Source organism: Jannaschia marina (genome assembly GCF_013404595.1).
GTDB lineage: Bacteria > Pseudomonadota > Alphaproteobacteria > Rhodobacterales > Rhodobacteraceae > Jannaschia > Jannaschia marina.
In genome coordinates this window covers 1-55,690 of sequence record NZ_JABVAX010000010.1, presented here as the reverse complement: position 1 = coordinate 55,690, position 55,690 = coordinate 1, and the positions used below count along the sequence as shown (strand labels likewise).

At 66.0% G+C, this 55,690-nt stretch carries 56 protein-coding genes and 4 pseudogenes (1 of these 60 cut by a window edge); 25 read left to right on the top strand and 35 right to left on the bottom strand.

What is annotated here, in order from left to right:
• Positions 1-12: the 3' portion of an ureidoglycolate lyase gene (locus HSX43_RS15035; RefSeq protein ID WP_328795425.1), read on the top strand. Its footprint begins 459 nt before the window's first position; the window shows 12 of its 471 coding nt (coding positions 460-471); its start codon lies beyond the left edge, outside the window; its stop codon occupies positions 10-12.
• A gap of 6 nt (positions 13-18) precedes the next feature.
• Here HSX43_RS15035 and HSX43_RS15030 read toward each other — a convergent pair whose 3' ends face one another.
• Genes HSX43_RS15030 through HSX43_RS15010 form a run of 5 tightly spaced genes read right to left on the bottom strand, consistent with a single transcriptional unit; the run spans position 19 to position 4,589 of the window.
• Positions 19-1,008: an ABC transporter ATP-binding protein gene (locus tag HSX43_RS15030; protein WP_179380949.1), complete on the bottom strand. Its 990-nt coding sequence runs from the start codon at positions 1,006-1,008 to the stop codon at positions 19-21.
• On the bottom strand, positions 1,005-1,985 hold the full coding sequence (locus HSX43_RS15025; protein WP_179380948.1) for an ABC transporter ATP-binding protein: 981 nt from the start codon (positions 1,983-1,985) through the stop codon (positions 1,005-1,007). The genes HSX43_RS15030 and HSX43_RS15025 overlap by 4 nt, the downstream gene beginning before the upstream one ends.
• Positions 1,982-2,674, bottom strand: a complete 693-nt coding sequence (locus HSX43_RS15020) for a hypothetical protein (RefSeq protein WP_179380947.1) — start codon at positions 2,672-2,674, stop codon at positions 1,982-1,984. Before HSX43_RS15020 ends, HSX43_RS15025 begins: the two co-directional genes overlap by 4 nt.
• On the bottom strand, positions 2,671-3,615 hold the full coding sequence (locus tag HSX43_RS15015) for an ABC transporter permease (RefSeq protein WP_179380946.1): 945 nt from the start codon (positions 3,613-3,615) through the stop codon (positions 2,671-2,673). Before HSX43_RS15015 ends, HSX43_RS15020 begins: the two co-directional genes overlap by 4 nt.
• On the bottom strand, positions 3,612-4,589 hold the full coding sequence (locus HSX43_RS15010) for an ABC transporter permease (protein ID WP_179380945.1): 978 nt from the start codon (positions 4,587-4,589) through the stop codon (positions 3,612-3,614). Before HSX43_RS15010 ends, HSX43_RS15015 begins: the two co-directional genes overlap by 4 nt.
• Before the next feature lie 107 nt (positions 4,590-4,696).
• Between HSX43_RS15010 and HSX43_RS15005 the strand changes: the two genes are divergently transcribed.
• Together HSX43_RS15005 and HSX43_RS15000 are read left to right on the top strand one after the other, a co-directional pair.
• Positions 4,697-4,918 (top strand): type II toxin-antitoxin system CcdA family antitoxin, encoded by a 222-nt coding sequence (locus HSX43_RS15005; RefSeq protein ID WP_179380944.1) that lies wholly within the window; start codon positions 4,697-4,699, stop codon positions 4,916-4,918.
• 3 nt (positions 4,919-4,921) lie between these two features.
• A complete protein-coding gene (locus tag HSX43_RS15000; protein ID WP_179380943.1) occupies positions 4,922-5,233 on the top strand; it encodes a CcdB family protein in 312 nt (103 codons plus the stop codon).
• Between the two features lie 3 nt (positions 5,234-5,236).
• On the opposite strand, the gene HSX43_RS14995 is transcribed toward HSX43_RS15000, so the two are convergent.
• Positions 5,237-6,787 (bottom strand): ABC transporter substrate-binding protein, encoded by a 1,551-nt coding sequence (locus HSX43_RS14995; protein ID WP_179380942.1) that lies wholly within the window; start codon positions 6,785-6,787, stop codon positions 5,237-5,239.
• A gap of 82 nt (positions 6,788-6,869) precedes the next feature.
• A complete protein-coding gene (locus tag HSX43_RS14990; protein ID WP_235962679.1) occupies positions 6,870-7,226 on the bottom strand; it encodes an ArsR/SmtB family transcription factor in 357 nt (118 codons plus the stop codon).
• A gap of 52 nt (positions 7,227-7,278) precedes the next feature.
• Between HSX43_RS14990 and HSX43_RS14985 the strand changes: the two genes are divergently transcribed.
• Positions 7,279-8,079, top strand: coding sequence for an alpha/beta fold hydrolase (locus tag HSX43_RS14985; protein ID WP_235962678.1), 801 nt, complete (start codon positions 7,279-7,281; stop codon positions 8,077-8,079).
• A gap of 16 nt (positions 8,080-8,095) precedes the next feature.
• Here the strand turns inward: HSX43_RS14985 and HSX43_RS14980 are convergent, their stop codons facing one another.
• From HSX43_RS14980 to HSX43_RS14970, 3 genes are read right to left on the bottom strand one after another with little or no spacing between them, the layout of a single operon-like run.
• Complete coding sequence (locus HSX43_RS14980; protein ID WP_179380941.1) at positions 8,096-9,034, bottom strand: NAD(P)H-binding protein; 939 nt, start codon at positions 9,032-9,034, stop codon at positions 8,096-8,098.
• Entirely contained in the window at positions 9,031-9,720 is a 690-nt protein-coding gene (locus HSX43_RS14975; RefSeq protein ID WP_235962677.1) for an anti-sigma factor, read from the bottom strand. The genes HSX43_RS14980 and HSX43_RS14975 overlap by 4 nt, the downstream gene beginning before the upstream one ends.
• Positions 9,717-10,232 (bottom strand): sigma-70 family RNA polymerase sigma factor, encoded by a 516-nt coding sequence (locus HSX43_RS14970; RefSeq protein WP_179380991.1) that lies wholly within the window; start codon positions 10,230-10,232, stop codon positions 9,717-9,719. The genes HSX43_RS14975 and HSX43_RS14970 overlap by 4 nt, the downstream gene beginning before the upstream one ends.
• 441 nt (positions 10,233-10,673) lie before the next feature.
• On the opposite strand from HSX43_RS14970, the gene HSX43_RS14965 reads away from it, so the two are divergent.
• A complete protein-coding gene (locus HSX43_RS14965; protein ID WP_179380940.1) occupies positions 10,674-11,036 on the top strand; it encodes a GNAT family N-acetyltransferase in 363 nt (120 codons plus the stop codon).
• Between the two features lie 49 nt (positions 11,037-11,085).
• Here HSX43_RS14965 and HSX43_RS14960 read toward each other — a convergent pair whose 3' ends face one another.
• On the bottom strand, positions 11,086-12,669 hold the full coding sequence (locus tag HSX43_RS14960) for an ABC transporter substrate-binding protein (protein WP_179380939.1): 1,584 nt from the start codon (positions 12,667-12,669) through the stop codon (positions 11,086-11,088).
• A 233-nt stretch (positions 12,670-12,902) separates the two neighbouring features.
• Between HSX43_RS14960 and HSX43_RS14955 the strand changes: the two genes are divergently transcribed.
• The 3 genes from HSX43_RS14955 (at position 12,903) to HSX43_RS14945 (ending at position 14,553) form a co-directional block, all read left to right on the top strand.
• A complete protein-coding gene (locus tag HSX43_RS14955; protein ID WP_179380938.1) occupies positions 12,903-13,391 on the top strand; it encodes a peptidase associated/transthyretin-like domain-containing protein in 489 nt (162 codons plus the stop codon).
• Positions 13,392-13,398: 7 nt separating this feature from the next.
• On the top strand, positions 13,399-13,980 hold the full coding sequence (locus HSX43_RS14950) for a ferric reductase-like transmembrane domain-containing protein (protein ID WP_179380937.1): 582 nt from the start codon (positions 13,399-13,401) through the stop codon (positions 13,978-13,980).
• 102 nt (positions 13,981-14,082) lie between these two features.
• Positions 14,083-14,553, top strand: coding sequence for a DUF1203 domain-containing protein (locus HSX43_RS14945; protein WP_179380936.1), 471 nt, complete (start codon positions 14,083-14,085; stop codon positions 14,551-14,553).
• Positions 14,554-14,565: 12 nt separating this feature from the next.
• Here HSX43_RS14945 and betA read toward each other — a convergent pair whose 3' ends face one another.
• The 4 genes from betA to betI form a co-directional block, all read right to left on the bottom strand.
• Positions 14,566-16,212 carry a choline dehydrogenase gene (gene betA, locus HSX43_RS14940; RefSeq protein ID WP_179380990.1) on the bottom strand — a complete coding sequence of 549 codons (1,647 nt, stop codon included), beginning with the start codon at positions 16,210-16,212 and terminating at the stop codon, positions 14,566-14,568.
• Between the two features lie 8 nt (positions 16,213-16,220).
• Positions 16,221-17,681, bottom strand: a complete 1,461-nt coding sequence (gene betB, locus HSX43_RS14935; RefSeq protein ID WP_179380935.1) for a betaine-aldehyde dehydrogenase — start codon at positions 17,679-17,681, stop codon at positions 16,221-16,223.
• Positions 17,682-17,761: 80 nt separating this feature from the next.
• Positions 17,762-19,267 carry a choline-sulfatase gene (gene betC, locus HSX43_RS14930; protein WP_179380934.1) on the bottom strand — a complete coding sequence of 502 codons (1,506 nt, stop codon included), beginning with the start codon at positions 19,265-19,267 and terminating at the stop codon, positions 17,762-17,764.
• 2 nt (positions 19,268-19,269) lie between these two features.
• On the bottom strand, positions 19,270-19,842 hold the full coding sequence (betI, locus tag HSX43_RS14925; protein WP_328795420.1) for a choline-binding transcriptional repressor BetI: 573 nt from the start codon (positions 19,840-19,842) through the stop codon (positions 19,270-19,272).
• Between the two features lie 109 nt (positions 19,843-19,951).
• Here betI and HSX43_RS14920 point away from each other — a divergent pair, with 109 nt between their 5' ends.
• The 9 genes from HSX43_RS14920 (at position 19,952) to HSX43_RS14880 (ending at position 28,567) form a co-directional block, all read left to right on the top strand.
• Positions 19,952-20,872 (top strand): choline ABC transporter substrate-binding protein, encoded by a 921-nt coding sequence (locus HSX43_RS14920; protein WP_179380933.1) that lies wholly within the window; start codon positions 19,952-19,954, stop codon positions 20,870-20,872.
• A gap of 67 nt (positions 20,873-20,939) precedes the next feature.
• The gene (locus HSX43_RS14915) at positions 20,940-21,326 is read left to right on the top strand and encodes a VOC family protein (RefSeq protein ID WP_179380932.1); all 387 of its coding nucleotides are present in this window, start codon (positions 20,940-20,942) and stop codon (positions 21,324-21,326) included.
• Positions 21,327-21,466: 140 nt separating this feature from the next.
• Positions 21,467-22,300 carry a choline ABC transporter permease subunit gene (gene choW, locus HSX43_RS14910; RefSeq protein WP_179380931.1) on the top strand — a complete coding sequence of 278 codons (834 nt, stop codon included), beginning with the start codon at positions 21,467-21,469 and terminating at the stop codon, positions 22,298-22,300.
• Positions 22,297-22,704, top strand: a complete 408-nt coding sequence (locus HSX43_RS14905) for a GFA family protein (protein WP_179380930.1) — start codon at positions 22,297-22,299, stop codon at positions 22,702-22,704. Before choW ends, HSX43_RS14905 begins: the two co-directional genes overlap by 4 nt.
• Positions 22,701-23,717 carry a choline ABC transporter ATP-binding protein gene (choV, locus tag HSX43_RS14900; RefSeq protein ID WP_179380929.1) on the top strand — a complete coding sequence of 339 codons (1,017 nt, stop codon included), beginning with the start codon at positions 22,701-22,703 and terminating at the stop codon, positions 23,715-23,717. Before HSX43_RS14905 ends, choV begins: the two co-directional genes overlap by 4 nt.
• Positions 23,718-23,823: 106 nt before the next feature.
• A complete protein-coding gene (pseF, locus tag HSX43_RS14895) occupies positions 23,824-24,519 on the top strand; it encodes a pseudaminic acid cytidylyltransferase (RefSeq protein WP_179380928.1) in 696 nt (231 codons plus the stop codon).
• A gap of 3 nt (positions 24,520-24,522) precedes the next feature.
• Positions 24,523-26,052: a UDP-2,4-diacetamido-2,4,6-trideoxy-beta-L-altropyranose hydrolase gene (pseG, locus tag HSX43_RS14890; protein WP_179380927.1), complete on the top strand. Its 1,530-nt coding sequence runs from the start codon at positions 24,523-24,525 to the stop codon at positions 26,050-26,052.
• Complete coding sequence (gene pseI / locus HSX43_RS14885; RefSeq protein WP_179380926.1) at positions 26,049-27,101, top strand: pseudaminic acid synthase; 1,053 nt, start codon at positions 26,049-26,051, stop codon at positions 27,099-27,101. Before pseG ends, pseI begins: the two co-directional genes overlap by 4 nt.
• Entirely contained in the window at positions 27,098-28,567 is a 1,470-nt protein-coding gene (locus HSX43_RS14880; protein ID WP_179380925.1) for a capsular polysaccharide export protein, LipB/KpsS family, read from the top strand. The genes pseI and HSX43_RS14880 overlap by 4 nt, the downstream gene beginning before the upstream one ends.
• On the opposite strand, the gene pseC is transcribed toward HSX43_RS14880, so the two are convergent.
• Entirely contained in the window at positions 28,550-29,686 is a 1,137-nt protein-coding gene (pseC, locus tag HSX43_RS14875) for a UDP-4-amino-4,6-dideoxy-N-acetyl-beta-L-altrosamine transaminase (RefSeq protein ID WP_179380924.1), read from the bottom strand. The two genes, HSX43_RS14880 and pseC, sit on opposite strands and share 18 nt — an antisense overlap.
• Positions 29,686-30,684, bottom strand: coding sequence for a UDP-N-acetylglucosamine 4,6-dehydratase (inverting) (pseB, locus tag HSX43_RS14870; RefSeq protein WP_179380988.1), 999 nt, complete (start codon positions 30,682-30,684; stop codon positions 29,686-29,688). The genes pseC and pseB overlap by 1 nt, the downstream gene beginning before the upstream one ends.
• 100 nt (positions 30,685-30,784) lie before the next feature.
• Here pseB and HSX43_RS14865 point away from each other — a divergent pair, with 100 nt between their 5' ends.
• Both HSX43_RS14865 and HSX43_RS14860 read left to right on the top strand, forming a co-directional pair.
• Entirely contained in the window at positions 30,785-31,129 is a 345-nt protein-coding gene (locus tag HSX43_RS14865) for a Lin0512 family protein (protein WP_179380923.1), read from the top strand.
• Positions 31,126-31,491 (top strand): Lin0512 family protein, encoded by a 366-nt coding sequence (locus HSX43_RS14860; protein ID WP_179380922.1) that lies wholly within the window; start codon positions 31,126-31,128, stop codon positions 31,489-31,491. The genes HSX43_RS14865 and HSX43_RS14860 overlap by 4 nt, the downstream gene beginning before the upstream one ends.
• A 345-nt stretch (positions 31,492-31,836) precedes the next feature.
• On the opposite strand, the gene HSX43_RS14855 is transcribed toward HSX43_RS14860, so the two are convergent.
• From HSX43_RS14855 to HSX43_RS14830, 6 genes are all read right to left on the bottom strand, one after another.
• Positions 31,837-34,068, bottom strand: a complete 2,232-nt coding sequence (locus HSX43_RS14855) for a xanthine dehydrogenase family protein molybdopterin-binding subunit (protein WP_179380921.1) — start codon at positions 34,066-34,068, stop codon at positions 31,837-31,839.
• Position 34,069: 1 nt separating this feature from the next.
• Positions 34,070-34,531 carry a (2Fe-2S)-binding protein gene (locus HSX43_RS14850; protein WP_179380920.1) on the bottom strand — a complete coding sequence of 154 codons (462 nt, stop codon included), beginning with the start codon at positions 34,529-34,531 and terminating at the stop codon, positions 34,070-34,072.
• 51 nt (positions 34,532-34,582) lie between these two features.
• Positions 34,583-35,497 (bottom strand): alpha/beta fold hydrolase, encoded by a 915-nt coding sequence (locus HSX43_RS14845; RefSeq protein ID WP_179380919.1) that lies wholly within the window; start codon positions 35,495-35,497, stop codon positions 34,583-34,585.
• 3 nt (positions 35,498-35,500) lie between these two features.
• The gene (locus HSX43_RS14840) at positions 35,501-36,355 is read right to left on the bottom strand and encodes a hypothetical protein (RefSeq protein ID WP_179380918.1); all 855 of its coding nucleotides are present in this window, start codon (positions 36,353-36,355) and stop codon (positions 35,501-35,503) included.
• 115 nt (positions 36,356-36,470) lie between these two features.
• On the bottom strand, positions 36,471-37,046 hold the full coding sequence (locus tag HSX43_RS14835; protein WP_179380917.1) for a TetR/AcrR family transcriptional regulator: 576 nt from the start codon (positions 37,044-37,046) through the stop codon (positions 36,471-36,473).
• Positions 37,047-37,292: 246 nt separating this feature from the next.
• On the bottom strand, positions 37,293-37,571 hold the full coding sequence (locus tag HSX43_RS14830; RefSeq protein ID WP_179380916.1) for an integrase core domain-containing protein: 279 nt from the start codon (positions 37,569-37,571) through the stop codon (positions 37,293-37,295).
• 262 nt (positions 37,572-37,833) lie between these two features.
• Between HSX43_RS14830 and HSX43_RS14825 the strand changes: the two genes are divergently transcribed.
• A complete protein-coding gene (locus HSX43_RS14825) occupies positions 37,834-38,145 on the top strand; it encodes a hypothetical protein (protein ID WP_179380915.1) in 312 nt (103 codons plus the stop codon).
• Between the two features lie 238 nt (positions 38,146-38,383).
• Here HSX43_RS14825 and HSX43_RS19855 read toward each other — a convergent pair whose 3' ends face one another.
• The 5 genes and pseudogenes from HSX43_RS19855 to HSX43_RS14810 all read right to left on the bottom strand — a co-directional run bounded on the left by HSX43_RS19855 (position 38,384) and on the right by HSX43_RS14810 (position 41,196).
• Entirely contained in the window at positions 38,384-38,515 is a 132-nt protein-coding gene (locus HSX43_RS19855) for a hypothetical protein (protein WP_268884075.1), read from the bottom strand.
• Positions 38,502-38,855: pseudogene (locus HSX43_RS19850) on the bottom strand (BCCT family transporter). The gene HSX43_RS19855 and the pseudogene HSX43_RS19850 overlap by 14 nt, the downstream one beginning before the upstream one ends.
• Positions 38,856-38,866: 11 nt before the next feature.
• Positions 38,867-40,036 (bottom strand): BCCT family transporter, encoded by a 1,170-nt coding sequence (locus HSX43_RS14820; protein WP_328795417.1) that lies wholly within the window; start codon positions 40,034-40,036, stop codon positions 38,867-38,869.
• The gene (locus tag HSX43_RS14815; RefSeq protein WP_179380914.1) at positions 40,033-40,170 is read right to left on the bottom strand and encodes a hypothetical protein; all 138 of its coding nucleotides are present in this window, start codon (positions 40,168-40,170) and stop codon (positions 40,033-40,035) included. The genes HSX43_RS14820 and HSX43_RS14815 overlap by 4 nt, the downstream gene beginning before the upstream one ends.
• Positions 40,171-40,266: 96 nt before the next feature.
• Positions 40,267-41,196: an amino acid kinase family protein gene (locus HSX43_RS14810; RefSeq protein WP_179380913.1), complete on the bottom strand. Its 930-nt coding sequence runs from the start codon at positions 41,194-41,196 to the stop codon at positions 40,267-40,269.
• Between the two features lie 537 nt (positions 41,197-41,733).
• Here HSX43_RS14810 and HSX43_RS14805 point away from each other — a divergent pair.
• The 3 genes from HSX43_RS14805 to HSX43_RS19840 are packed head-to-tail and all read left to right on the top strand — an operon-like array spanning position 41,734 to position 44,560.
• On the top strand, positions 41,734-43,338 hold the full coding sequence (locus HSX43_RS14805; protein ID WP_179380912.1) for a tetratricopeptide repeat protein: 1,605 nt from the start codon (positions 41,734-41,736) through the stop codon (positions 43,336-43,338).
• A 20-nt stretch (positions 43,339-43,358) separates the two neighbouring features.
• Entirely contained in the window at positions 43,359-44,012 is a 654-nt protein-coding gene (locus HSX43_RS19845; protein WP_268884074.1) for a sodium/glutamate symporter, read from the top strand.
• Positions 44,012-44,560, top strand: a complete 549-nt coding sequence (locus tag HSX43_RS19840; protein WP_268884073.1) for a sodium/glutamate symporter — start codon at positions 44,012-44,014, stop codon at positions 44,558-44,560. The genes HSX43_RS19845 and HSX43_RS19840 overlap by 1 nt, the downstream gene beginning before the upstream one ends.
• Here the strand turns inward: HSX43_RS19840 and HSX43_RS14795 are convergent.
• The 3 genes and pseudogenes from HSX43_RS14795 to HSX43_RS14785 form a co-directional block, all read right to left on the bottom strand.
• Positions 44,555-45,781, bottom strand: coding sequence for an alpha/beta hydrolase (locus HSX43_RS14795; RefSeq protein ID WP_179380911.1), 1,227 nt, complete (start codon positions 45,779-45,781; stop codon positions 44,555-44,557). The two genes, HSX43_RS19840 and HSX43_RS14795, sit on opposite strands and share 6 nt — an antisense overlap.
• Positions 45,778-48,761, bottom strand: a pseudogene (locus tag HSX43_RS19680) (efflux RND transporter permease subunit). The gene HSX43_RS14795 and the pseudogene HSX43_RS19680 overlap by 4 nt, the downstream one beginning before the upstream one ends.
• Before the next feature lie 4 nt (positions 48,762-48,765).
• On the bottom strand, positions 48,766-49,938 hold the full coding sequence (locus HSX43_RS14785; protein ID WP_179380910.1) for an efflux RND transporter periplasmic adaptor subunit: 1,173 nt from the start codon (positions 49,936-49,938) through the stop codon (positions 48,766-48,768).
• 112 nt (positions 49,939-50,050) lie between these two features.
• Here HSX43_RS14785 and HSX43_RS14780 point away from each other — a divergent pair, with 112 nt between their 5' ends.
• Positions 50,051-50,530, top strand: a complete 480-nt coding sequence (locus HSX43_RS14780) for a potassium channel family protein (RefSeq protein WP_179380909.1) — start codon at positions 50,051-50,053, stop codon at positions 50,528-50,530.
• A 118-nt stretch (positions 50,531-50,648) separates the two neighbouring features.
• Here HSX43_RS14780 and HSX43_RS14775 read toward each other — a convergent pair whose 3' ends face one another.
• The 3 genes and pseudogenes from HSX43_RS14775 to HSX43_RS14765 form a co-directional block, all read right to left on the bottom strand.
• The gene (locus HSX43_RS14775) at positions 50,649-50,939 is read right to left on the bottom strand and encodes a hypothetical protein (RefSeq protein WP_179380908.1); all 291 of its coding nucleotides are present in this window, start codon (positions 50,937-50,939) and stop codon (positions 50,649-50,651) included.
• Positions 50,940-51,275: 336 nt separating this feature from the next.
• Positions 51,276-52,531: pseudogene (locus HSX43_RS14770) on the bottom strand (IS3 family transposase).
• 146 nt (positions 52,532-52,677) lie between these two features.
• Positions 52,678-53,916, bottom strand: a pseudogene (locus HSX43_RS14765) (IS3 family transposase).
• 524 nt (positions 53,917-54,440) lie between these two features.
• Here HSX43_RS14765 and HSX43_RS14760 point away from each other — a divergent pair.
• Positions 54,441-54,917, top strand: coding sequence for a GNAT family N-acetyltransferase (locus HSX43_RS14760; protein WP_179380907.1), 477 nt, complete (start codon positions 54,441-54,443; stop codon positions 54,915-54,917).
• Between the two features lie 285 nt (positions 54,918-55,202).
• On the opposite strand, the gene HSX43_RS14755 is transcribed toward HSX43_RS14760, so the two are convergent.
• Positions 55,203-55,690, bottom strand: a 488-nt coding sequence (locus HSX43_RS14755; RefSeq protein WP_407929385.1) for a calcium-binding protein, incomplete at its 5' end; no start/stop codon positions are given.

The following is a 55,690-nucleotide window of genomic DNA, read 5'->3' as shown; positions in this document are numbered from 1 at the left end:
GTCGAGGCATAGCCCACGTCAGGCCGCGCCCTTCAGCCGGATCTGTCCGGCGTGATGGCAGGCGACGCGACCCAGGCCGTGTCGTTCCAGCGCCGGGCGATCCACCTTGCAGACGTCGGTCGCGAGCGGGCAGCGCGGGTGGAAGGCGCAGCCCTTCGGCGGATCGATGGGATCGGGGATCTCGCCCTCGGGCGGCTCCACCTCGCGCCCGAAGGCATCGAGCCGGGGAGCCGCGTCGATCAGCATCGCCGTGTAGGGATGCGCGGGCCGGGTGAAGAGGTCGTCCGGCGCGGCCTCCTCGACCAGACGACCGAGGTAGAGCACGCCGATGGTATCGGCCATGTGACGCACGACGGTCAGGTCGTGGGAGATGAAGAGATAGGTCAGCCCGTGCTCGTCCTTCAGGTCGCTCATCAGGTTGAGCACCTGCGCCTGTACCGACACGTCGAGGGCCGAGGTCGGCTCGTCGCAGACGATGAGCTTCGGCTCGGAGGCGAGCGCACGGGCCACGCAAAGCCGCTGCCGCTGACCGCCCGAGAACTGGTGCGGGTATTTCACCGCGTCTTCCGCCGAAAGCCCCACCTGCTCCAGGAGCTTCTCGGCCAGACCGTCGGTCTTGCCGCCCCGCGCGGCCACCGGCTCGGTGATGATGTCGCGCACCCGCCAGCGCGGATTGAGCGAGGCGAAGGGATCCTGGAAGATCATCTGGATGTCGCTGCGGATGCGATCGATCGTGGCGGCATCGCGGGTCTCGCGCAGGTTGATGCCCTCGATCTCCACGCTGCCCTCGCTCGGCGTCAGGAGGTCGACGACCATCTTGCCGATGGTCGACTTGCCCGACCCGGATTCGCCCACAAGCGCGTAGGTCGTCCGCTCCGGGATGTCGAAGCTGACGTCCGAGACGGCGGTGAGCATCCGCTTCGGCAGCCGCTCGATCAGGCGGTTGAGCCAGGGCTTCGAGACGTCGAAGACACGCGTGAGGTTCTTGACCGAAACGATGTTGCTCATGCCGCGCTCTCCTTCGCCTCGATCGGGAACCAGCAGGCCGCGCGGTCGTCGGCTTCGCCCACCTTCGGCCCCGGATCGACGCGGCACTTGTCCTCCGCCTTGGGGCAGCGCGGGTGGAAGGCGCAGCCGGTCGGCAGGCGGCCCAGACGCGGCATCGCGCCGGGGATCTGCCGCAGGCGCGCCTGCCCGGCGGACGCGGCGGGCGTCGAAGCCATGAGGCCGTCGGTATAGGGGTGACGCGGCTGGCCCACGATCTGGCTGACGGGCCCGATCTCGGCCAGACGCCCGGCATACATCACGGCCACTCGGTCCGCCGTCTCGGCGATGACGCCCATGTCGTGCGTCACCAGCATCGCGGCCATGCCCCGCTCCCGGCAGAGGCGCTTCAGGAGCGCGGTGATCTGCGCCTGCACGCTGACGTCGAGGGCGGTGGTCGGCTCGTCCGCGATCAGGAGCGTCGGCTCCGCGCAGAGGGCGAGCGCGATGACGACCCGCTGCCGCATCCCGCCCGAGAATTCGTGCGGATAGGCGTCCATCCGGTTCTTCGCCGACGGGATGCCCACCTCGTCGAGCCCCTGGATCGCGCGTTTGCGGGCCTCGGCATTCGAGACGTCGAGATGCCGCAGGATCGTCTCCTCCAGCTGCTCGCCCACGGTCAGGAGCGGGTTGAGCGAGGTGAGCGGGTCCTGGAACACCATCCCGATCCGCTTGCCCCGGATCCGGCGCATCTGCGGCAGGGTGTAATGGTCGATCCGCTCCCCTTCGAGCAGGACCTCGCCACCGGAGATATGCGCGGGACTGTCGAGGAGACCGATCACGGCATTGCCGGTCATCGACTTGCCGGCACCGGATTCGCCCACGACGCCGAGGATCTCGCCCGCGTCGATGCTCCAGGAGACGGCATCGACGGGCCGCAGCGTGCCGTGGCGCGTGGGGATGTCGACGGTGAGGTCGCGGAGTTCGAGGACGGGGGTCAATGCAAGTACTCCTCGGCCGGTCGCACATGAACGGAAATCGCGTGAAGCCGCTCAATCAAACTCGGTGGAACGTCTTGTCCGGACTCAGACCGGTCGCCGTCTCTGCCGCAATCGGACTGAAGACACTGCAGAGCCTGATCAGCGGCTCTCACGGCGCGGGCTATGTCCCCAAATTCGCTTTCGAAGATCGCAGCGACGGCGCATTCCCTGAACAAACCATCACCAAGTCCCGACTCCCCGAACAATCGTGGCTCCAATGCAACCAAGATCGTCTCGTAGTGATCGGAAAGACGATGACGCGCGGCAAACGCGGCAAACTCCTTCTCAACTCCAATCACGTGGCCGGGGTTATGCCGTTGCCATTTCATCGCTTCCAGATGGGCATCGGCGGCGCTGTCGAGCTGATCCATACGCTCGTAGGCAGACGCTGCAGACCTCATGACATTGCCGTATGAAAAGTCATCCTCATCATCCGATCTCCGGCTAAGGTAGTAGTCAGCAAGCCGAAGCGTGGCTTCGGGATACCGCTGCTTCAGAAAGTTCATCTGGATCGCCACGTACTGATGCCACTCTTTGCGTGCGCGCCGCAGCTTCTGAAGGAAAGCGACCTCGATCTCGCCAGACCAGATCGTGTTACGATACCAGTTGTGCCTGCCTTGCCGCAGAAGTGTTTCATCTATCAGGCTCACCGCAACCTCGGATTCAGCGCGTCGCGCAGCCAGTCGCCCAGCAGGTTCACCGAGAGCGCCAGCGCCAATAGCGTGCAGGCCGGGAAGAACAGGATCCACCATTCGCCGGAGAAGAGGAAATCCTGCCCGATGCGGATGAGCGTGCCGAGCGACGGTTGCGTCGGCGGCGCACCGACCCCGAGGAAGGACAGCGTCGCCTCGGCGATGATGGCGAGCGCGAGCGAGATCGTCGCGATCACGAGGACGGGCGAGAGGACGTTCGGCAGGATGTGGCGCAGCATGATCGCGCCGGGCTTGCGCCCGATGAGGCGTGCGGCCTGCACGTATTCCTTGTTCTTCTCCACCAGCGTCGCCCCGCGCACGACCCGGGCGAACTGCACCCAGTCCGACAGGCCGATCGCGATGATAAGCACCCAGATCGCCATCTGGTCGCGGTACTCGATCGGGATGATCCCGCGCGCGATCCCGAAGATGAGGAGCGCGACGAGGATCGACGGGAAGGTCAGTTGCACGTCGGCCACGCGCATGATGATCGTCTCCGTCCAACCGCCGACATAGCCGGCGAGAAGCCCCAGCAAGACGCCCAGGATCATCGCGAAGAGCACTGCCATGAACCCCACGAAGAGCGAGATGCGCAGGCCGTAGAGGATGGTGGAATAGACGTCGCGCCCCTGATCGTCGGTGCCAAGCCAGAAGGTATCGCCCGTGAATTCGTTTGCGACGCCCGGCTTCGAGAAGCCGTTCATCAGGTTGAGCGACGACGGGTCGAAGGGGTTCGTCGTCGCCACCCATGGTGCGAAGACGGCCGCGAGCACCAGGAGGAGCGTGACGAAGGCCGCGATCATCGCGACGGGCGAGCGGCGGAAGGAATAGGAGATATCCGCGTCCCAGGCCGCGCGCAGGCGCGAGGGGCGGACTTCGGTGGCGGGCGTGTCGCTCATGCATGCCTCCCGTCGATGCGCAGGCGGGGGTCGACCCAGACGTAGAGGATGTCGACCAGCAGGTTGATCATCACGAACATCACCGAGATCAGCATCAGGTAGGCGGCCATCACGGGGATGTCGACGAACTGCACCGCGTTGATGAAGAGGAGACCCACGCCCGGCCACTGGAAGACCGTTTCGGTGATGATGGCAAAGGCGATGATCGCCCCGAGCTGCAGGCCCGTGACGGTGATGACGGGGACCATGGTGTTCTTGAGCGCGTGGCGGAAGTTGACGGACTTCGCGGCCAGGCCCCGCGCGCGGGCGAAGCGGATGTAGTCCTGCCGCAGCACCTCCAGCATCTCGGAGCGGACGAGCCGCATGATGAGCGTCATCTGGAAGAGGCCCAGCGTGATCGACGGCAGGATGAGCGATTTGAGTCCCGAGGAAGTGAGGAACCCGGTCGTCCACCAGCCGAGGTCGACGACCTCCCCGCGCCCGAAGGTCGGAAGCCACCTGAGCTGCACGCCGAAGACGTAGATGAGCAATATCCCGATGAGGAACGTCGGCAAGGAGACCCCGATGAGCGACGCCGACATGATGATGTTCGCCGCCCACCCGTCCCGCCGGATCGCCGTGAAGACCCCGAGCGCGATGCCGAGCGTGAGCGCGAGGACGCCCGAGACGAGGGCGAGCTCCAGCGTGGCCGGCGCGCGTTCGGCGATGATCTCGGCCACGGGGCGCGACTGGCGATAGGAGACGCCGAAGTCGCCCTGCACCGCGCGGGCGAGGAAGGTGGCGTATTGCACCGGGAACGGATCGTTGAGGCCCAGCGCCTCGCGCAGGCGCTCCACGTCCTGCACCGTGCGCTCCTGGCCCAGCAGGTTCTCGATCGGGTCGCCCACGAAGCGGAACATCGAGAAGGCGACGAGCCCGACCGCCAGAAGGACGACGATGGACTGGAAGATGCGGCGGATGATGTAGGCGAGCATTTCCCCGGTTTCGGGCGTGGGGGCGCATACGTCAAGCGCGTTGGCCGTGGCGTTGCCCGGAATACGGCGTTGCGGTATGATTGTACGGTATATCGACGGAGCATCCCATGCCCACCCGCAAGACCAGCATCACGATGGATGCCGCCCTTCTGGACGAAGCGAAGGCCTATGGCATCAACGTGAGCGCCGCAGCGGCGGCAGGGGTTGCCGAAACCGTTCGCGCCGAACGTCACAGACGGCTGAAAGAAAAGCTGCGGCCCGATATCGAGGCGATAAACGAATGGGTCGAGAGGAATGGTTTGCCGCTTGAAAAGCAGCGGCTTTTCTGAGGCATGACAGACAGGCCACGCCAATGGCACATCCACCGCAATCTCGTGTCGGGCGGGCTCATCCTCGTGATCCAGAGTGATCTGCTCGATGAGATCGGATCTCGCCTTGTCGTACCCGTCTACAAACGTTCGATCGCGCCAAACGCGGCGAAACTCCTAAGTCCCGTGGTCATGCGCGGCGACGAAGTATTCGTCGCCTTTCCGCTCCATGCCGCCGCGATTCGGACGAGTGAGATCGGCCCCTTCGTCGCCAGCGCCGAAGACGCGCGCGACGATGTCACGCGCGCCCTCGATCTCATCCTCTCGGGCGTCTGAGCCTCAGGCCGGCATCTCGATCCAGCGCAGGATCAGGAAGTTGTCGGGCCGTTGAACGACCTCCACGCCGTCCTTCACGCCCCAGACGAGCGGCTGGATGTAGAGCGGCACATAGGCCATGTCCTCCGAGGTGATCTGTACCACCTCGTCGATCATCGCCTGCCGGGCCGCCTCGTCGATCTCGCCCTGGATCTGCGGCAGGAGTTCGTCGACGCGGGCGTTGGAGTAGCCGCCGAAGTTCCAGGAGCCGAGCTTCGCCTCCTCGTTCGGGGTCGCCATGAGGAAGCGGATCGGGTGTTCGGCGTCGAAGGTGCCGGGCGACCAGCCGAGAAGATACATGTCATGTTCGTCCGCGCGCAGCGTCGGCCAGTAGTTCGCCACCGGCATCGTCTCGAAGAGCGGCTCGAGCCCGACCTGTGCCAGCATCGTGTTGATCGCAGTGCAGACCGCCTCGTCGTTGAGGTAGCGGTCGTTCGGGCACTTGAGCGAGAAGCGGAAGCCGTCGGGGTACCCCGCTTCGGCCAGGAGCGCCTTCGCGCCCTCGACGTCATACTCGGTCGTGGCTGCCGCCTCGGAATAGCCGCGCAGGCCGGGGCCGATGAGCTGCGTCGCCTGCTCGGCGGAACCGCGCATCACCGTCTGTAGGATAGCGGGCACGTTGATCGCCTTGGCGACCGCCTGCCGGACCTTCGGATCCTGGAACGGGTTGCCCTCGCCCCCGGCGATGAGCCCCTCGGCATCGTGCGGGAAGCCCAGCATGATGACACGCGCCTCGATCCCCCGGATCACGTCGACGCCTTGCGCCTGATCCACGCGGTTCGCATCCTGCAGCGGCACCGGCTCGATCAGGTCGAGCTCACCCGAGAGGAGCGCGGCCACGGCCGTCGCGGAATTCTGCACGGGCGTATAGACGGCGCGGGTCACGTTGCCCCGGTCCTCGCCCCACCAGCTTTCGTTGGCTTCGAGCACGGTGCGCAGGCCGGGCTGCCGCTCTGTCACACGGTAGGGGCCGGTGCCGTTGGCGTTGAGCGTGGCGAAGTTGCCCTGTTCGATGTTCGGACGAGTGGCATCGTTCGCCTCGGCCCAGCCCTGATCCATCATCATCCAGTTGGCGATGCTGTCGGGGAAGATCGGGTTCGGCTGCGCAGTGTAGAAGTCGACGGTGGTCGCATCCACCATCTCCACCCGTTCCACGCCCGCAAACCAGCTCGCCGTGTCAGACTCGGGCGAGGAGGCGCGCTCGTAGCTGAAGATCACGTCCTCGGCGTCGAAGGTCTCACCGCCGTGGAAGGTCACGCCCTCGCGCAGGGTGAAGCGCCATCCCTCGCCGTCGCCGATCGGCTCCCAGGCGGTCGCAAGGGCGGGTTCGAGCGACATGTCGCGCCCGCGCCGGACGAGACCCTCGTAGACGTTGTTCAGAAGGCTGAAGACCGGGGCGGAATTGCCCGCGTTCGGGTCGAGCGTGTTCGGATCGGACGTGGTGGCGAAGCGCAGCTCCTCCGCGCCCGCGGGCAGCGCCGCCGCAAGCAGGGCCGCGGTCAGAATCGGTCTCATCGGTGTCTCCCCGTTGGTTGCGCGTGACAGGATGACGCAGCGGTGCCGGGGGTCAAGGGTGGGGAGCGCGTCATGCGCCCGTTCAACCCGCGTGGTCCGGCTCTCTGATATTAAGCGACGCCCGGAGCCAGGCTGCGTAGTCCGAAAGCGCCGCCTCGTCGCGGGAACAATATGTCCATTTCTGCCGACGACGCGCGGTGATGAAGCCGGCTCTGCGAAGCAACTCGATATGGCGGCTCATGGTCGGAGGACTGACACCGAAATGCGCGGCGATCAGATGAACACACACGCCGAACTCCGTCGGATCCGCCGATTCCTGCGTCGAGAAATGCGTCGAGAAATGCGTCGCCGGATCATCGAGAACCCGCAGGATCTCGATCCGAGTCTCATTGGCGAGGGCCTTGACCTGATCTTCCCTGATACTCATAGAAATAGTCAATTAGCGAATTTTCTAATTGTCAACCAATCTTCGGAGGTTTCCCTTGCTAGACTTGAACGAACGCTTCTCATTCGATGGCCAATCGATCGCCTGGGGAGCGATCGGTGAAGGCCCTCCGATCGTCCTGATCCACGGATTTCCCTGGTCGGCTCAGGCCTGGCGGCAGATCGCGCCGTGGCTGGCCGCGTCCCACAGGGTCTACTATTTCGACATGCTGGGAACCGGGCATTCGGAAAAACGCCCGGATCAATCGGTCACGGCCGCCGTCCAGAGCGATCTCCTAGAGGCCCTCATCGGTGATTGGGGTCTCAAGCGCCCGAAGGTCGTCGGCCACGATTTCGGCGGCCTCTGTGCCCTCCGGGGTCACTTCGTGAACGGGATCGAATATGGCAAGCTGCACCTCGTAAACGCCGTCGCGGTCCTGCCTTCGGGCTCACCCTTCTACGCGCATGTCGCGAACCACGAGCATGCTTTCGCCGGCCTCCCCGATTACGCGCACGAGGCGATGTTCCGGGCCTACATCCAGGCCGCTGCGCATCATCCGCTGCGCGAGGACTCGATCCGCACGTATTTCGATCCTTGGTCAGACGAGACCGGAAAGGCCGCCTTCTACCGTCAGATCGCGCAGGCCGATCCCGGCGACATCGCTGAGGCGCAGGCGCGCTATGCGCCGCCCGACTTCGATGTGCACATCATCTGGGGCATGCGTGACACCTTCATTCCACCGGAACAGGGTCGCGAAATCGAAGCGCTGCTGGGCGCGCGGAGTTTCACACCCATCCCCGACGCCGCCCATATCGTGCAGGAGGATGCGCCGGCGGCTCTGCTGGGGTCGCTGTTGCGGACCATCTGACGGAGCTCTTCGGTCCTCACTCCCCGAACACCGCATGATCCCCCGCATCATGCACCACCTCCCCCGAGAGGAGCGCGGCGTAGTGGTCGCGCAGGGTCTCGGTGCCGTATTCCGGCGTCGCCTCCGCGTCATAGGCACCGGTGTCGGGGTTCAACAGGAGCATCGACTCCCGCGAGTAGTAGCGCCCGATCCGTGCGAGTTCGGCCTTTGCCCGCATGGCCGGCGCGACCCTTCCGCCAAGCGAGAGCGCCGCGACGATCCCGTCCATCAGCGCGGGCGGCACGCGGCGCAGCGGTACCTCGCGGCCCAGCAGGTCGGACAGCATAGCGGCCTGATCCGCCGGGGTGATCGCAGGCCCGGGCCCGCCGATCGGCAACACGCGGTTCCGCGCGGCAGGGTCGGTCAGCGCATCGGTGATGAACCGGGCCAGATCGCCATCGGAGATCGGCTTGCAGGCGGTCGCCCGTCCGTCGCCGAAGACGAGGAACGGCTTGCCCGCCTTCACGCGTGCCACCTGCCCCGAAAGCGATTTGAAGAAGGCCGTGGGCCGCACGATCGTCCAGTCCAACCCGCTTGCGCGCAACTCCGCCTCGAAGGCCAGTTTCGCGTGTTGAAAGGCCAGTTCCGGCTTCTGCACGCAGATCGCCGAGAGGAGCAGGAACCGCCCCGCGCCGCTCTGCTCCGCAAGGCGCAGGAGCGCGGCATTGGCGCGGTGATCGACGGCCCAGGCGTCCTCGGGCAGGCCGCTGCGCGAGGCGATACAGGAGACGACGGCGTCGAAGGTCCGCCCGGGCAGCGCATCGACCGGACCCACGAGAGGCGCGACACCGGTGGGCAGATCGGCCTCCCGCCGCAGAAGCGCGGTGACGGCGTGGTCCCGCGCGGTCAGCTCCTCCGCGACCGCCCGCCCGATGGTGCCCGTCGCCCCGGCCAGCAGGACGCGGAGATGCGTCACCGCGCGGCCGTGACGCCGGGAATTTCCACGGTGCCGAAGACCCGGCCCGAGGGCGAGCCGGTGGTCGAACCGCCGGGCGGCTCCTCGCTGACCCCGAGGGTGAGCACACCCTCGACGGCGGCAATCTCGGTGGGCAAAGGCAGACGCACGCTCTCGCCCGCGGGCCAGAGACCGACCGATTGCGCGGGCTCGCCCGGGCCGTGCGCCCAGACCTGCAGGATGCGGCCCTCGGGCGCGGCCCCGAGCGTGCGCGTCAGGATCACTTCGTCGCGGCTCTTGTCGACGAGGGCGACGACACGGAAATCCCCCGCCTCCGCCGCGATCTCGGCGGTATAGAGCGGCCCCTCCTGCGGCGTGGGGCCGGTCGTGAAGAAGAGGAGACTGGCGACGGCAATCGCCGCGACGCTCGCCAGTTGCCACGGCCAGGCCCGCCGCCAGAGCGGCACGGGAGCGGGCTCGGGAAAAAGCCGCGCCATGAGGGCCGCCTTCGCCGCCGCCGGCGGATCCTCGGCGGCCAGGTCCTGCGCCATGTGCGACAGCCGCGCCTCCCAGGCGACGAGCGCGCGGGCAAAGGCCGGCTCGCGTCCGACCCGCGCCCGTGCCTCCGACAGCGCATCGCCCTCGAGCAGCCCGAGGGCCAGCTCGGCCGCCGTCAGGTCGTCGTCTTCGGCAAGTTCGTCCATCATCGCGCCAGACACTCCCGCAGGGCGATCAGCCCGCGCCGCAGCCAGGTGCGCATCGTGTTGAGCGGCACGTCGAAGCGGGTGGCGAGATCGGCGTAGGTCTGCCCTTCGAGGTAGGCCCCCGAGATGGCCGCGCGACGATCCTCGGGCAGCGCGTTCATGCAGTCGCGGATACGCTCGGCCTCGGACGTGGCGACGGCGGCCTGTTCGGGCGTGGCACCGGGCGCGGCGAGGGTTCCGTCGACATCGCCCAGATCGTCGTGATCGCGGCGCGCGCGCAAACGGTCGATCGCGGTGTTCCGCGCGATCGTGATGAGCCACGTCATCGGCGAATGGCCGGTGACCGCATAGCGCCCGGCATTCCTCCAGACCTTCACGTAGGCGTCCTGCATCGCGTCCTCTGCGTCCTGTCGTCTGCCGGAGACACGGAGGCAGACGGCAAAGAGTTTCCCGCAGGTCGCGTCATAGAGGTCGGAGAAGGCCGCGCGGTCCTGTAACGCGACACGCGCAATCATCTCCTCGACGCGGGCGCGGTCAGCGGCTGGATCGGCCACGCACGCACCCTGCTGCGAAAAAGTTGTCCATCCTCTGAAACTTTCCTCTGCAACACTCCGTGGCTTCACCGATTGGGCCGCAATTGCCGCGTCAACGCAACCTCGAAGAGAGGCCGTGGCCGGCAGGTCCGAGCGCCGATCCGGCGGACCCCCGTCCGACGACCGGCGCATCGTCAAGGCGGTGATCGCCGCGCAGCCACCCAGAAGCTGCGACCGGACAACCGCCAGCCCCTCGGGGCCCTTCCGCCCGCGTCCTCCCCCCGGAGGCGCGGGCGGTTTGTCGTTGGGGCACCCTTACACCAGACTGACCGGGCCAAGCGCGAGCAAGACATGCCCGATTTACACGTCAGAGACGCGATCCGAGCCAACGGATCCTTCATTCTGTGGCTCGAGGAGACCTGCATGAGGGATCATGCGATTGCGGTCTGGGGCCGTTGGCGGCCCTCCTGCACGCTCGACGAACTGGACGTCTCGGGCCACCGGATCATCGAGGAGGCGGGCACCGCCATCGGTTGCCTCGCATTGCGCGTCGAACAGACGGAGATGACCCTCGCGCGCCTTTTCGTCGACCCGGGCCATCGCGGACGCGGAGTCGGAGGTCATGTCCTGCAGAGGATCGCCGAAGAGGCGGACCGTCGCGCATTGCCGCTCCGGCTGAGCGTCCTGCGCCCAAATCCGGCGTTCCGCCTCTATCTGCGCCACGGCTTCGAATTGGAGCACGAGACGATGGAACGGCTGCACCTGTTGCGGTTGCCCCGGTCCTGAAAACAAAAAGGCCCCCGCGAAGGGGGCCTTTCCTCGTCATTCGAAGCGGTCAGTTCGCGGTGAAGTGCTTGAACTTCGGGTCGTCCTCGGGGCTCACTTCGGTCCCGACGCTTTCGGTCATACCCCAGTTCAGGACCTGGTGGTGCAGCGGCAAGTAGAGCTGCTCCTCCTGTAAGACGTTCCAGATCTCGCCGATCGTCGCGTCGCGCGCATCGAGATCCGTCTCGGAGGCGAGGCTCTTGATCTTCGCATCCACGTCCGCATCCGAGAAGCCCGTCGGGTTCCAGGAGCCGCGATCCCCTTCCTTCGTGTGGACGAGGAAGTTGAAGATGTACTCGGAATCGTAGGTCGGCACGCCCCAGCCCAACAGGTAGAAGTTGGTGGTCCCGTTCTGGATCAGCGGGAAGTGCAGCGCCTTCGACTGGGCGTTGAGGTTGATGGTGATGCCGATCTGGCCCAGCATCCCGGCGACCGCCTGACAGATCGCCTCGTCGTTGACATAGCGGTCGTTCGGGCAATCCATCTGCACGGTGAAGCCATCGCCGTAGCCCGCTTCCTCCATCAGCGCCTTCGCGCCCTCGATGTCCGCGGCCTGCACGGCGTCGAGCTCTTCCGTCCAGCCGTTGACGAAGGGTGGTGCGATCATGCCCGCGGGCTGCGACTGGCCGCGCATGACGACGCGCTGGATGGCGTCGCGGTTGATTGCGAGGTTCATCGCCCGGCGCACGTTGACGTCGGCGAAGGGGTTCGCGCCCTCGACGTTGTCGCTGTCGAGATCCTCGGCCCCCATGTTCATGCCCATGAAGATCACGCGGTTCTGCGGGGCGGTCTTGACGACGAGGCCACCGGTGTCGTCCACGCGACCGAGATCCTGTACCGGCACGTCCTGGATGAAGTCGACCTCGCCCGACAGGAGCGCCGCCACCCGCGTGGCCGCGTTCTGGATCGGGGTGTATTCGATCCGGCCGTAGCCCAGCGGGAACTCACCGATGCCCCAGTACTCGGGGTTCGCCTCGAGTACGGTCTTCACGTCCGGCTCCCGGCTCGCGACGGTGTAGGGGCCGGTGCCGTTGGCGTTGGTCGCGGCGAAGGTGGTCTCGCCGTTGGCGATATCCTGCACGGCGACGACGTCGTTCTCCTCGGCCCAGCCGGAGTCCATGATGAAGAGATTGGTGAAGTTGTTCGGCAGGATCGGGTTCGGCCCGTCGGTCACGAACTCGACGGTCAGTTCGTCGACCGCGCGCACCTCGACGATGGAAGTCAGAAGCTCCTTCATCGCCGACTTCTCTGACTTCGCGCGCGTAAAGCTGAAGACGACGTCCTCGGCTGTGAACTCGGCCCCGTCGGCGAAGGTCACGCCCTCGCGCAGATTGAAGACCCAGACGTTCGGATCCTCTTCCGAGACGGCCCAGTCGGTCGCCAGCGCCGGCTCGAAGGCCCCGGTCTGGTCGCGGATGATGAGCGGCTCGTAGATCTGGTGCGCCAGCGTATGTGTCGGCCCCTCGTTCTGCGCGTGGGGGTCGAGCGTCAGGCTGTCACCCGCGCGCGCCCAGCGCAGGGTTTCGCCATGACCGTCGGCCCAGGCCCCGGTCGCCAGCGTGGCGATGGTGAGGATTGCGGTTGTTCGGAACATCATATCGTCTCTCCCGGTTGCGTGCGCCCTCTCGCGGGGCTCATGGTTATGAGGGGATCATCCTTCCCCCGATGGCGCAAGGGGCTGACAGGGCTGCAAAAGCGTGTTTCCCCGAACGCGAAGCACCGCCGACGCGGGCCGACCGGCCCGCTTCACGTCTGCGTGACCCGCGTTTACGCGCCGGACGGCCTGCCCCAACTTCCGGGCACCGCACCCCATTCGGAGTGACCGACATGCCGACCTCCCGCCTCTCCCGACGTCTCGTGCTCGCCAGCGGTGGCGCGCTTCTCGCCACCGGGGCCTCCGGCCTCCGCGTTCCAGCCCGGGCACAGACCCTCGCGCCCACGCCGACCATGCGCGGCGGCGCGAACAACTACCGCCCAGGCGCCCCCATCGTGGAGCGGATCGGTGGCGGCGGCTTCTGGATGACGGGCACCGTGCGCCGCGCGGGTGACGGGGTTCCGCTCCCCGACCAGCGCATCCAGATCTGGGCCCATACGACCGAAGGTCATGAGCGCGACCCCCAGAGCCACGGAGCCACGCTGACGGACGCGAACGGCGAGTTCCGCCTCGAGATGCCGCAGATCGTACCCGCCTTCGGACAGCCCCACGGCCACCTCGCCTACGACAGCGGGGACTTCGAGACCGTCTTCCTGCGCCCGGTGATGGCGAGCGCGGGCGATACGACGCTCCAAGCGGACTTCGTGCTGCAGCCCGCCTGAGGCATCCATGATCCGCGCGCTCCTCGTCTGGGCCGCGCTCGGCCTCGTGCTGGCGGTGCCGCTTGCCGTCGCCGCGACGAGTCCCCTGCTGCAATGGCGGAGCCCGGTCTACATCGCCGCCGGCCTGGCCGGCGTCGTCGGTCTCGGCCTGCTGCTCGTCCAGCCCCTCCTGGCCGCGCGCCGATTGCCGGGCCTGACGCCGGGAATGGCGCGGGGAGCGCACCGCGTCGTCGGCCTCGCCCTCGTCACGACGATCGTCCTGCATGTCGCCGGACTCTGGATCACGAGCCCGCCCGACGTCGTCGACGTCCTCCTCTTCCGCTCGCCCACACCCTTCTCCGTCTGGGGCGCGCTGGCGATGTGGGCCGCCTTCGCCGCGGCCGCCGTCGCGCTCTTTCACCGCAGGCTGTCGCTCGGACCCCGGATCTGGCGTCGACTGCACGCGGCCCTCGCGGCGGGAGTGGCGGGCGGGACTGTGGTCCATGCGATGCTGATCGAAGGCGCGATGGGAACGATCACCAAAGCGATACTCTGCGCACTCGTCCTTCTGGCGACAGGGTGGCTCCTCGTGGGGAAGAGCTTTCGCTGAAAGCTCTTCGGCAAAGTCTTTCGCAAAGACTTTGCGCAAGGATCGGGTCGCGTGTGCCCCCCTCCGGCACCTACGCCGGACGGACAACAATGGAGACCTCCCATGACCTTTCAGATCACTGCCCTGCCCGAGGCGGACTTCGCCCCGCTCTTCGCCAAGACCGACGCGGAACTCGCCGCGATGCGCGCCTGCCGGCGCGTGGTCGCAGATCGCCCCGGTGCGCCCTGCCGCATCAGCCTTGAGGAAGCGGAGGTGGGCGAGACCGTGATCCTGACCCACCACGCGCATCAGACCGGGCACAGCCCCTATGCCGCCTCGCATGCGATCTATGTCCGCGATGGCGTCCGGCAGGCCCGGCTTGCCGTGGCCGAGGTACCCGACGTGATCCGCTCCCGGCTGATCTCCCTCCGGTTGTTCGACGTCGACCACATGATGGTGGATGCCGACGTGATGAAGGGCACCGAGGTCAGCGAAGCCCTTGCCGTCGCCTTCGCACGGTCGAACGTCGACTATGCTCACCTGCACTTCGCGAAGGCCGGCTGCTTCGCCGCCTCCGCAAAGCGTGCCGGCTAAGCCGAGGTCACCTCACCGTTGGGCCGTCTGCCACTCCGGATGAACCCACGGCTCCGCATTGGCGCGCGGCAGGCTGCGGCCGAGGATGTGATCTGCGGCCTTCTCGCCGGTCATGATCGAGGGGCCGTTCAGGTTGCCGTTGGTGATGCGCGGGAAGATCGAACTGTCGGCCACGCGCAGCCCCTCGACCCCGATCACCCGCGTCTCGGGGTCGACCACGGCCGTCGGATCATCGGCGGCCCCCATCCGGCAGGTGCCGCAGGGGTGATAGGCCGACTCGACGTGCTCCATGATGGCCTCGTCCAGCTCCGCATCGCTCTGCACCGCTTCGCCGGGCTGGATCTCGTGCCGGCGGAAGGGGGCGAAGGCGTCCTGCGCGAAGATTTCCCGCGTCAGGCGGATGCAGGTGCGGAACTCCTCCCAATCCTCGGGGTGGCTCATGTAGTTGAAGCGGATGCGCGGCGCGTCCTTCGGATCGGCGGAGCGCAGGGTGACATCGCCCCGCGACTTCGACCGCATCGGTCCGACATGGGCCTGGAAGCCATGCCCCTCGGCCGCCGCCTGCCCGTCGTAGCGCACGGCCAGCGGGAGGAAGTGATACTGGATGTCGGGGTATTTCACGCCGGCCTTCGAGCGGATGAAGGCCGCGCTCTCGAAGTTGTTCGTCGCCCCCGGCCCGCTGCGCGCAAAGAGCCAGCGCGCGCCGACATAGGCCTTGCCCAGCAGGTTCCAGTACTTGAAGAGCGTCACCGGCTGGGACGCCGCCATCTGGATGTACATCTCCAGATGGTCCTGCAGGTTCTGCCCGACGCCGGCGCGGTCGACGCGCACGTCGATGCCATGATCGCGCAGGTGCGCGGCGGGGCCGATGCCCGAATGCAGGAGGATCTTGGGCGAGTTGATCGAGGAGGCCGCGAGGATCACCTCGGCCCGCGCCTCGACGATCTGCCCCCCGGCCAGACGCACGCCGGTCGCGCGCCCCTCGGTGAACTCGACGCGCTCGGCCAGGCCCTTCACCACGTCGCAGCGCCCGGTGGCGCGGGCGGGCTTGAGGTAGGCATTGGCCGCCGACCAGCGCCGGCCCTTCCAGACCGTCTGCTCCATCGGGCCGAAGCCTTCCTGCTTCTGGCCGTTGTAGTCGCCGGTCACCTCGTAGCCCGCCTGCCGCCCGGCCTCGACGAAGGCGTGATAGAGCGGGTTCTCGCGCGGCCCCCGCGTCACGTGCAGCGGGCCACCCGTTCCGCGCCAGTCCGCGTCGCCGCCATGGCCCCCGTCGTGCCAGCTCTCCATCCGCTTGAAATAGGGCAGCACATCCGCATAGGCCCAGCCCGCAGCACCGCTCTCGGCCCAATGCTCGTAGTCCATCGCGTGACCGCGCACGTAGACCATGCCGTTGATGCTGCTCGACCCGCCCAGAACCTTGCCGCGCGGCGTGGCGAGGATACGACCGCCCAGATGCGGCTCGGGCTCGGATTCGAAACCCCAGTCGTAGAGGGCCATGTTCATCGGAAAGGACAGCGCACCCGGCATCTGGATGAGCGGCCCCGCGTCTGTGCCCCCGAACTCCACCACGAGAACGGATTTCCCCGCCTCGGCCAGCCGATAGGCGATGGCGCAGCCGGCGGACCCCGCGCCGACCACCACGTAGTCCGCGATCATCGTCGCCATCAGAACGCGGCCTCCACCTTGCCCATGCCAACGTAGATCGTCTGCGCTTCGGTGAAGTGATCCATCGCCATGCGCGCGTTCTCGCGTCCGATGCCCGACGCCTTGGAGCCGCCGAAGGGCATCCCCGCGGGCGTCAGGTTGTACTGGTTGATCCAGACCGTGCCGGCCTCGAACGCGCTGGCGACGCGGTGCGCACGCGCCAGATCGCGGGTGAAAACCCCGGCGGAGAGGCCGAAGTCCGTGGCGTTGGCGCGGGCGATCCCCTCGGCCTCGTTCTTGAAGGTCAGGACGGACATGACCGGCCCGAAGATCTCCTCGCGCACACAGGTCATCTCGTCGCTGAGGTCGGTCAGGACGGTCGGTTCGACCCAGAAGCCCTCCCGATCCACCCGCGTGCCGCCGGCCGCGACCGTCGCGCCCTCGCTTCGAGCGGTGTCGAGGTGACGCAGGACGATGTCCATCTGCGCCTCGGTCGTCATCGGCCCGAAGTTCACCGCCTCGTCCAGCGGGTCACCCATCACGACGCCGCCAAGACGCGATTTCAGCCGATCCAGAAATGCCGGAAGGATGCTCTCCTGCACGAAGACGCGCGTGCCGTTGGAGCAGACCTGGCCCGAGGAATAGAAGTTGCCGTTGATCGCGCCCGAGACGGCATCGTCGAGGTCCGCGTCCTCGAACACCAAGATCGGAGACTTGCCGCCCAGCTCCATTGTCACGTGCTTCATCTCGCCCGCCGCCGCCGCGGCCACCTTGCGCCCCGTCGGCACAGAGCCGGTCAACGAGACCTTCGCGACGCGCGGGTCCGTCGTCAGCGCGGCCCCGACCTCACCCAGCCCCTGCACCACGTTGAAGAGGCCGGCGGGCAACCCCGCCTCGATCAGGATCTCGGCCACCTTGAGAGCGCAGAGCGGCGTCATTTCCGAGGGCTTGAAGACCATCGCGTTGCCGGTAGCGAGCGCCGGTGCCCCCTTCCAGCAGGCGATCTGCGTCGGGTAGTTCCAGGCCCCGATGCCCACGCAGACGCCCAGCGGCCTGCGGATCGTATAGGCCCAGTCGCCCCCGAACTGCATCGCCGTGCCGGTGACATCGGCCGCGAGGCCCCCGAAGTATTCGAGCGCATCCGCCCCCGAGGTGGCATCGGCGACCAACGTCTCCTGCAGCGGCTTGCCGGTGTCGAGCGTCTCCAGCTCCGACAGCTCCCGGTTGCGCGCGCGCATCAGATCGGCCGCCCGGCGCAGCACCCGGCCCCGCTCGGTCGGGTCGGTCGCGGCCCAGTCCGCCTGCGCGCGGACGGCAGAGGCCAGCGCGCGGTCGACGATGGCGGGCGTCGCGGCGTGAACCGTGGCGATGGTCTCCCCCGTCGCCGGGTAGATGACGGGGATCGGCGTGCCGGCCGTATCCTCGGCGTAGTCCCCGTCGATGAAGTGGCTGGCAGTCGGCTGTGCATTCGGCAGGGTCATATCGGTCTCCGAGGGAGGCTCCCTCTTCTTCGTTTCAAAAATACTCCGGGGAGCGCGAGGGGCCGGCCCCTCGCCCCGGTTCAGTCCTTCGGCGCGCGCTGGTTTTCCTCCAGCACGTTCAGATCCATGTGGTTGCGCATGTATCGCTCGCTGGCGACGCGCATCGGCTGCCAGTCCCAGGGGTAGTAGCCGCCCTCGCGCAGGGCCTCGTAGACGACCCAGCGCCGGGCCTGGCTTTCGCGAACCTCGGCGTCGAAGCGCTCCAGGTCCCAGCGCCGGTCCGCTTCGGCCCGAAAGCCGGCGAGCGTCTCCGCATGGGCCGGATCGTCGGCCAGGTTCGTCAGTTCGTGCGGGTCGGCCGCGAGGTCGAAGAGCTGTTCTGGATCGAGCGTGCAGCGCGTGTATTTCCACCGCCCCTGCCGCAGGGCGACAAGCGGCGCATAGGAGCCTTCGGCGGCGTACTCCATGGCGACGGGGCTCTCGCGCCCCTCGCACCGGCAGAGCGGCAGAAGGCTCTCCCCGGTGGTCCAGGGCGTCACCTCCGAGATATCGACGCCCGCCAGGTCGCAGAGCGTGGGGCAGACGTCGATGTTGGAGACGGGCGTCTCGACGAGGCCGGGTTCGATGCCCGGCCCGGCGAGCATCATGGGCACGCGGGCGGAGCCTTCGAGGAAGGACATCTTGTACCAGAGCCCCCGCTCGCCCAGCATATCGCCGTGGTCCGAGACGAAGAGGATGACGGCCTCTTGGCGCGTGTCCTCCAGCACCTTCAGGATCTCGCCGACCTTCCCGTCGAGATAGGAGATGTTGGCGAAATAGGCGCGACGGGAGCGACGGATGTCCTCCTCGGTCACGTCGAAATTGCCGCGGTCGTTCGCGTCGAGGATGCGCTTAGAATGGGGGTCGTGGTCCTCGTAGGGCATCTCGGGCACAGGCGGCAGCAGGTGCTCGCAGTCCTCGTAGAGATCCCAGAACTTCTTTCGCGCCACATAGGGGTCGTGCGGATGCGTGAAGCTGGCCGTCAGGCACCACGGCCGCGGATCGTGGCCGCGGGCGTAGTCGTAGAGCTTCATCTTGGCGAAGTGGCAGACCTCGTCATCGTATTCCATCTGGTTGGTGATCTCGGCCACGCCCGAGCCCGTCACCGACCCCATGTTGTGATACCACCAGTCGATCCGCTCGCCCGGCTTGCGGTAGTCCGGCGTCCAGCCGAAGTCCGCCGGATAGATGTCGGTCGTCAACCGCTCCTCGAAGCCGTGCAGCTGATCGGGCCCGACGAAGTGCATCTTGCCCGACAGGCACGTCTGCCATCCGGCGCGGCGCAGGTGGTGCGCATAGGTCGGAATGTCGGAGGCGAACTCAGCCGCGTTGTCGTAGACCCGCGTACGTGAGGGCAGCAGGCCCGACATGAAACTGGCCCGCCCCGGCGCGCAGAGCGGCGAGGCCGTGTAGCAGTTGCGAAACCGCTTGGACCGCGCGGCGAGGCGCTTCAGGTTCGGCGCGTGCAGCCAGTCGGCGGGTCCGTCAGGGAAGAGCGTGCCGTTCAGCTGATCGACCATGAGGATGAGGATGTTCGGCCCGGTCATGCTCACTGGCGCAGCCCCCTTTCGATGTAGTCGTTCACCAGCGCGACGGAGGTTTCCGTCGCCAACGCGCGCCGGCGCAGGGCCTGCCGCATGTAGAGCCCGTCGATCAGCGCGCCGATGCCCTCGGCCAACCCCTCGGGGTCCGTCGAGAGCGGGCGCAGCGCATGGACGAGGTTCGACCGCAGCCGCGCGTGATAGATGTGGAGCAGCCGGCGGGCCTCGGGGTCACGGTGGGCCTGGACATAGAAGTTGAGCCAGGCCGCCACGACCTCCGGATCGAAGTTCGCCGGGCCGAAACTCGTCTCGACGATGGCCTGCAGGCGCGCGCGCGGGGTCTCCGCCCCGGCCATGGCCCGGCGGGCCTCGCGCCCGAAGTCCGACAGGATGCGACGCATCGCGGCCAGCAGCATCTGCTCCTTCGATCCGAAATAATGATGAGCAAGCGCGGGCGACATGCCGGCGCGCTTTGCGATGCGCGCGACCGTGATGTCGCGCGCGCCGGACGCGGCGATCTCTGCGATCGTGGCGCGGACAAGCGCCTCGCGCCGTTGGGGTTCCATTCCGATGCGGGGCACGACACTCTCCGGGCCGAGTCGTTGCAATGTGACGACACACGGGTTTTAATTGACTCGTCAATCAACAAAACGCCTCCGGGCGAAAACGTCAATGACTGGGAGAGATTTCATGTTGCGCACCCTCACCACCGCCTCCGCCCTGGCCCTCGTCGCCGGCTCCGCCGTCGCGGCCTGCGAGGAAGTCACCTTCGCCGACGTCGGCTGGACGGACATCACCGCGACGACCGCGGCGACGACGGTGATCCTCGACGCGCTGGGATACGAGACCGACGTGAAGGTCCTCTCCGTGCCGATCACCTATACCTCCATGGCCGAGGGCGACGTCGACGTGTTCCTCGGCAACTGGATGCCCACGATGGAAGCCGACATCGCCCCCTACCGCGAGGCCGGCACGGTCGACACGGTGCGCGCGAACCTCGAGGGCGCGAAGTACACGCTGGCCGTCAACAAGGCCGCCATGGACCTCGGCATCGCGAGCTTCGGCGACATCGCCAGCCAGGCCGAGGCGCTGGACGCGAAGATCTACGGTATCGAGCCCGGCAACGATGGCAACCGCCTGATCCAGTCGATGATCGACGAGGGAGCCTTCGACCTGGGCGAGTTCGAAGTCGTGGAATCTTCCGAACAGGGGATGCTGGCGCAGGTCGACCGCCTGTCGAAGCGCGACGAGCCGATCGTCTTTCTCGGCTGGGAGCCGCACCCGATGAATGCCAACTTCGAGATGGGCTACCTCGAGGGCGGGGACGATTACTTCGGTCCGAACCTCGGCGGCGCGACCGTCTACACGAACACGCGCACCGGCTATGTCGAGGAATGCGCGAACGTCGGTAAGCTCCTGACCAACCTCGAATTCTCGCTCGAGATGGAGAACGAGATCATGGGCGCGATCCTGAACGACGGAGAGAACCCCGAGGATGCCGCCGCGGCCTGGCTCTCGGCCAACATGGGCGTGCTCGACGCCTGGCTCGAAGGCGTGACGACGCTCGACGGCGGGGACGCGAAGGCGGCGGTCGAGGCCGCGCTGCAGTAAGCGTTCGGGCCGGGGCCTCTTCAGGCCCCGGCCCTTTCACGGGATCACGGATCGAAGGAGGTGCGCCATGGCACATAACCCCGACATCGTCCCCTACCTGAGCTACCGCGACGCGCAGGCCGCGATCGACTTCCTGACGACGGCGTTCGGCCTCTCGGTCGTGCAGGTTCAGACGGGAGACGACGGCGCGGTGGTCCACGCGGAGCTCCGCCACGGCAACGGCGTCATCATGCTGGGCGCTGCCGACCTGCCGAAGGGGTCGCCGGGCATCTTCCTCGTGGTCGAGGACGTCGACGCGCACCATGCACGCGCGGTCGAAGGCGGGGCCGAGGTGGTCTATGGCCCCGAGGACACGGAATGGGGCGCGCGACGGTGGCGCGCCCGCGACCCCGAGGGCCACGAGTGGTCCTTCGGGACCTATCAACCGAGCACGGAGCCTCCCGCATGGGCATGACGGGGCCTGCTGCGAGAAGAGCCTTTGCGAAAGGCTCTTCCTCAATGCTTCGCTGAAGCATTGGACAATGGACCAAGTCTTCAACGAAGACTTGTGGAAGAGCTTTCCTCGAAAGCTCTTCTGCGCGCGAAAGGACGACGATGGACTGGCTGACAGACAACAAGATCCCGGTGGGCAAATGGGCAGCGGCGGCCTTCGACTGGCTGCAGGACGTCGGTCAGCCTTTCTTCGACGGGCTTGCGCTCGTCATGGAATGGATGATCGACGGCATCCTCTGGCTCCTGCAGACCCCGCCGCCCCTCCTCGTGATCTTGCTCTTCGTGGCCTTCACCTGGGCCGTCCACCGTTCGTGGAAGCTCTGCCTCTTCGTCGGGCTCGGCTTCCTCTTCATCCTCAACCAGGACTACTGGGAGGAGACGACCGAGAGCCTGACGCTCGTGCTCTCCGCCTGCGTCGTCTGCATGGCGATCGGCGTGCCCATCGGCATCGCCGCCGCGCACCGCCCGAGGCTCTATGCCGCGATGCGGCCCGTCCTCGACCTGATGCAGACGCTGCCCGCCTTCGTCTACCTGATCCCGGCGATCGTCTTCTTCGGCATCGGCATGGTGCCGGGCCTGATCGCGACGGTGATCTTCGTGCTTCCGGCCCCGATCCGGTTGACGCATCTGGGCATCTCCTCGACGCCGAAGTCCCTGACCGAGGCCGCGCAGGCCTTCGGGGCCACGCCGACCCAGACGCTCTGGAAGGTCGAACTGCCCTACGCGCTGCCGCAGATCATGACCGGTCTGAACCAGACGATCATGCTGTCGCTGTCGATGGTCGTCATCGCCGCGCTCGTCGGGGCCGACGGCCTCGGCGTGCCGGTCGTCCGCGCGCTCAACCAGGTGAACACGGCCCTCGGCTTCGAGAGCGGCTTCATCATCGTCGTCGTCGCCATCATGCTCGACCGGATGCTGCGGATGGAGCGCAAGTGAGGGGGTCGTGTCACTGCGGCGCGGTCGTCTTCGACGTCGCCCTGACCGACGGGCTGGCGACGGCGCGACGGTGCGATTGCTCCTTCTGCGCGATGCGCGGGGCGGTCGCGGCGTCGGCCAACCTGGGCGACATCACCTTCCTGCGCGGCGAGGACAACATCACCCGCTACACCTTCAACACCGGCACGGCGCAGCATTTCTTCTGCGCGACCTGCGGCATCTACACCCACCACCAGCGCCGTTCGAACCCCCATGAATACGGGGTGAACCTGGCCTGCCTCGAAGGGCAGACGCCCTTCCTGCCGACCGTCGACGTGATGGACGGCAAGAACCACCCCAAGGACACCGGCGGTCCGCGCAGCGCCGGAACCCTGCGCTTCACCCCGACCGAGGACGCCCCATGACCCGACCCGCCGTCGAATTCGACAATGTCTCCATCGTCTTCGGAGACAGCCCCCAGAGCGCGCTGCCGATGATGGACGAGGGCAAGTCCCGCGCCGAGGTGCAGGAGGCGACGGGGCAGGTCCTCGGTGTCCACGATTGCTCGCTGACCGTAGAGGAGGGCGAGATCCTGGTGCTCATGGGCCTCTCGGGGTCGGGCAAGTCGACGCTCCTGCGGGCGGTGAACGGGCTGAACCCCGTGGCGCGGGGCGAGGTGCGCATCGACGACGGCGACACCATGGCAAGCGTCACCCACGCGAAACCGGCCGAGCTGCGCCGGCTGCGGCAGGGGCGTGTGGCGATGGTCTTCCAGCAATTCGGCCTCCTGCCGTGGCGGCGGGTGCGCGAGAATGTCGGGCTTGGGCTGGAACTGGCCGGCCTCTCGCCCGAGAAGCGGCGCGAAGCGGTCGACCGGCAGCTCGACCTCGTGGGCCTGACCGAGTGGGCCGACCGCAGGGTGGGCGAGCTCTCGGGCGGGATGCAGCAGCGCGTGGGCCTCGCCCGCGCCTTCGCGACGGATGCGCCGATCCTCCTGATGGACGAGCCGTTCTCGGCGCTCGACCCCCTGATCCGCACGCGGCTGCAGGACGAGTTGCTCGAACTTCAGGCCCGGCTCAAGCGCACCATCGTCTTCGTCAGCCACGACCTCGACGAGGCGTTCAAGCTGGGCGGGCGGATCGCGATCATGGAGGGCGGCCGCATCATCCAGTGCGGCACGCCGGCGGATATCTTCAACAACCCCGTCAACGACTACGTCGCGGATTTCGTCGCCCACATGAACCCGCTCGGCGTTCTGACGGCGGAAGATGCGATGACGGAGGGCACCTGCGAGGGCGAAACGATTGCCGCGCGGATGCCGGTGCGGGAGCTGATCGAGCTCTGCGCCGACCGTGCCGGCCCGATCCCCGTCGAGCGCGACGGGGCCATCGTCGGCGTGGTCGACCGGCAGGCCGTTCTGGCCCGACTCGCGCGCTAGGGGCACGAGGCGGACGGGATATTTCGTCCCCGGCGGCGACCCGGGCCTTGTGAGGTCCGCGGGCGATGCTTAGCCCTTTGACGGACGCCCCCGAACGAGCGATGCCATGTCAGAGACCACAGCCGTCGCGATCCTGCCGGCCCGCGGCGGATCCAAGCGGATCCCGCGCAAGAACGTGCGGCCCTTCGCGGGCCGGCCGGCGATCCACTGGCCCATTGCCGCGGTGCGCGCGAGCGGGCTCTTCGACCGGATCGTGGTCACGACCGACGACGACGAGATCGCGGAGGCGGCGGAGGCGGCGGGGGCCGAGGTGCCTTTCCGGCGCGGGGCGGATCTCTCGGACGACCACGCGGGCACGACCGAGGTGATCGCGGATGCGGTCACGCGGCTCGGGCTGAAGGGCGATATCCCCGTCTGCTGCCTCTATCCGACGGCCTTCTTCGTCACACCGGACGACCTGATCGCGGGGCACGCGGCGCTTGGGGAGGGTGCGACCTGGGCACTGAGCCTCGGGGAATACCGCACGCCGATCCAGCGGGCCTATCGTCGCGCGACGGGCGGTCGCGTCGCGGCGATGGACCCGGCGCAGATGCCCCGGCGCAGCCAGGATCTGGAGCCGGCCTTCTACGACGCGGGACAGTTCTACTGGGCGCGGGCGACGACCTGGGCCGATCCAGCCGCGCGCGTCTGGGACGGTGCGGCGGCGGTCGTCCTGCCGGACGAACGCTGCATCGACGTCGACACGCCCGAGGACTGGACGCGCGCGGAGCGGTTGGCCGACCTGCTCGGCCTGGGGGCCTGAGCGATGCGCGTCCTTCTGCGCGTGGACGGCGACCGGCGGATCGGAGGCGGCCACGTCATGCGCTGCCTGACCCTGGCCGGGGCCCTGCGCGCGGCTGGGCACGACGCCGCTTTCGCCATGGCCGACGCGCCCGACGGGCTGGCACCGAGGGTCCGCGACGCAGGGTTCGAGGTGCATCCGCTGCCGCTGTCCGACGGCGCCCCGCGTGTCCATCCACCCCACGCCGCCTGGGCGCGGGTCGATCCGACGGACGACGCGGCGAGAACCGGGAGGATCGCCGCCGACACCGAAGCGGATTGGCTCGTCTGGGATCACTACGCGCTCGACGCCGATTGGGTCGCGCGGGTGCGCGCGGCGGCACCTGGGCTCGACGTTCTGGCCATCGACGACCTCGACGACCGGGCGCTCGCTTCGGACCTGCTGCTCGACCAGACGCGCCTTTGCGGCGATCTCGACCACGGGGCCCCGGCCGCGCTGCGGGGACCGGGCTTTGCCTTGCTGCGGTCGGATTTCGCCGAATCACGCCCGACGGCGCTGGCGCGGCGCGGCGGGCCGGTGAGGCGCGTGCTGGTGATGCCGGGGATGATGGACGCCGCGGGGCTTGCGCCGATGGTCCTCGACGCGCTCGACGCGCAGGAAGACCTCGACATCGAAGTCATCATGTCCGCCGCGGCCCAGAGCGTGCCGGAGGTCGAGGCCCGGCTGCGGCCCGGTGTGACGCTGACCCTCGACGCAGGCGACATGGCCGCACGCATGGTCGCGGCCGACTTCTGCGTCGGCGCGGGCGGGATGACCTCGTGGGAACGGTGCTGCCTCGGCTTGCCGACGGTCACCATCGCCGTAGCCGACAACCAGCGCGCGGCGGTCGCGGGACTTGCCGAAGCGGGTGCGACGATCGCGCTCTCGCTTGCCGAGGCGCGGGACGGGGCGCGGCTGCGCGATGCCATCACGCGGGGCATGGCGGAGGCCGCCGCCCTTTCGGCTGCCGCCGCGAAGCTCTGCGATGGGGGCGGCGCGGCGCGGGTCGTCACCGCGCTCGAAGGGCATCTGCGCCCGCTGACGCTCGACGATGCCGACCTGATGCTGCACTGGCGCAACCAGCCGCGTATCGTGGCCGTGACCGCCAGCCAGGCCCCTGTCGATCCCCAGGGCCACCCCGCCTGGCTCGCCCGGGAACTTGCGCGCGACGACGCGCTCTGGTGCGTCTGGCACGAAGCCGGCCGCGACCTCGGGATCTGCGGTGCCAGCGCGGGGGCCGAGGGCTGGACGTGGTCATTCTACATCGGGGCCGAGGACGCCCCGGCGGGTGCGGGTGCGCGGATGTGCGCGGCCTTCCTGCGCCGGCTGGCCGAGCGCGCCGATGTGGACACTGTTCTTGCCACCGTGCGTCCGGAAAACGCGGGCTCGCTGCGCCTGCACCGGCGGCTGGGCTTCGCGGAGGTGCCGTCAGACGACCCGTCGGTTCTAGCTTTCGCGTTAGAGACATGGGATGTCAGGCGACGATTGCGGCTGCCCCCGGAGGGATCGACATGACCGAGTTTGCCATCGCGGGCCGCCTGATCGGGCCGGACCACAGCCCCTACCTGATCGCCGAGCTGTCGGGGAACCACAACGGCGAGCTTGCGCGGGCGCTCGAGCTCATCGATGCCGCCGCCGAGACCGGTGCGGATGCCGTCAAGCTGCAGACCTATACCGCCGACACGATCACGCTCGACGTCGACCGGCCGGAGTTCCGCATCGAGGGCGGGCCCTGGGACGGGCGGACGTTGCACGATCTCTATCAGGAGGCCTCTACGCCCTGGGACTGGCACGAGGCGCTTTTCGACCGCGCGCGAAACCACGGGCTGGACTGCTTCTCCTCGCCTTTCGATCCGACGGCGGTGGAGTTCCTCGACGGCCTGGACGTGCCTGCCTACAAGATCGCTTCCTTCGAGCTGGTCGACACGCCGCTGATCGAGACGGCCGCGTCGAAGGGCAAGCCGCTCATCATGTCCACGGGCATCGCCAACTACGCCGAGATCGAGCGCGCCTGCGCCGCCGCGCGCGCCGGCGGGGCGGACGGCTTCGCGCTTCTGCACTGCATCTCGGCCTACCCGGCCGCGCCCGAGACGATGCGCCTCGGCACGATCGGGACGCTCGCCGCCGCCTTCGGGGTGCCCATCGGCCTCTCCGACCACACGCTCGGCTCGGCGGTCGCGGTCGCGGCCATCGCGCGCGGGGCCTGCATCGTGGAGAAGCACCTGACCCTGAAGCGAAGCGACGGCGGGCCGGATGCCGCCTTCTCGCTGGAGCCCGACGAGTTCAAGGCGCTCGTGGACGACTGCCGCATGGCCCATGCCGCGCTCGGCCCGGCGCAGGTCGACCGCAAGGGTGTCGGCGGGGCCAACGCGCAGTTCCGCCGTTCGCTCTACGTAGTGCGCGACGTGGCGGCGGGCGCGACGCTCGGGCCGGAGGACGTGCGCTCGGTGCGACCGGGCAACGGCCTTGCGCCGCATCACCTGCCGGACGTGCTGGGCCGCCCGGCGACACGCGCGCTCACCCGGGGCGAACCGCTCGACTGGTCGATGGTGGGGGACGCATGACGATGCGCCTGATGGTGGTTTCGACCGCCAAGAACACCGACAAGATCCTCGATCGGCTGGTGGCCGAGAACGACGATATCGAGATCGCGCTGCACATGGGTCACGTGACCGCCGACATAAAGGCGAGCGCGCTGACCCGGCTCAACACGCGGGAGGGGGGCAAGGGACATCTCTTCGCGCGGCAGCGATGGACGGGCGCGGGACAGGCGCTGATCGAAGCGCCCGAATATCTCGATCTGATGGAGACCTTCATCGACCACCTGCACCGGCGGTCCGACATCAACGCGCACAAGCCGCATCCGCTGCGCACGATGCAGGACTACGTCGACTACTATCACATCCTCGCCGATGTGATCGGGCAGGCGCTGATCGACAGGGGGGTGACGCATTGCCTGTTCTTCAACGTTCCGCATCTGGCCTACGACACGATCGTCTACCAGATGGCGCAAGTGCTGGGCCTCCCTTGCACCATCGTGACGCAATCGCTCTTTCCTGACCGGTTCTACAGCCTGCGCGCGCCGCTCGACTACGGCCGGTTCCCGCCCGATCCGGCGGCCAATCCGTTCCCGATCGAGAGGGGCTCCAAACCCGATCTCTTCTACATGCGCGGCATCAAGCAGGAGCGGGAAGCGGGCGGGCGGCCCGGGCTGAAGGCGGTGGCGCAGATCGCGACCTTCCTTGCGCTGAAACGCCCGATGCAGGCGCTGAACCCCGCCTATCTCTGGCGGCTGGCCCGGGATGTGTACCGGGTTTACGGCGGCCTGCCCAAATGGCGCGATCCCTTCGCCAGGTTCTTCCACGAAGACGCGCTCGAATACTTCGACCATCTGACCGGTTTCGAGGACCAGACGCTCGATCTGGAGGGCGACTTCGTCTATTTCCCCCTGCAACTCCAGCCCGAGATGACGACGAGCAGCCTCGGCGGCCGCTTCCGCGACCAAGCCTATGCGATCGAAACGCTGGCCGGAATGCTCCCCGAGGGCGTGCGCATCCTGGTGAAGGAAAACCCCAAGCAGGGCAGCTACATGCGCGGCCCGATGTTCTTCCATCGCCTCAAGCGCATCCCGTCGGTGACCTTCCTGCCCAGTTGGGCCGACACCCATGCGCTGACCGCGAAGGCGCGCTTCGTGGCAACCATCACCGGCACCGTCGGCTGGGAGGCCGTGCGACAGCAGAAGCCCGCGCTCGTCTTCGGGGCCGCCTGGTATCGCGGCCTGCCAGGCGTGCATCATATCGAGGATGCGCCCAGCTACGAGGCGATCTGCGCCACCGAGATCGATCACGCCGCCTTGGAGCAGCGGGTGGGCGCGCTCCTCTCCCGGAGCCACCGGGGCGTCGTGGACCGGCACTACAAGGTGATGGTTCCCGACTTGGACGAGGATGCGAACGACGGTCGCGCGGCGGAGGTCATCGCCGGCCTCCTGCGCGGGGGCGAGACGACCTTCCTGTCAGAGAGCGGCGCTTAGCGCGGCGACGACCCTGTCCTGATCGGCCTCCGTCAACCCGGCATAGAGCGGGATCGAGATCGCGTGGTCGTAGTAGCTCTCGGCGCGGGGGAAGTCGCCCGGCTTGAAGCCGCGGTCCCGATAGTAGGGCTGCAGGTGGACGGGGATGTAATGCACGTTCACGCCGATGCCATCTTCGCGCAATTCACCGAAGACGCGGGCGCGGTCCTCCACCTGGATCGGGTAGAGGTGATAGGCAGAATAGGCATCGGGGTTCTGTGCCGGGCGGGTCAGCGGCAGATCGGCCAGAATTTCGTCGTAGCGGCGGGCCAATTCGTTGCGCCGGGCCACGAAGGTATCGAGCCGCGTCATCTGAGACACGCCGAGCGCCGCCTGTAGCTCCGTCATGCGGTAGTTCAGGCCCAGCTCCAGCTGCTCGTAGTACCAGCCACCATCGCTCTCGAACCGCATCCGATCAGCGTCGCGCGTGATCCCGTGGGAGCGGAAGAGGCCCATGCGATAGGCGAGTTCATCGTCCTGCGTCGTGGCGCAGCCACCCTCGGCCGTGGTGACGATCTTCACGGGATGGAAGCTGAAGACGCAGATGTCGGAATGGGCGCAATCGCCGACGGGCGCATCCAGATAGCGGGCACCGATGGCGTGGCTCGCGTCCTCGACGACCTTGACGCCATGGGCCCGGGCCAGCGCGCCGATGCGCTTCATATCGCAGGACTGGCCCGCGAAATGGACGGGGATGATGACCTTGGGCAGACGGCCCGCGGCGGCCGCCGCGGTCAGCTTCGCCTCCAGCGCATTCGCGTCCATCAGGTAAGTGTCGGCGGTCGTGTCGACGAAATCTACATCCGCCCCGCAATAGAGCCCGACGTTAGCCGAGGCGACGAAGGTATTGGGCACCGTCCAGAGCAGATCGCCCTCGCCCAGGCCCAATGCCAGGCAGGCGACATGGAGCGAGGAGGTGGCAGAATTGGAGGCGACGGCGTGTTTCGCCCTCGTCGCCGCGCAGATGGCCGCCTCGAACCGCGGCACGGCCGGCCCTTGCGTCAGGAAGTCGGAGCGCAGCACCTCGGTGACGGCGTCGATATCCTCCTGACTGATGTCCTGGCGGCCGTAGGGGATCATCAGAACTTGCCGATCTTTTCGCGGTTCGCCTCGATCCAGTCGGTCAGCTCGCCCTTGGACATCCAGTCGGCGTTGTTGTCCGACGAGTAGTTGAACCCCTCGGGCACGGGCGTCCCGTTCTTGATGCGGACCGGATCCTTCGACCAATTGTGGATCGAGGGAATGATCTTGAAATGCTCGGGGTATTCGTAGGTGTGCGCCGCATCCTCCTCGCCGATCATCTGCTCGTGCAGCTTCTCGCCGGGGCGGATACCGACGGTCTCCTGTTCGCGCCCGGGTACGGTGGCTTCGGCGATATCTGTGATCGTCATCGAGGGGATCTTCTTCACGTAGATCTCTCCGCCCATCATGTCGTCGAAGGCGTGCCAGACCAGCTCCACACCCTGCTCCAGCGTGATCATAAAGCGGGTCATGCGCGGGTCGGTGATCGGCACCTTGCGCCCGTCGTCCAGCGACAGGAAGAACGGGATGACCGACCCGCGCGATCCCATGACATTGCCGTAGCGCACCACGGCGAAGCGCGTGCCGTCGGCCCCGGCATAGGAATTGCCGGACACGAAGAGCTTGTCGGAAGCGAGTTTGGTGGCCCCGTAGAGGTTCACCGGCGACGACGCCTTGTCGGTCGAAAGCGCGACGCAGCGCTTCACGCCCTTGTCGATGCAGGCGTCGATCAGGTTCATCGCGCCGTTGATGTTCGTCTTCACGCATTCGAAGGGGTTGTACTCGGCGGTCGGCACGATCTTGGTCGCCGCCGCGTGCACGACGTAGTCGACCCCGTCCATCGCCCGGTAGAGCCGATCGCGGTCGCGCACGTCACCGATGAAGAAGCGCACCTCGGGCAGATGCCCGTAGAGCTTCGCCATCTCCCACTGCTTCATCTCGTCGCGCGAATAGATGATGATCCGGCGCGGCTTGTACTTCTCCAGCGTCATCGGCACGAAACGCGACCCGAAGGAGCCGGTGCCCCCCGTCAGCAGAATGGTCGATCCGGTCAGCATGGCGATCCTCTCGTCTTCGTTCCCCCGGAGGTATGCCGACGGGCCGCCCTTGGCAATCTTTGCGCCGCGCGCCATGGTCCTGCCGGCAAGGGAGGACCGGATGGCAAAGACGCAATTCGCGGTCGAGATGGGCATGGGCACCGACCTGCGCGGCGCCGACTACACCAAGGCCGCACGCCGCGCCGTGCACGATGCGCTGCACCGCAATTCACTGACGATGGCCGATGCCTTCGGGTTCCCGAAGGACAGGATGATCGTCGACATCCGCGTGGGCGTCGGTCAGCCGGACAAGGTGGACCTGGAGGCGGTGAAGCTGGAAGCGCCCTACGGGCAGGTCACGGCGGAGGCCGTGAAGGGCGGGGCCGATCTGGAGAACAACGGCGGCGCGGTGATCGTGGCGAACGCGATCATCACGGTCTCCTTCGACGTGGAGCGGGACGCATGAGCGAGAAGGCCCTCATCCTCGAGATGGGCATGGGCGCGGACGTCCATGGCCACGACATGACCAAGGCAGCGCTGCGCGCCGTCTCGGACGCGATCCGGCATTCGTCGCTGACGGTCTTCCGGGCCTACAAGCACCCCTCCGACATGCGCGTCGAGGTCACCATCGCCGTCCCCTTCCCCGATCAGGTCGACCGCGACGCCGTCGCCGCCGCCCTACCCTACGGCACGATCGAGGTCACCGTGATCGAGGGCGGCCTCCACGACCGCGGCATGGGCGGCCAGGAAGACATCACCCTCGCCGTCGCCGGGGTGAAGGCGTTTCTGGATACGAGCGGGCACGGGTTCCGGTTGGTCGGCGAATAGACTCGGCGGTTTGCGGCTGATTTGGCGGCGGTCTTTGGCGATCTTCAGGACGATCCGCTTCGAGTTCGACGAGCGACAGATAACCGATGGACGAGTGACGGCGCGACAGGTCGTAGACGCCCCCGATGGTCCGCAGGGACCGTGGCCCCGGCGGGGCCGCGGAAGCCCGAAGAACGAGACGGCGAGCTGTGCCTCGGCCTTCGAGGCGAAGCGGTAGCGGTAGCGGTCGGTAAGGTCACATTCGAGCGCGGCGCAAAAGGGCGACGTCGCTTCTCTTCCGGTCCGACGGCTGCCGATCGCGGCAAGCGTAGAAGCCGGAGGCGGAGCACAAATCTTTCGACAGACCTACGCCGCGGTGAAGCCAGCTTTTTCTATGGGGAGATCCCGGATCCGTGTGCCGGTCGCGGCGAAGATCGCGTTAGTGAGCGCAGGGGCCACCGGCGGGACGCCCGGTTCGCCGAGTCCGCCTGGTGCATGATCGCTGTCAATAAAATAGACCGTCTGGCGCGGAGCGTTGGCAAGACGCAGCATCTCGTAGTCGGGGAAGTTCTGCTGATAGACCTCGCCGTTCTCGACGGTGATTTGACCGAAGAGCGCCGCCGTCAGGCCGAAGATGACCGACCCCTGGATCTGGGCCTCGCAGGCATCGGGGTTCACCCGCAATCCGGCATCCGCCACCGACGTGACCCTGTTGACGCGCACCTCTCCGTCCTCGCTCACGCTTACATCCACGATTTGACCCACGACGGTCTCGAAGCTGCTGACGAGTGCCACGCCCATGCCACGGCCCGGCTCCGGCCTGGGACTCCAGCCCGCTTCGGCCTTCAGCCGTTCCAGCACGGCCCGGCGGCGCGGGTCGGAGGTGTGGGCGAGGCGGAAGTCGAGCGGATCGGCGCCGGCCGAATGGGCCATCTCGTCCATGAAGGATTCGTTGAAGAAGGCGAGCTGGGTGAAATCCACGCTGCGCCAGAAGCCCACACTCACCGGGCTGGGGCATTTCACACGTTCGATCAGGAGGTTCGGCACCTCGTATTGGAAGGCGAAAGGCCCTTCGCTGTCGGGCATTCCCGTCTCGGCGTCGATATAGGCGTGCGCCACGGCCGCGAGCCGCCCGTCCGACACCGCTCCGCGCATCCGGCCGGTCACGGCCGGGCGATAGGTATCGTTCATCATGTCCTGCTCGCGCGACCAGATCGTCTTGACGGGCATGCCCGCCGCCTGCGCGATCCGCACCGGGTAGGTCACGAAGTCGAGCCGTCCGCGCCGTCCGAAACCGCCTCCCATGAATTGGTTGTGGACGGTGATCGCCTCGGGGGGCAGGCCGAGCAGGTCGATCAGGGCCTTCTTGGCCCGCAGCGGATCCTGATGCCCGATCCAGATATCGCAGAGGTCGTCGCGCACCCAAGCGGTGCCGTTCATGGGCTCCATCGTGGCGTGCGCGAGATAGGGTACGGTATATTCCGCCGACACCGCGTCCTCGTCCAGGGTTCCGGGCGCGTCGCCCTCCTCGACCATGACATCGCGCTCCTTGCCGTCAAGGTCATCCTGATGGGTCGCGAAGATCTCCGCCGTCGTCAGCCCGGCGAGCCCGCCGGTCCATTCGATATCGAGGTCGTAGATCGCCTGGGACGCCGTCCAGTAGCTGTCGGCCACTACGGCGACGGCATCACCCAGGTCCACGACCGTCTCGACGCCGGCGCGCTCCAACGCAAGCGCGTCATCGACGGAGACCACCTCCTCCCCGATTACCGGCGGGAAGGCGATGGCGGCATAGCGCATGTCGAGCAGCGTGACGTCCATGCCGAATTTAGCCGTGCCATCGACCTTGCCGGGCAGATCGAGGCGCGGTCTGGATGTGCCCACGATCCTGTAGTCGCCGCGCGCCTTCAGGTCGGGTTTGAGCGACGGCGTGAACGCCGCGGCCTGGGCGGCGAAATCCCCGAACGTCCCGCTCCGCCCGGAGCCCGCATGGGTGATGGTGCTGTCCGCCACCGTGAGATCGCCCGGATCGACGGTCCACTCCCCGGCAGCGGCGGCGACCAGCATCTCGCGTGCGGCGGCACCGGCGCGGCGGATGCCGTGCCACCCGGTCAGACGGATCGAGGCACTGCCGCCGGTGATCTGGTTCACCAGCCCGTCTGCGATCTTAAGGAAGCCGAAGTCGATCAGCGGATACATGAAACCGGGGATCCAGGCCGCTTCGCCCAACACCCAGCCCCGGGCCATGTCGCTGTTGATATGCGCATCGTCCACCGGGGCCTCGACCACCGAGACGAGGCTCCAGTCGGCGTTCATCTCCTCGGCCAGCATCTGCGCGAGGCCGGTGTTCGCGCCCTGCCCCATCTCGGAATGAGGGACCATGGCAACGACGCGGTTGTCGGGGGTGATCTTGACCCAGGTGTTCAGCACAACCTCGCCGGCCTCGGCCGCGTCGTCGCTGGCCATGGCAAGCCGGTTCGGTGCGAGCACGGTGCCGATGGCCAGTCCGCCGCCAATCAGCCCGGCCGACGCGAGGATCGTGCGCCTAGTCCATTTGCCCAGACGCGAGGGCGATTTCTGTTCAGTATCCTCGGTCATCTCAGGCCCTCCGGCGCTTGGCGGCCGCATGGACCGCAGGGCGAATGCGAGCATAGGTCCCGCACCGGCAGATGTTGGTGATCGCGGCGTCGATGTCGTCGTCACTCGGTTCCGGGTTCTCGTCGAGCAGGGCCTCGACCGCCATAATCATCCCGGACTGGCAATAGCCGCATTGCGGCACCTGCATCTCCAGCCAGGTGGCCTGCACCGCACTCAGCCCGTTCTCGTCGGACAGTCCCTCGATGGTTCGGACCTCCGCCCCCTCGACGTCGCCCACCGGCAATACGCAGGTGCGGGTGGCCACCCCGTCCACATGCATCGTGCAGGCCCCGCAGGCCGCGATGCCGCAGCCGAACTTCGTGCCCGTCAGCCCCAGCTTCTCGCGGACCACCCAGAGGAGCGGCATATCCGGGTCGGCCTCGACCGTCTGGGGCTCTCCGTTCAGGATGAAGGTGACTGTCATGGGGCGTCTCCAGGCGGGATGTCGGTCGGGGAAACGGCGTCCCCCGGCAGGTCAGTGGGTTTCCAGAAAGGTTCGGATCGCATCCGCGACACGGTCCGGCGCCTCCAGCTGCGGGGAATGGCCGGCCTCCGGCAGCAGTACGAGCTCTGCGTCCGGGACGCCCTCGGCATAGGCCTCGGCCACGGCGAAGGGGACAACGACGTCCTCTTGACCCCAGAGGATCAGCGTCGGCACGGCCAGAGTGTCGATCCGGTCCGACAGGTCATACTCCGCCCCGAGCCGCACGCTCTCGGCGAGTCGGTTGATGAACTCCATCCGGGCATTGGTGTCGGCGATGAGGTATTCCTTGACCGGTCCGGGCACCGAAGGCGGCTCGAAGACCACCCGGGCCATGAGCGCATCGAACTTGTCCCGCGAGGTGATCGGCGCGCCGAAGCCGCCATAGACGACCGTATCGTCCACCACGAGGCCGGGCGCGTTGACAAGGACGAGTTTCTCGACCCTCTCGGGGTTCGCCAGGGCGAAGGCGGCGGACGTGTGCCCCCCCATCGAATTGCCGACGAGGTGGAAGCCTTCCAGATCGAGTGCCTCGACGAACCGCTCCACGAAGCCGCGCTGACCGGCGGTCGAGTAGTCCCGATCCGGGTCGGCTGCGTTGTCGCCATGGCCCATCAGATCCGTCAGGATCACGCGATAGTCGTCCGTGAGCGCGGCGGCGGTGCCCACGAAGGAGTGCCGGTCGTCGGCCATTCCATGAAGCATCACCAGCGTGGGTCCGGTGCCGCCCTCGAAGTAATGGACGGCATATCCGTCCACCTCGATCACCCTGTCCTCCAGACCCGCGGAGCGCGCGGCCTGCCATTGGGTCAGCGCCACGATGACGCCCGGCGCGAGGTAGAGCGTCGCCACTGCGACGAACGCGAGGGCGGCAACGCCGCCACCGAGCCAGATCAGGAGGCGCTTCATCGCCTAGCCGTCCTTCGGGCGGAACGGCTCCAGCACCTCGACGTCGACCGTCTTGATGCGGGCGAAGCGCTCGGTCACGTCGTTCTCGACGGTCCAGTCATGCTTCGTACGCGCCAGCAGCTCGGTGCCGTCGGGCGCGATGCCGAACCAGTCGAATTCCATCGAGACCGCATAGGTGTTCTCGCCCGTCTCCTCGACCGAGAAGTTCTCGATCTCGTGCGTGCTCGCCTCCACCTGAGATCCCGGGCCCGCGAGCCATGCGGCGAAGCCCTCGAAATCGGTGATCGCGCCCGAGGAGAAGTTCAGTGAGATACCCTCGGCAAAAAGCTCGCGCATCGGCTCTGGATCACGCGACGGATCCTCGATCAGGGCAAGGTAGTAGTGCACGAGGCTCTTCATCCGGTTCTCGGTATAGGCGTCGTCAAAACCCTCGACCGTGCTCTCGCTATTCTGGTCGATCTTGACCTCCGACAAAAGCGGCAGGACGCCCTCGCCGGGGACGAGGTCCACCGTGTACGTCAGATCCGCCGCGCGAACCGCGCCATCCTCCAGAAGGCCCTGATTCTGGTAGGTGATCTCGGCGGTCAGCCGCATCGTGTCGTCGTCGTTGTGCGTGATCTCGGTCGACCTAACGTGGTGGGCGTTCTTCCAACTGGCAGGCAGCTGGGTTACCCGCGCCTGATATTCGGCGTGCCCGTTGGCTGTGCCGAGACCGGAGGTGACCGTGACGTCCTCGGTCAGGATATCGAGCGAATTGCCGACGCCGCCTTCGGGGCGTTCGTAGAACTGATACCAGCGATGGTACTGGGCCAGGGCAGCGTGTTCTTCAAAGCCGCGGCGGATTTCATCTTGCGTCATGTCTGCGAGTCCCTGTGTCGCGGATCCGACGAGAAGCGCAGTCGAAAAGATAAGGGTTGAAACGCGCATACAGGGCCTCTTGTCGAATATAATGAACCATTGCTCATTATATAGGTCACGAGGCGATGGCACACCAGCACAATTGGAAGATTTCCTCGGCATGAGCTGACTCCGGCGGCTCTCCGCGCAATGCGGTCGACCGTCCGAGATACAAAGCCGATGCGGCCAGGAGCGTGACGATGGCCTGGGGGTCGCCCGACCGCAGAACACCATCTGCAACGGCCTCACTGACGACTGTCCTCGTCTCCGAAGCCATTTCCCGGATCCTTTCTCGATCCGAATCCGTCAGGATGGTGTCGTTAACTACCATTTCAGAGAACAAGAAGGATTGCGGCGCGTCCACCGCGTAGCGGAGCACCGCGAACCACATCGCGCGGATCCGGTCCTCGTGCGTGTTCGCCCCGGAGGCTGCCTGCATCATCACATCGTGCAAATCGGTCTTGTTGGCGAGATAGACAGCGCGCAGGAGTTGCTCCTTGTTCTCGTAGTAGCGATAGACGGTCCCGACGGCGAGACCGGCTCGCGCGGCGATCGCATTGACGGAAGCCGCGGACGAGCCGCGCTCGACCACCTCCGCGACCGTCGCACGCCGAATGTCCCCCAGCTTGTCACCTGTCTTGCGTTTACCCAAATTCACACTCCTGCACCCTTGGAGAGCGAGGCTAGACGATTCAACAGGATATCGCGAGAGCTCGGTCCCGGCATGGGGTAGGCTTGGACCGGTACGCTATTTGATGCTGGGATCCTGGGGCGTGATACCGCCATCGATCCTGAGGTCCGTTCTCTCTCTCTCTCTCTCGAATTGAGGTGGAGTGCGTTGCGCGGTGCTCCGCGCCCTTTCTGTGGAGCGCCCGGGCCGAGAGTTTTCGGTTTCTGGTCACGACGGCGGGCTGGGTGATCCGTCGGGAGTGTGGATGTCCGCCGGGACGTTGTCCCCGATGGCGCTGTGAGGTCGGACCTCGTTGTGGTCCCCACGCCGAATCTCCAGCTGTTCGTGGCTGTCGGCAAGGCTCATGAACCAGTGCGCGGTCGGGCACTCGGCTCGGAGCTTCGAGTTGAACGCCTCCCCTTTTGGGACATCGCTGCGCGATGCCCTGCCGGGCAGCGGATCCCGGCCTTGCGGCAGGCCTCTGCCACAGGCGGTCCCGCCTCCCACTGCTTCGGTACGAACGCCTGTCTCGCGCCTCCGTGAACCTCGATGCCTTCATCGGCGTCGCTCCTCTTCCCGGCCCCGCAAAAAACCCAGCCGAAAACTCCAGCGTCAAACAGTCCGGTCGCAGAGGGCAGGGCAACCGGAGGGGACGGAGAGAATGAAGAGATCCTGTTTTTTACGAAAAGCAGATCATCGCGCTCTTGAAGCAGCGGGAAAGCGGGATCGTGAAGTCTGATGTCTGCAGGGAACATGGGAACATGGGAACATGCTCGGTGACGTTCTAAAAATGGAAAGCGGAGTTCGACGGGCTCGATGTTTCGGATGCCCGGCGTCGCGCCCACCGCAGGAGGTGCGGCTCGCGGCCGAGGTCAACTACGTCAAAAGCGCGCTCGCCGGGGATCGCGCCGCGCAGATCGCGCACAAGCTCGACGCGGCAATGCTGCGCGATCGTCTCTACCGCGAGGCCGGGTTGAGCCTCGGCGACCTGTCCAGATATATCGGCGTAATGCCCAACTACGTGTTGCAGACCTTGAACGAACGGCTCGGCTTGTCCTTCTTCGACCATCTGAACCCTTGACGCATCGACGAAGTCATCAATCTCGTGGACAGGGGCGATGACCTCCGCAGTTGCCCGGGCGTGGACCCAGGAGGAGGCCGGTGGGGAACAGCGCGTCGTGTCCGGCGAGTGAAAAGACCTCGATTCAATTGATCTGCGTCAGATCGAAAGGCGTGGTGTCGTCCTCCGCGAGGCTGGACGCGATGGATGGGCGCAGGTACGGCCAGCGCAATCACCAACACTGCCGCACAGACCGGTCTCAGTCGTCTTCGGTCCATCTCTCCTCTTCCGTTCGGTCTGGAACGCGACGGACGGACAGCCAGACCATCGCGCCGATGAAGGCGAAGGTCGCAAGATTCAGGATCGTGTCGACGGCGTCACCGGTGAGCATGGCGCGCCTCCGTCTCCTGCCTCAGAGCCCGAACGAGGCAGACGCATAGAAGAACCAATACGAATACGAAGGGCAGTGCACCGAGCGCGATCAGCGTGCGCACCGCCTCGATGGATCCCAACAGGATCATCGCCGCGCCGAGCAGTCCCAATAGTCCGCCCTAGAGCAGGCGGATGCGCGGAGATGGGTTTGGGTCGCCGCCGACCGAGAAGGTGCCCAGAACGAATGCTGCCGAGACGACCGAGGTGACAATGAAGAGAAAGGCCGCCAGCAGGGTCGCGAGCGTAGTGATCGTTGTCAGCGGCAGCCGCTCCAGCAGGGCGAAGGTGACGCGCTCCACGTCGGTGCCCGTTACCTCCAGCAGATCACCGGTACCCGCATCGCATCGAAAAAGCCGATTCCGCCGAAGGCACCGAACCACAGGACCGAGAAGAGCGTCGGACCGACCAGCACGCCCAGCACGAATTCCCGGATCGTACGACCGCGCGAGATACGGGCGACGAAGACACCGACGAAGGGCCCCCAGGCGATCCACCAGACCATGTAGGTCAGCGCCCAGTCGCCGAACCAGCGCGTGACCTCTCCGGGAAAGAAGCCGAGCGTCTGGAAACCGCGCGGGATCAGCGCGCCGAGATAATCGCCGAAGCTGCTGATGATGGCGTTCATCAGAAACTGCGTCGGCCCCAACACGACCGTGAAGGCCACGAGCCCGAGGGCGATGGCCATGGCCATGGCCATGGCCATGGCGAGGTTCGACAGACGCGCCATCCCCGCGCCAAGGTCCACGAGCAACGGAGGAAGGTAGGCTGCGACCATCGCGGCGAAGACGGCCGCCACCAGCCAGCCAGCCGCACCGTCCCCGCCCATCATCACGTCGACACCGCCCGCGACCTGGAAGACACCCATCGCTATGGAGCCGCCGACCCCGATGGCGATGGCGACGATGGACATGAAGTCCGACAGCCACGAAACGATCAGCGCCCAGGTTTCGCCCGGGAAGAGGTACTCCACGGGTGCGCCGACCAGCATCGGCGTGCCGCGCCGGAACGAGAAGTAGGCGATACAGAGTGCAGTCGCACCGTAGACGGCCCAGGCATGGAAACCCCAGTGGAAGTTGGTCGCGACCAGCGCCTGCCCCGCCGCCACGGGTGGATCCATGAACTCGGCGGCGAAGGCGTAGTGCGTCAGCGGCTCGGCCACCGCCCAGAACAGAAGGCCCACGCCCATGCCGGCGGCGAAGAGCATCGCGATCCAGGAGGCGGTCGAGAACTCCGGCCGGTCGTCGTCGGCACCGAGCCGGATTACGCCCCAGGGCGAGACAGCGAGACCTGCGCAAAGGAACAACGTGCCCGAGACCGAGAGCATGACGAACCAGCCCCGGCTGACGAAGTACTGGTCGACGATCCGCGAGGTGATCGCGACGATCCCCTCGGGATCGAGCACACCCCAGAGCCCGACGATGGCAATGACGGCGAGTGAGGCGGCGAGCAGCGTCTTCTGGCGGAGCGGGATATAGGTCACGTGGCAGGCTCCTGGGCGACGGCGCGGGCGAAAATCCTCTCTTCGCCGGCGAGCATGGCAAGGACGCGTGCCGGGTCGTTCCCGATCTCTCCCGCGTTCGCCTTGCGGTCAAGCGCGAGGTAGAGCCAGCCCATGCCTTCAGCACCCCCGCGCGGATCGGGGCCGCGTTCTCGCCGATAGTGTGCCTCGCAGAGCGGCCGGTGTCCCGGAAGGCGGGCCGCACGCAAGCCTCACCGACCCTCGCCCTTGCGCCGCTCGTGGCTCGTGACGCCGTCGACGTAAGGAGAGATCGTTGTGCCCTTTTCACCCGCGATGATGCCCACGATCTCCGAGAGACGGCCGATCGCGGCCGCATTTCCCGTACTCTCTGCGAAGCGGCAGGCGGCGGTGACCTTCGTGCCGATTGTGTCGCCAGCGAAGTCGGCCGCGTCGAGCATGTCGGGCGAGGCGAGGCGGATGGCGCGGCGCTTCGGGCCGTCCCAGTCCTGGTAGACGGCGTCCGTGTCCGTCGCCATCACGAACAGGTCGGCCTCCAGGTCGCGAGCGAGGAGTTCCCAGACCAGGTCCTCTTCGACGACCGCCTCCACACTGCGGAGCCTGCCGTTGCCGTCGCGACTGACCGGGAGCCCACTATTATGGCAGATGACGACGGTTCCCTTGTCGATCAGCCAGTGAATCGGTCGGCTCTGGAGAATGCGATGGGGTGCCGCTACGGGTACTACGCGTCGCCACTGGTCCCCGTCTTTACTTATGCGCCAGTTGTGTCTGGCGGCGAAGCTGTCGGCTTCCGCCTTGGAATAGGATGGCCCGGTCATGCGCATCGCTGCCTGCCTATCGTTCAGCTCCGTCTCCACGGTGATCGCGACCGAAGTTACCTCCCGCTCGGGCAGGATCGCCCCGGCGAGCTGCCGCTCGATCACGCGTTCGACGTCCTGGTTGCGGCTCTGTCCCGGCACGGCAGCCCGCGCCTGCGCCGAGGCGTTTGCGGGCGGCTGCATGTCGGTGAGGCTGACTCCGACGCAGAGGATCAGCTCGTGCTCACGCACGATCTTCGAGATACTCGCGAGCGAGGATTGCAGGGATGTCTCCACCGCGTCCTCATGCGATCCCGACAGGTTAGGGATAAGGGAGGTCCGACCCAGGGCGATGACGATCCTCATGCGTCAGCCATTGGTGCTGCATGTCGTGCCTGGGTCGCCCCTTCTCGACCGGGCGGTCCCCGAAGACGCGCGCTGTCTTGAGGTGACGGGCTGGCGGCGGATGGCGGCCGTCGCGAGGAGGGGTGAGGCGTAGCGAGGAAGCACCGGATGGGGCATCGGGCGGGGACCTACTCCAGGGTAGCTTTGGGTTTCCGCGATCCGAACACGTGTTTCGCATGTCTTCAGAAAGCGTCCGTTCGCAAGGAAACCCTATGCGAGAGGGCGGGGAGCGGAATGATTTAACCGTGAATTATCAGGGCGTAAATCCAATGGCCTCGCACCGGTCCCAGCTACCGGGACCGTCCATCTGTAGCCGACAAATATTTAAAAAAACAATAAAGAGAAACGCCCTCTATTTCGCTAAACGCGAGACAATGCGGCGCTCCGCCGCGTCCGGCGCAAAATGGAACGGACGTCGGAGCAACCGGCCTGATAGCTAAATTATATGCCATGCGTTAGTTCTCGCAACATTCCTAAACGGATGAAGGGGACGATCCCTTGGAGAATAAGGACGCGATCCTCGAGCAGTTGCAACGAATTATCGGTAGCCGCACGTTCCGTCAGGCCAAACGCCTCTGTGCGCTCTTACAGTATTCGGTCGAAGAGACTTTGGCGGGAAGGGCCAATGCTATCACCGCTCCGATCGTCGCGCTGGAGATTTTCTCGCGCGACGGCACGATCGATGCCCGCAGCGAAGGTCTCGTCCGCGTCCAAGCGCGCCAGCTTCGCATGAAGCTCTCGAGCTACTACGAAGGCGAGGGGCGTGACGACTCGATCCGCATTACGATCCCGCAGGGCGGTTACTCCGCGATCTTCGAGACGATGCGCGCCGAGCCTGCCTCCACGCTGAGACAAGCGGCGGAAATCGACGGGATCGATATCGGCGTCGCGCGCATCGTCGGTGCCGTCGGTGACATTGAGACGGAGCTGGCGCTGCAAGCCACTCAGCAGCATGTCATCACGCATCTGTCGCGCAGCGCCGACCTTCGCGCCCTGTGGCTCGACAACGATGGCGCTCCGCCTCTCGACGGGCCGACGCCCCGCGCCGACCTTGTCCTCACTGGCCGCTACCTGAAGGAGGGCAAGACGCCCTCGCTGACCATGAACCTCTTTTGCGGACGCCGCCACGACCTTATCTGGTCGCAACGCTTCGAGCAGGAGCATCGCGGCACCTCGGACGAGGAGTGGCTGCGCGATGTGGCCATGCGGACGGCTGTGGAGATCGGGGCCCCTTCCAGCCCGGTGATCCCTCACCGTCTACGCCGGTGGCGCGAGCTGGATGTAAAGGTGCACCCCGTCACAGACGCCCTGCTCCGGATGCGGCTCTACAATCAGGATCCCACCGCCGAAGGTCATTTGCTGCTGCGCACCGATTTCGAGGCGATCCTGCAAAAGGGTGACCGACGACCCGAGGTCCTGGCCGCCCTCTCGCAGCTTTACCGCGACGAGGCGCGCTTCACCTTCAATCGGGAGGGGACCAGGGCGGAATCCACCGAGAAGGCGGAGGACTTCGCGACAGAGGCTATCCGGGCAGACCGCTATTCGGCAGACGCATGGTATGTTGCCTATCAGGCAGCCTATGAGGGTACCGACTTCCGACGTGCCAGGGCGGCGATGGAACGCGTGTTGGCGCTCGATCCGCTCCATACGGACGCCGTTGCCGACAATGGTTCGATGCTTTGGACGCTAGGCGACACGAAGGCAGGCCTCACAGAGGTGGATCGCGCAATCGGACTCAGGCGTCACGCCCCTGGCTGGTACTGGCTGACGCATGTTCACGAAGCGATCCGTACCCGGGATCCGGAGAAGGCCGAAACGCTGATCGCCAAGATGGAGCTTCCGCATTTCTTCTGGATGGTCTTGCTTCGAATGGTTGCCGCAGGGCTTTCAGGGGACTTCGACAAAAGGGATGCGTTGCGCAAGAAACTCGCGCGCGAGCAGTCGGAGCTCTTGGGCCAGGTCGATGCCGGGGGGACGGGCATGCCCTTCCCGAAGGACTTCCTCGCTGCGCTCCGGGACGGCGCGACCCGTACCGAAGAGACCGATGGCGGCTCGGCGGCTGTCACGACGCTCGCCCAGAAGGCCCGCGCGCCCAAGCGCTGAGCCGACCGCTTCGAAAACCCATGGACGTCACGATCCCCGCCTTCATCTCAGCCACGCTCGGGCTGATCGTCTTCTTCTTGGGAGCGTTCTTGACGCGCCGTGTGGCCTTCCTTCGCGACTACAACATCCCCGAACCGGTCTCCGGCGGCATCGCAGTCGCCGTGCTGACCTCGATCTGGTTCGCGATCACGGGCGGACAGATCGCCTTCGACCTGGAGGTGCGGGATTACCTGCTGGTGCTGTTCTTCGCGACCATCGGACTCAACGCCCGCATCGCGGACTTACTGCGCGGTGGGCGGCTCCTGCTGATCCTGCTCGCACTGACAGTGGCCTTCGTCGTACTCCAGGACGTGGTCGGCCTGATCGGCGTGCGGCTCTTCGGTCTGCCCGACGCGGTCGGCGTACTGCTGGGATCGGCCGCGCTTATCGGCGGGCACGGCACCGCCATCGCCTGGGGCCCGCAGGTGCAGGAGGCGACGGGCTTCGCCGCAGCTGCCGAGGTGGGCATCGCGACCGCGACGCTGGGCCTCGTCGTCGCGGCCCTGATCGGCGGGCCCATCGCCAAGGCGCTGATCGACCGCAACGGGCTGCACGGCGACGCCGCGGCGGATCCGGTCGTGGGGCTCAGCTACACGACGACCCGGCCCACAAGGTCGTGGACCATGTCGGCCTGATGCGCGCGCTGCTCGTCGCCCATGTCGCGATCCTGCTTGGCTGGTTCGCGCATGGTGCCATCGCCGCGGCCGGGCTGCGCCTGCCGCTCTTCGTGCCCTGCCTGCTGGTCGGCATCGTCATGTCGAATACGATTCCCGCGCTGATGCCGCGCATCGCCTGGCCCACCGGAAGCCGCTCGCTCGCCGCGGTCTCCGATCTTGCACTGTCGATCTTCCTCGCCATGTCGCTGATGTCGATGCAGCTCTGGACCCTGTCGGAGCTGGGGCTGACGCTTCTCGTTGTGCTCGGACTGCAGGTTGTGATGGCCGTCGCGTTCATCCTGCTGGTGGTTTTCCGCGCGGTAGGCCGGGGCTACCTCGCTGCCGTCCTCTCGGCCGGTTTCGCAGGCTTCGCGCTCGGTGCGACGCCAACAGCCATTGCCAATATGACTGCAGTGACCAAGCGCTATGGCCCTGCCCCACTCGCATTCATCGTCTTGCCGCTGGTCTCGGTCTTCTTCGTCGACCTCGTGAACGCGGTCGTCATTCAGCTCTTCGTTTCGCTATAGTGCGGGCGCAGCCCTGGCCCGCAGCTGCGCAGCATAGTCCTCCGGAAAGCTCCAACGAACAACGGTACCCTGCACCCGCACGAGGCCACGCTCTGCAGGACCGAGGCCCAGCGTGACGGCGGCGAGGATGTCGCTCGATACCCAGGGCGAGCCGCGCAGGTAGCCGTGCCCATTCGCGAAATTCGATCGCTCTGCATCCGTCACGTCGATCAGGTGAACGTTGTCGAAGCTGCCGATGAAGCGCTGGACATAGGGCGGCAACGGTCCACGTGTCGTCTGTCCCAAGCGGTTGCGTTCCCCGAAAACGATGTTCGAGATGCGCAACGCGCAGTCGCGGCCGGATGCGTAGATCGTCAGATCGTCCACAACACGGTCGATACCGTCGATGAGGTAGCCACCCACGCGGATCGGGTCCGCGTCCGAACCGATCAGCATGACTTGGCCTAGCCTCAGTTCCTGCGCTATCTGGGCGCGAGTAGAGTTCCGGTGCTCCAACGCAAAGACACCTATGGCCTCCGAAACCATGCGCGTGCCGGCAGAATGGGCGATAATATGAATGCGGCGGGCGGCCGTCTCGTCAGCCAGAAAGCGCAGGAATCGGCGGAACTGGAAGGCGGAGTTGGTCGAGTCCTCGGTGTCTTGAAAGTATGTCAGTAAGCCAGTGTTGGCGGGCCAGGCATAGGCCACGAAGAGGTTGCGATACCCAGAAACGTGCTGAAGCTCAGCGGCAGCGAGTACAGGATTGGCGAAGTCGGCTCTCGTCCCGTGCACGTAGATCACAATGTCCTCGCCTGATCGCTCGGCCAGTTGCCGGTCCAGGCGAGCCGCAAAGACGCGATCAATCTCGGGGCCGGCATTCGCGAAGAGCTGAGGATCGGCGGCCGGTTGGCGAGACGCGGTGAGCGGGCCGACCTCGGCCACATCGCCGATGGCCACGATCGGTTCGGCCGCCGGGCCGTCGGTGCGCGGCCCGATCGCGACCTCGGCAAAGCCCGCGCGCAGAATTGTGGAAGGGACGTCCACGTACGCACGCTCTATCCCTGATCCGCCAGGCTCGCGCTGCGTGGCGTAGGGCACGGCGCGGTCGACGGGTGTCGCAGTCACAATGTTTCCGTCCTCGAAGAGGACCGGCGGCTCCATCAGCGGCACGCTTGAAATCCCGCTGGGCGGCGCGCAGCCCGCCAGCAGGACGAACGCCGCGAAGATTCGAAGCGGGGTCATTCCGCCGGCACGGGTTCCGGCCCGGCCGCGCCGCCACGTTCGTCCCGGCCAATCCGGAAGAAAATCGCATAGAGCACCGGGACGACGATCAGCGTCAGGATCGTCGCGAAGCTGAGTCCGCAAATGATGACAATGGCCAGCGACTTGAAGAACGGATCCCAGAGCAGAGGAACCACGCCCAGCACCGTCGTCAGCACACCCAGCGAAACGGGTCGCACGCGACTGACCGCGGCGTCCGTCACAGCCGCCATACGCGGCTTCCCGTCCGCGATCTGCGTGTCGGTCTCGTCTATCAGAACAATGGCGTTCTTGATGAGCATTCCGGTCAACGACAGGATTCCAAGGATCGCCATGAACTCCAGCGGCGTCTGGCTGAAGGCGAGGCCATAGATCACCCCGATCAGCGCCAGCGGCACGGTCAACCAGATGATGAGCGGCTGCCGCCAGGCGTTGAAGAGGAAGATCACGACCAGCACCATCGCTCCGAAGCCGAGCGGCATCGTCGCGGCGAGGCCGGCATTTGCCTCCTGCGAGTTTCCGTACTCTCCCTTCCATTCGAGCGAATAGCCGGGGGGCAGCGGCAGAGCCTCAACCGGCCCGCGGATCGCTTCGAAGAGGTCGCCCGACAGCACGCTCGGCGCGGGATCCGCCTGCGCGGTGATCGCCAGCTGCCGGTCGATGCGGCGCAGGACGCCGGCCTCGAAGACCACGTCGAAGCGGTCTACGACCTGTCCGATAGGGACGTAACCGCCCGCCACCTGGCTGAAGACCTGGATGTCACGCAGCTCGCCCACGTTGTCGCGCGCGCTCTCGACCGGGCGCATCACGATGTCCAGAAGCGCGTCGCCCTCACGGTAGACGCCAAGGTTCGCACCCGAGAGGTGGCAGTAGAGCGCCTGTGTAATCTCCCCCTGCGTCAGCCCCAAGCGACGCGCGGTAGCCGTGTCGATTACGGGCCGAATGACACGGATCTGCTCGCGCCAGTCGTCCTTGATGGCAACCGCACCCGCCTCGGCGTAGATCGCCTTGGTTCGCTCCGACAAGTCGCGCAGTACCGCAGGGTCGGGGCCGAAGAACCGCGCTTCGATCCGCGCGCCTCCGCCCGGGCCGAGCACGAAGCGCCAGACCTTGGAGCCCGATTGCGGGTAGTTCTCGGCGAGGTGGTCGCCCAGAATCTCGCGCAGGTCCGCGATCTGGTGCCAATCCTCGACGTCCACCAGGATCTGGCCATAGCCCGACGTCGCGTCCTCGAAGTTATAAACGAGCATGAAGCGCTGATGGCCCCCGCCGACCACGGCGTTTGTTCCCGTGACGCCGGGCAGATCGCGGGCAAACTCCCCGATCTCCAGCAGGTCCCGCGTCGTGGCGTCGATGTCGGTGCCTTCGGGCAGGAAGTAGTCGATCACGAACTGCACCCGGGTTGAGGCCGGAAAAAGCCGGGCGGGACCTGGGAGAACATCGCGACCGCCGACAGGAGCAGCGCGACGACCAATCCGACGGTGATCCATCGCACCCGGATCGCGAGCGCGAGCAGCTTGCGGTAGCCCCGCAGGATGATGTTCTCGCCCTTGGGCCTGGCGTTCGGGTCGGGCTTGAGCAACAGCGTACAGAAGTAGGGCGTCAGCCAGACCGCCACCAGCCAGGAGAACAGGAGAACAGGAGAACAGGAGAACAGGAGCGAAATTGCAATGGTCCAGAACAGGCTGGAGGCGTATTCGCCCGTGTTGTCGGGCGAGAACCCGATGGGCGAGAAGGCCAGGATGCCGACGATCGTGCCGCCGAGTAGCGGCCATTTCGTCTGCTCCACGATGGCGCGGGAGGCGGAAGCTGCGCTCTCGCCCTTCTGAACGCGCACCAGCGCGCCTTCCACGACGACGATGGCATTGTCGACCAGCATTCCGAGCGCGATTATCAGCGCGCCCAGCGAGATGCGCTGCATGTCGAGTCCGTAGAGGTACATCCCGAACAGCGTGCCCGCCACGGTTACGAGCAGGATGCCCCCCATCAGAATGCCGGAGCGCAGTCCCATGAAGACGAGCAGCGTGCCGATGACGATGGCGAGCGCCATGATCACGTTGACCACGAAGTTGTCGACCGACGCCTTCACCGTTACCGACTGGTCCGAGATCGGCATCACGTCGATGCCAAGCGGGCGGTCAGGCTCCAGTTCCGCCAGGCCACGCGAGACCTCCGCCACGTCGCCCAAGCGAAAGGACGTGCCCGACGACGGGTCCGAGATCAAGAGGTCTTCGAGCGCCTCGACCGAGGTCAGCCCGCCAGTCGGTCGAATCTCCATCCGCAACTCGCCCGCAACGACGGCACCGCCCGGGATCACGAAGTTCTGACCCTCCAACAGCTGCGCGATCTGACCGGGTGTCAGCCCCAGCTCCACAAGGCGCGAGGGGACGTATTCGACGTAGACGACCTCGTCCTGCACGCCCGACAGAACAACCTTGGAAACTCCATCGACCGTGACCAGCTCACGCTGGAGATCCTGTGCATAGTCGTGCAACTCTGGAAGCGACCACCCTTCGCCGGTCACGGCATAGTAGAGCGCATAAACGTCTCCGAAATCGTCATAGACCTGGCTTTCCAGCGCGTTGGGCGGCAACCGCCCCTGCGCGTCCGAGACCTTCGCCCGCATCTGTGCGAACCTCTGGTAGAGCTCGTCGTAACCGGGTGTCGACTGGATTGTAAACTTCACTGTCACTGTCGAAAGGCCCGGCTGAGAAACGGATTTTACCTCATCCACGCCCTGCAATTATTGGAGCGCGTCCTCTATGACCTCTGCCACCTCCTCGGCGACCTCCTCGGCGGTGGCGCCGGGATAGGGTGTGACGATCTGCGCCTGCCGGATGATGAACTCCGGATCCTCGAAGCGCGGCAGAAGCGTATAGGCGACATAGCCCGCCACCAGGATGAGGATCGTTGCGACGGCCGAGATCAGCCGCTTTTCGATGGCGAAGCGCGCAAGGTCCATGGGCTCAGCCCTCCGGCAGTGGACGGATGGTCATGCCTTCGACAATCCGGCCGACGCCTGCCGCGACGACCTGCTCGCCCTCCTCCAAGCCGTCCGTCACGACGACGTGCGCGCCGTCGGCATCCCCCAGCTCAATGACCCGGCGGTTCAGCGCGCCGTCCTCGCCCAACAGCCAGACGAAGGCCGACCCGTCTGGTGACGCAGCCACCGCCGTCAGCGGCACGATCAGGCGGACGGCCTCGGTCGGTGCCTCCGAGACGACCTCGGCCGTCATGCCCGGTAGGATGAAGGCATCCTCTGGTGCGGGCACTGCCGCGCGCCCGCGATAGGTTCGTGTGCCCTCGTCGGCCTGGACCGAGAACTCCACGAACTCCGCGTCGAAGGCGCGGTCGGGGATCGCGTCGAAGGTCGCCATGGTCTCGATGACCTCCGTGCCCATGCGGGTGAGTGACGTCACGTCCGGCCCCGGGATATCGAAGGCGAGGTGGACGGGATCGAGCGCTTGCAGTAGCGCGATGGGCTGTCCGGGGTTCACGTTGTCGAAGGGCTCGACGTCGCGGCGCGCGATGATGCCCGCGAAGGGCGCACGGAGCGTCGCGTCCTCCAGGTTATCGCGTGACGCCTGGAGCTGTGTCTTCAGCCCGTCGATGGCGGCTTCGGAAGCAGCGATCTCCTCTGGCCGCCCACCGGTCTGGCCAATGCGGAGCTGCTCCTGCTGCGTTCGGAGCTGCGCCTCGGCGACGCGGAACTCGGACTCGGCCTGCTCCAGTTGCGCGTTCGCGACGACGCCACGCTCGCGGAGCTGTCGCGTCCGATCGACGTTCTCCCGCGCCGCGTCGAACTGCGCCTGCGCCGCCTCCACACCGGCTTCCAGCGCGGCGATCTCCTCGGGACGCGCGCCGGCCCGCAGCGCGTCGAGCTGCGCCGCCGCCTGGGCGATTTGGCTCTCGGTCTGGGCGATCTCGGTCTCGAAGTCGCGGGGGTCCAGTACGGCGATGACGTCGCCTTCCCCGACCAATATGGCACCGCGGATCGGTAACTCGACGATACGCCCCCCAACGCGGAAAGAGAGCGCCGCTTCGCGCGACGGCAAGACCGTCGCCGGGTAGGCCCGCCGCACGGTCGCTTCCGTCGCATCGACAGTCGCGACCTTGGCAGGCCGCGGTGTCTCGCTCACTTCCTGCGCGAGGACGGTGTGCCCGACGAGAGGAGTGTGACGATAAGGACGGGTTGCATGAACCAGCCCGTTGCCGCGACAAGGGCGCACGGCACAAAGGAGGAGACGCAGGATGGCATTGTTGGAGCAGACTTCGATTGGGACGTTCTTGCTCGCGGCCTGCGTTCTGGTCCATGTCGGTGGGGTTGCATCATGCGCCTACCTTCTGCGCGGCCTCGGCCGTCGCCTCGCGCATGCGGAGCGGTCCGTACTCAGCCTCGTTGCGATCCTGACGGCCGGGACGTTCGTCCTGCTGGCCGCGCATGGCGTTCAGATCTGGATCTGGGCCGCCGTGATATTTTCGCTCGACATCGTCGCAACCTGGGAGGCGGCGGGATACTTCGCGGCCGTCAGCTACACGACGCTGGGCTACGGAGACATCACGGCAGGTCCGGCGTATCGTGTCCTCGTCACATTCTCCGCCATGACCGGCCTCTTCACCTTTGGGCTGTCGACCGCTGTCCTTTTGGCGATTGTCCTCCGCACCATGCCATCCATCCTGGATGACGGCCGCACCGCCGAGCCCGAGCGTGCAGCGCAAGCACCTGAATAGAAGGTGCGAGCCGGGACGTTCACAAGGAAGGCCTCAACCCGCAGGATCGATCCAACGACGTCGGAGAGAAACGGCCCCGGTTCTGAAGCGCCTCGGGGCCGAGCCGTTCGTCTCGCGATCAGTTCTTGAAGATGACGACGCGCGTCGCGACACCCAGCTCTTCGATGAATACCGGGACAACAGTCGTCGAGCCGGATTCGAGGTTCGCAGCGTCGGCTGAGCGCTCGCAGACGACGCGCTCGAAGCCACGGGTTCCGCCGGCCTGCGCCTTGCCCTGGATCGCGACGGCGGCCGACATAGCGATCACGTATCCACCATCGGGGCACGAGACCTGTGTCGTGTTGGCGAATGCGGGTGCGCCGGTAATCATCGCGAGAGCGGCAGCAGCCGCAGAAATTTTCAGAGTCATAACTCACTCTCCTTGAGCATTGTCCGATGTCCTTTGCGGCATCGCCATCAGTAGGAACGACAAAGCAGGTGGAGTAAACGAAGCAGGGGTGAATGGCCGTGAAGCACGTGTGATTCAGAAAGCACGGCCGCAAGAGGCGAATCCCGTCCGGCACAGCATCGACGCTTCGAACATGACGTCCAGATAGCGACAAGACAGTTCACTCCAAGGCCTGGGGTCTCGATTTACTGGTTGGGCCGCCGTGTTCCTGCCGACGATGGACTGACAGAATAATGAATATTCCAATCGGGTACGTCTAACCGGAACTTCGTTAGTGGATTTGACCTTCCCCCGCGGTTAGGGCCGGTTTGATCTGGAATTTTCCGGTTGGGTTTGAGTGTTGAGCGGCAGCGTGGAGACCGCAAGAGTCTCAAGCGCTGGCGGGGTGGTTTTCATCAGGAACTCCGTTGGGGACAGGTATCCGAGCGCCGAATGAGGGCGCTTGGTGTTGTAGGGATTGCGCCATCGTCCGATTTCCTCGCGCGCATGTCGTAGGGATCGGACCCACCAGTGAAGGTTCAGGCACTCGTCCCGGAACTTGCCGTTGAAACTCTCCACGAAGGCGTTCTGCACCCACTGCCCGGCAGCGTATGCTTGCATGCGCGAGAGGGGGCTTGCCTGGCTCGATGAACCGCAGGCGCACACCGGTCCGCCCGGACCAATCGAACATGGCTTTGCTGGTGCCTTCGGGTCCGTTGTCCATTGCCCGACAGGGTATCGCGAAGCAATATCCCGAGAGGGAAGGATGATCTCCTCGGGGAGGTCCATGCGAAGGGCCAGACCATCGAGGAACCGTGCCACGCGTGCCCCAGAGATCGACACATCGATAATCTGACCGGGACAGAACCGGCTGTGGTCGTCGACGATGTTGAGCACACGGAACCTTCGATAATCAGCGAGCTGGTCGCTGACGAAGTCCAGGGACCATCTTTGCATGGGCCGCTCAGGCACTTGCGGCGCAACACGGTCACGCCTTGGCAGTTTACGGCGCTTCTTGGTCCGAACCTGCAAACCATGCTCGGTGTAGAGACGATACGTGCGCTTGTGGTTCACAACGAGACCTTCCCGGCGCAGCATCGCGTGCAGGCGCGGATAGCCATATCGCTGGTTCTCAGACGCCAACTCTTTCATGCGCTTGATCGCTGCCGCGTCATCCTTTGGCATGGGCTGATACTGCTGCACCGACCGCGCCAACCCAACGATCCGGCACGCGCGCCGCTCGCTGAACCCTCGCTCGGCCATCAGAAAGCCCCTCTCGGCAGATTGCTGCGCAATCGCCTGCCGGGCAGTGCACAGCTCGTCGCTTCGCCATGGGCTTACCAATGTTTTTGCAGCAGATCCTTCATCGCGGACATGTCGAGCATCTGGTCCGCGACGATCCGCTTCAGCTTGGCGTTCTCCGCTTCCAAGGCCCTCAGACGCTTGGCGTCGCCAGCCTCCATGCCATCGTACTTCTTGCGCCAACTGTAGAAGCTCGCCGAGCTGATGCCGTGACGCCGACAAACGTCGTCCGTCTTCGCGCCTGCCTCGCTCTCCTTCAGCACGCCGATGATCCTGTTTCAATGGGCTTACGCGGCCCCACTGGGGCCACGGTCCCATTCCAACTCTGTGAAACGCTTCCGCTTCATGGGTCTTCCTCCTTCGTCCATTCAAAGGTGGAAAATTCCAGTTCGCAATGGCCCGGAGACCGGGGGGAAGGTCAGATTGCCCGCGGTTTTACCGGACAGCCTGACTTTTGCTGAGCGCTGGTCTGAACTCGTCGGGCGAGCGCGGAATGTGGATGGAGGGTGTTGCAGTCGTCGATCCACGCGGGGACGAGCCCGAGCACCGTGGCGGCGTCGGGCAGAGGGGTGACGCGGACGTAGTCGCGTTTGAGGGTTTTGACGCAGGCCTCGCTCATGCCGTTGCTCTCCGGTGACCGGACGGGCGTGAAGCAGGGAACGCGGCCGAGCTGGCGGGCGAAGTCGCGCGTCTCGCCGGCGGTTTAGCACGAGCTGTTGTCGCTGAGGTGCTCGACGGGGTGCGGGGCGCGATCCGTATCGAAGCGCTTCTCGACGGCGGCGAGCATCATATCGCGCACCTTCGGGCCGGAGATACCCGCGCCCGTGACGGCGACGTGCGCGATCACCGCGCGGTCGAAGGCATCGATGATGAAGGCGATGCGGACCTTCTCGCCGTTCCAGCAGGTGATCTCGCGGGCGTCGGAACACCAGCGCAGGTTCGAGGCCATGACGGCGACCCTGCCGTCGTGGACGCGGCCCTCCCGGCGGCCCGTGGACTGCTCCGGCGTCAGGCCGTGCAGGTTGAGAATGCGCAGCACTCGCTTGCGATTGACCGGCTCCAGCTTCAAAGCCCGGCGCTCGCGGTTCAGGAGCGCCGTAATTCGCCGGCAGCCGTAGGCCGGACGTTGGTCGACGAGGTGGCGCAGGACGGGAAGCAGCTCGTCGTCCTCGGCCTTGCGGTAGCGCCCTCGCGGCTTCGACGCGCTCACAGACCTGGCATGAAGCTGCGAACGGCTCACGCCGATCGCCTCGGCCACGGCCTTCATCGGAAACCGTCTTTCGGCGGCGACGGCGGCGGCCATGTCCGTTTTTTTTGCCCCTGCCTTATCGAGCGCCTCGCGCAGGATCTCCGCCTCCATGGTCTTGCGGCCGAGCATCCGCTCGAGCTGGCGCACGCGCTCCTCGAGCTTGCGGACCTCGGAGGCCCCGACCACCGGCTCGTTCTTCTCGACCGCCATGGCACCTCCTTCGGCCATCAGACACCGCCAGCGGAACAGCAGGTCCGGAGCGACGCCGTTACGCCGGGCGACGGCGGAGACGGACTTGCCGGGCACCAGGCTCTCCTCCACGATGCGCAGCTTCTCATGCGCAGGCCGATAGCGGCGGCCGGCGACGCTGGTGATCACCTCTACGCAGGGTCGATCTTCGTCGGGCATGAGAATGTCCCTGAGCACAGGCTCGGGCCTTCCATGGTTATGCCAGGCTGCCCGGTCAAAATGGGGGCAGTTCATGGTGACGGTTGGGTGACCTTTTTGACAGCGCGGTTCTGTCGCTTTGTGTATAGCCGTCGGCATCGCATTCGGCGCGCAAAGTGCACCCGCGCCTCGATTGTGACTGGTGAACGCTCTGTTTGAAGCTCTAAGCATCTCAATGGATGGGCCGCTACTGTAGGTCTGCGATGCTCTTCCGCCAGATCTGTTGTGTCACCAGGACGCCGGAAATGCATGGTCCTGGGGCCATTCTCGTTCTTTTGGTTTGGATGAATAAGGCGCGCCTTTGGTGACGGAAACCGTCTCAAAATGCCGAGTGAATGTACGCGCCGATTGGCGCGGACATAGAGCATGGACCCGAACGGTTGAGGTTGTGAGCGGTGGGCCTTAAGCGGTGGTCGCAACACAGAATTTCAGCGGAAATCCAGACTCAGGAAGAGTCCCGAAGTCTCAAGTAATGGAGAAAGCTCATGACACTTCCAACACAAGAAACGTCTATTTTGGTGCGAGCTTATGAACGCTCTGACTGGTCAAGTCTGTGCGACATCCATGATCGCACGAGGATGGATGAACTAGAGTTGACCGTGGGGGTCGCCGCTTTTCTTTCGTTGGCAGAGACATACGAAGATGAGGGCCTTTTTGACGGTTGTCTGATGGTAGCCAAAATTGAGGAAAGTGTCGTTGGTTTTGTAGCCTTCGATAGTGATGAGGTGACTTGGCTTTACGTCGATCCTGATCACTATCGCAATGGGATCGGCCGGACATTGCTGCAAAATGCGATAGCCTGCGCAAGTGGGAATCCGATGATTGAATTGCTGGATGGAAACATCCCCGCGCAAAACTTGTATAGATCAGAGGGATTTGAGATTGTTGAATATCGAGACGGAAGACTCGTCGGAAATGAAGCCTTTGCAGCACGTGGGCTTGTATTGAATCTGAAACAATAGCATGGGTGGTCTCGTTAACCTTGGCGAGAGTAGTTTTTCAAATGAGGATTATCCCTTTCATGTGGCCAATCCAATGTCACAGATAATTATAGTCACCTTGAACTAATCGGACTTAGATCTAGTGCTGTAAGTCCGCTTTGGGGAGACTGCATCGCAGCATTTAACTTCAACGTGAGCGGCAGCTAAGGGCCATTCCGCCCACAATTATTTAGCATAACTATACTACCAGTATTATCCTTCATCTGGCCCGCTGAGGATCTTTGGGCCGCCGCGCGAAGGTCCGCGTCAAAACACGAAGTCGTCCGCGTCCAGCTGACCGGAGGCTATTCCCTCCAGGACGATCCCGCCGAGCGTATTGTCCTGTTGGCCGCTCGCGTTCTCGAACCGGATCAGCGTCGAGGAGCCGCCGTCGGTGGACAGAAGACGCAGCGCGTGGAAGCCGCTCGCAGCGTGGCCGCCGAGGTCGATGAGGTCTTCGGTCCGGTCGAAGTCGGTGATCCTGTCCAACCCCTGGGACGTGCCGAAGAGGAATACGTCGGCTCCCTGGCCGCCGGTCAAGCGGTCGTCGCCGAAGCCGCCGTCGATGCGGTCCGCCCCCTCGCCGCCGTCGATCGTGTCGTCGCCGCCCCCGCCGAACAGCCGATCCTCGTCATCTCCTCCACCGAGGATGTCGTCACCGAAATTGCCGGCGATCGTATCGTCACCGTTCCGGCCCTGAAGGGTGTCCCTTCCGTCGTCGCCGAGGATCATGTCCGCGCCGTCGCCCCCGGAGG

Bases quoted from the DNA above. Each gene is read 5' to 3' on its own strand.
- betA (WP_179380990.1), bottom strand. From the start codon at position 16,212: ATGATCGCGGACTACGTGGTGGTCGGCGCGGGGTCCGCCGGCTGCGCC.
- HSX43_RS19840 (WP_268884073.1), top strand. From the start codon at position 44,012: ATGCGCGCGCTGCTCGTCGCCCATGTCGCGATCCTGCTTGGCTGGTTC.
- betB (WP_179380935.1), bottom strand. From the start codon at position 17,681: ATGACCCTGCCGAATGCACAGCCGACTGCCAGCCACTTCATCGACGGG.
- HSX43_RS14915 (WP_179380932.1), top strand. From the start codon at position 20,940: ATGGCACATAACCCCGACATCGTCCCCTACCTGAGCTACCGCGACGCG.
- HSX43_RS14945 (WP_179380936.1), top strand. From the start codon at position 14,083: ATGACCTTTCAGATCACTGCCCTGCCCGAGGCGGACTTCGCCCCGCTC.
- HSX43_RS14975 (WP_235962677.1), bottom strand. From the start codon at position 9,720: ATGATGGACGAACTTGCCGAAGACGACGACCTGACGGCGGCCGAGCTG.
- HSX43_RS14950 (WP_179380937.1), top strand. From the start codon at position 13,399: ATGATCCGCGCGCTCCTCGTCTGGGCCGCGCTCGGCCTCGTGCTGGCG.
- choW (WP_179380931.1), top strand. From the start codon at position 21,467: ATGGACTGGCTGACAGACAACAAGATCCCGGTGGGCAAATGGGCAGCG.
- pseI (WP_179380926.1), top strand. From the start codon at position 26,049: ATGACCGAGTTTGCCATCGCGGGCCGCCTGATCGGGCCGGACCACAGC.
- HSX43_RS19855 (WP_268884075.1), bottom strand. From the start codon at position 38,515: ATGCTCACCGGTGACGCCGTCGACACGATCCTGAATCTTGCGACCTTC.
- HSX43_RS14860 (WP_179380922.1), top strand. From the start codon at position 31,126: ATGAGCGAGAAGGCCCTCATCCTCGAGATGGGCATGGGCGCGGACGTC.
- HSX43_RS14795 (WP_179380911.1), bottom strand. From the start codon at position 45,781: ATGACCCCGCTTCGAATCTTCGCGGCGTTCGTCCTGCTGGCGGGCTGC.
- HSX43_RS14970 (WP_179380991.1), bottom strand. From the start codon at position 10,232: ATGATTGCGCGTGTCGCGTTACAGGACCGCGCGGCCTTCTCCGACCTC.
- pseG (WP_179380927.1), top strand. From the start codon at position 24,523: ATGCGCGTCCTTCTGCGCGTGGACGGCGACCGGCGGATCGGAGGCGGC.
- choV (WP_179380929.1), top strand. From the start codon at position 22,701: ATGACCCGACCCGCCGTCGAATTCGACAATGTCTCCATCGTCTTCGGA.
- HSX43_RS14760 (WP_179380907.1), top strand. From the start codon at position 54,441: ATGACACTTCCAACACAAGAAACGTCTATTTTGGTGCGAGCTTATGAA.
- HSX43_RS14845 (WP_179380919.1), bottom strand. From the start codon at position 35,497: ATGAAGCGCCTCCTGATCTGGCTCGGTGGCGGCGTTGCCGCCCTCGCG.
- HSX43_RS15000 (WP_179380943.1), top strand. From the start codon at position 4,922: ATGACAGACAGGCCACGCCAATGGCACATCCACCGCAATCTCGTGTCG.
- HSX43_RS14825 (WP_179380915.1), top strand. From the start codon at position 37,834: ATGCTCGGTGACGTTCTAAAAATGGAAAGCGGAGTTCGACGGGCTCGA.
- HSX43_RS19845 (WP_268884074.1), top strand. From the start codon at position 43,359: ATGGACGTCACGATCCCCGCCTTCATCTCAGCCACGCTCGGGCTGATC.
- HSX43_RS14850 (WP_179380920.1), bottom strand. From the start codon at position 34,531: ATGACAGTCACCTTCATCCTGAACGGAGAGCCCCAGACGGTCGAGGCC.
- HSX43_RS14815 (WP_179380914.1), bottom strand. From the start codon at position 40,170: ATGGGCTGGCTCTACCTCGCGCTTGACCGCAAGGCGAACGCGGGAGAG.
- HSX43_RS14810 (WP_179380913.1), bottom strand. From the start codon at position 41,196: ATGAGGATCGTCATCGCCCTGGGTCGGACCTCCCTTATCCCTAACCTG.
- HSX43_RS15010 (WP_179380945.1), bottom strand. From the start codon at position 4,589: ATGCTCGCCTACATCATCCGCCGCATCTTCCAGTCCATCGTCGTCCTT.
- pseB (WP_179380988.1), bottom strand. From the start codon at position 30,684: ATGCTGACCGGATCGACCATTCTGCTGACGGGGGGCACCGGCTCCTTC.
- HSX43_RS15005 (WP_179380944.1), top strand. From the start codon at position 4,697: ATGCCCACCCGCAAGACCAGCATCACGATGGATGCCGCCCTTCTGGAC.
- HSX43_RS14865 (WP_179380923.1), top strand. From the start codon at position 30,785: ATGGCAAAGACGCAATTCGCGGTCGAGATGGGCATGGGCACCGACCTG.
- HSX43_RS14995 (WP_179380942.1), bottom strand. From the start codon at position 6,787: ATGAGACCGATTCTGACCGCGGCCCTGCTTGCGGCGGCGCTGCCCGCG.
- HSX43_RS14965 (WP_179380940.1), top strand. From the start codon at position 10,674: ATGAGGGATCATGCGATTGCGGTCTGGGGCCGTTGGCGGCCCTCCTGC.
- HSX43_RS14960 (WP_179380939.1), bottom strand. From the start codon at position 12,669: ATGTTCCGAACAACCGCAATCCTCACCATCGCCACGCTGGCGACCGGG.
- HSX43_RS14775 (WP_179380908.1), bottom strand. From the start codon at position 50,939: ATGACTCTGAAAATTTCTGCGGCTGCTGCCGCTCTCGCGATGATTACC.
- betC (WP_179380934.1), bottom strand. From the start codon at position 19,267: ATGACCGGGCCGAACATCCTCATCCTCATGGTCGATCAGCTGAACGGC.
- HSX43_RS14855 (WP_179380921.1), bottom strand. From the start codon at position 34,068: ATGACCGAGGATACTGAACAGAAATCGCCCTCGCGTCTGGGCAAATGG.
- pseF (WP_179380928.1), top strand. From the start codon at position 23,824: ATGTCAGAGACCACAGCCGTCGCGATCCTGCCGGCCCGCGGCGGATCC.
- HSX43_RS14880 (WP_179380925.1), top strand. From the start codon at position 27,098: ATGACGATGCGCCTGATGGTGGTTTCGACCGCCAAGAACACCGACAAG.
- HSX43_RS14780 (WP_179380909.1), top strand. From the start codon at position 50,051: ATGGCATTGTTGGAGCAGACTTCGATTGGGACGTTCTTGCTCGCGGCC.
- HSX43_RS14920 (WP_179380933.1), top strand. From the start codon at position 19,952: ATGTTGCGCACCCTCACCACCGCCTCCGCCCTGGCCCTCGTCGCCGGC.
- HSX43_RS14840 (WP_179380918.1), bottom strand. From the start codon at position 36,355: ATGACGCAAGATGAAATCCGCCGCGGCTTTGAAGAACACGCTGCCCTG.
- HSX43_RS15015 (WP_179380946.1), bottom strand. From the start codon at position 3,615: ATGAGCGACACGCCCGCCACCGAAGTCCGCCCCTCGCGCCTGCGCGCG.
- pseC (WP_179380924.1), bottom strand. From the start codon at position 29,686: ATGATCCCCTACGGCCGCCAGGACATCAGTCAGGAGGATATCGACGCC.
- HSX43_RS15030 (WP_179380949.1), bottom strand. From the start codon at position 1,008: ATGAGCAACATCGTTTCGGTCAAGAACCTCACGCGTGTCTTCGACGTC.
- HSX43_RS14955 (WP_179380938.1), top strand. From the start codon at position 12,903: ATGCCGACCTCCCGCCTCTCCCGACGTCTCGTGCTCGCCAGCGGTGGC.